The organism is Undibacterium sp. TC4M20W (genome assembly GCF_049340245.1).
Classification (GTDB): Bacteria; Pseudomonadota; Gammaproteobacteria; order Burkholderiales; family Burkholderiaceae_D; genus Undibacterium.
The window spans coordinates 115,343-173,013 of the sequence record NZ_JBMPPI010000007.1; the positions used below are offsets into that span (position 1 = coordinate 115,343).

Genomic DNA, 57,671 nt, shown 5'->3' on the forward strand with positions numbered 1-57,671 from the left:
ATTCTGAGCATGTCACCGACTTTTTCGCGTGTGCAGTTGCACTGGAATTGCGGGTGCAAAGGGTCGAATACACGTATGGTTTCTTCCCAGAACAGACGGTGCAAGAGTATGTCTATGCCTGTGCTCAGCAGTTCCGGGCGCTTCAGGGTATCACCCAGCATGACAGCATGGTTCCAGGCTTCGGTCTCATCTTCCACCTGGGCTTCAGCACCACCGGTTTTAGGCAGTTTTTGCAATAGCATGCCACGTGCGACCTGGTCGTCAGCTGCCAGCCACAGCTTGGTGTCGAGCTGTTCTGAACGCTGCATGTAGTTTTCTATGACAGTCGCAATGCTATCGCCATCCAGCGGTACGATGCCCTGGTAGGCCTGCTGGCCCGGCAATTTATTGTTCGGGTCGAGCGTAATAACAAAACGACCTTTACCATGAGAATGGATCAGGTCAGTCAGGCTGGCGTCGTCTGCGATATTGGCATGTTCACTGAGTTTGGCAGTGGCACGCATTTTCAACTCAGCATCACATTCAACGACCAGCAATTTGACCGGGCCATCGCCATGGATTTGCATGATCATGGTGCCATCAAACTTCAGATTGGCGGACAGCAGGGCAGATGCAGCCATCAACTCACCGAGTATGGTTTGTACTGCGGCTGGATAAGTCTTGCGTGCCAGGGTTTGTTGCCAGGTGTGGATCAGTTCGACCATTTCACCGCGTACACCGGCATGTTCGAACATGAATTTTTGTAAGGTATCAGTCATTGTTGTCGCTAAATCAGTCTATACGTTTCAGTTGTGTTTTAAAGGCTTGTCCGCGTTTTACGTAAGTGTCGGCATTGCGCTGCAGGCCGGCAATATCGGCTTCGCCCAATGTTCTGACTACCTTGGCAGGTGAGCCTATGATGAGGGAGTTGTCCGGGAATTCCTTGCCTTCGGTGACCAGTGCGCCAGCACCAACCAGACAGTTCTTGCCTATCTTTGCACCATTCAGTACTACAGCCTGTATGCCTATCAATGAGCCATCACCAACTGTGCAGCCATGCAGCATGGCCTGATGGCCGACAGTCACATTTTTGCCTATGACCATGGGGTAACCAGGATCAGTATGTAAAATGCTGCCTTCCTGTACATTGCTGTTTTCGCTGATGGTAATCAATTCATTGTCACCACGTATGGTGACATCAAACCAGATGCTGGCATTGGCTTCTATTTTGACTTTGCCTATGATGTTGGCGCTGTCGGCAATATAGGCGGACGCATCAATTTCTGGGACTAGGTCACCGAATTGGTAAATGGGCATGGTTATTCCGTAAAATGACGCTTTTTTAGCGAAAACAGTATTGTAAACCCCTGAGGGCTTACTTGCCTGGCTTCACATGTATATGAAAGATAAAGTTATTAATGAGTTAAGAGCATGCGCATTGGCTGCGGTACTGGAATCTGATCCTCAACGTAAATGTGAGGCTATCCATGCAATTCTCAAGGAGCCCTTGCTGGATGTTGCCACAGTTTTTGCTGAGCCTGAAGGTATACCCGGGCGTTTGAGCAAGCCAGAACTGGTGCCGCCAGGTAAGGTGGGACGGCGCGCCATGAATACGGTAGAAGGCAGGGCGGTGCTCATTCATGCACTGGCGCATATAGAATTGAACGCAGTCAATCTGGCGGCAGACATTATCTGGCGCTTTGCCGGCATGCCAGCGCAGTTTTACCTGGACTGGCTGAAAGTGGCCAAGGAAGAGGCTTATCACTTCCAGTTGCTGATAGGGCATCTGCATACCCAGGGTTTTGCTTATGGCGACTTCCCCGCGCATAACAGCATGTGGGAAATGGCAGAGAAAACCAGGGGTGATCTATTAGCGCGATTAGCCCTGGTGCCACGCACGCTGGAGGCACGTGGTCTCGATGCGACGCCTGCCGTCATGGCCAAACTGGCACAGGCTGGTGACCATGCTGCTGCCGATATTCTGGCGATTATCCTGCATGATGAAATTGGCCATGTTGCCATTGGCAATTTTTGGTACAAAAAACTGTGTGCAGAGCAGGGCCTGGATATTATTTCGACATATGCCGAAATGACCCGCAAATACAAGGCCCCGCCAGTGCGGGGACCTTTTAACCTGGAAGGAAGGAGAGCAGCAGGGTTTGATGAGGATGAGCTGCGTGCCCTGCAGGCAGCGGCAAATATTTAATCTCCGGCACGTACTGAGCCTATACCTTCCACAGATTTGCTGACATTGCGTGGGTGGCCATAATAAGTCAGGCTGCCTATGCCTTGTACGGATGCATTCAGGCTCTCGCGTGCATTGACCGATACCGAGCCTATGCCTTCTATGTGGGCATCTACCTGTTCAGCGATCAGGTTCTTGGTTTCTACCAGGCCTACACCTTCGGCACGCAGGATAAATGATTTGACTTTGCCATTTGCCACCAGCATGCCTGCACCTTCGTAATACAAGGCAAAGTGGGGGCCAGAAAGATTGTTCAAGATGGTCTTACCTGCGCCTTCCATCTTGAAACGGCTCATCTCAGGGATGCTGATGATGACCTGGGAGTTGTCACTGACCTTGATGGAATTTTTTTCTTTGTAAGAAATGATCAGTTCGTCACCAATGACCTCAGTAATGACGTTATTGACAAACCTTTCATTGCCCTTGACTTGTACCGACTGGGGTTTGCCAACTTCCACCACCAGGCTGAAGGCGCTGCGGGTCTTGATGGATTTGAAGGCGGGCAGGTTACGGGTTTGCTCATCGGCAAAAGCAGTAGAACTCAGCAACAGGGCAGCTATCAACAAGATGTGGCGCATGGTTTTCTCCAATGAAAGGTGTTTGCATTGGTGCCAGTATTGCCAATTTTGTTTTTACCTGCCCACGCTTTGCGATGAACTGCAAAATTCTGGGGATGAGCCGTCATTCAGGCCGGGCGCACCGTGTTCAGCTTTTCATAATGCAGCATATCCAGCCATACACCATTGCGAAAGACCGAAGCATGCGAGTGGCCATACTCCCTGAAGCCGCATTTGCGCATAATGGCCTGGGATGGCAGGTTGTCGATAATGACGGTCGCTTCAATCCGGTTCAGTTTGAGTTCTTCAAATGCCTGGCTGACTACGGCATTGACTGCTGCCGTCGCATAACCATGGCCGCCGTGGCGCTGGCTGAAGCGGTAACCCAGAAAAGCCTTATGGTACTGATCTTGTTCAACGCCGCGCAGGGTGATGCGTCCAACAACTTCATTTTCTATCCATGCCAGATAGTGATATTCACGATTGGCGCTGGCCAGGTATTGGGCTTGCTCCAGGCTGGAGCGTACTTCTGGCAGGCAATAAAAGTCATTGCCACGGCTGGCTATCCATTCTTCAAAATGGTCGCGGTTTTCTTGTTCAAATGCGAGTACGGCAGCGGCATCGTCGGATTTGACTAGTGTAATGATCAGAGATGAACTCATGGAGATGGTGTCAAAGCTGGTTGGTGAATGAAGGATTGTAATGGATGCTTAAAGTTGTTGCTGTTACTGTCGTAATCAAGATAAACCACTTGCATTGAAGAATGTCATGACAGCACTCATAAGATCAATCAGCTCAATCAGATCAATGGTAAACCGGATCGCGTTAATTTTACTCGGCGTATTCTTTTCTGCGCACTCCATCGCACAAATGACCGATCCCGGTTTGCCACCTAATTTGCCATCCAATAAGGCCTTGGTATTGACAGGCTTTGCGGTTAACAAGCCTGTGCAGGTGCTCGATATTGATGATGCTTCACAGGGTTTCCCCAAGGCGATTGCCCGCAGACTCATGCGTGAACGACAAGTGCAGGTACGCACCTCGCCTGATCTATTGTCGTTTGACTGGCAGCAGGATGTGCCGCCAGTGAACCTCTTGCAGCAACTGGGGCGCACTTATGCCAGCCGCTACATCGTCTCTGGTGAGATACGCAATGCCGGTACCAAGATAGATACCAATCTGTTTGGTCTGACGCAAAAAAGAACCCGTGCCATAGAACTGGAGGTACGTATCTATGACGCAAGTACTGGTCAACTGCTGGCGCAGCAGGAATTCTCAAATGCCGTTGCGGGTAATGTGAGTGTAGGACGTGAGCATGTCTTCGATGGCGCAGCCTTCAATAGCACCTTGTATGGCAAGACTATCAGCGACATGCTGGACCAGGTTGCGGGCCTGGTCAGTGCTACGGTGTTAGCGCAACACTGATTTTTTAGATGGCTTATTTTTTAGCGTGTTCTTCTTCACGCAGCCGTAATATGCGCCGTTGTATTTTGCCTGTGGTGGTCATAGGTAAGGCATCGATAAATTCTATCTCCTTCGGATATTCATAGGGGGCGAGTTTGCCGCGCACGTGCTCTTGCAATTCTTTGATCAGGGTATCGTCACCCTGGAACCCCTGGCTTAACACCACATACGCTTTGACCAGGTTGCCGCGTTCTTTGTCTGGCTTAGGCACGACAGCGACGTTTGCCACTGCTGCGTGTTTGACCAGGCAATTCTCGATTTCTGATGGGCCTATGCGGTAACCAGCCGCCTTGAACATATCATCTGCCCGGCCCTGATACCAGAGATAGCCATCGGCGTCGCGGGTAGCCAGGTCGCCCGTTCTGCACCAGTCGCCAGTGAATTTATTGCGTGTTGCCGTGTCGTTTTTCCAGTAGCCCAGAAAGAACACCGGGTCAAGATGACCATAGGCGTCATAGCGGCTCATGGCAACTTCACCTGTTTCACCATCTGCCACTTCTTTGCCATCATCGTCAATAACTGCCACCCTGTGTCCAGGATAAGGTCGCCCCATACTGCCGGGTTTGGCAGGCCACAATTGATGGCTGTTGCCGACGATATAATTCATTTCAGTCTGGCCAAACATTTCATTTGGAGTTATGTGCAAGGCTTTTTCACACCAGTTGAAAACGGCATCACCGACAGCCTCACCCGCAGTCATGATGGCACGCACGGCCAGTTTGTATTTCTTCCTGGGCTTGGGCTCTGCCTTCATCATCATTTTCAAGGCGGTGGGGAACAGGAAGGTATTCGTGACCTGGTATTTTTCCAGCAAATAGTAGGCAGTTTCTGCAGTGAACCGCCCCTGGTAGCCAACGATGGGTTTGCCAAAATACAGGGTAGGCAATAATGCATCCATCAAACCGCCAGTCCAGGCCCAGTCAGCCGGTGACCAGAATACATCTTCGTCTTGCGGGAACCAGTTTTGCGATGCCACAAAGCCTGTCAGATTACCGATAATGGCAGAATGAGGCAGCAGCGCACCTTTGGGCGCACCGGTAGTGCCGCTGGTGTAAATCAAAATGGCCGGATCGCTGGAGCGGGTATCGGCAATGCGGGCAGTGACAGGCATGTTGGGTACATGCGTTTCCCAGTCTATGCAGGGCGGCATGTCGTCGCTGGTATCGCAATCTACGGTAATGGCGGTTTTCAGGTCGGGACAGCGGCTGCGAATTTCTTCAAATGCCTTTATCCCACTGCCATCCAGAATGATGGCGATGGACTGGCTATGTTGCAGCCGGTATTCCAGCGCCTCTGGCCCGAACAAAAAAGACAAGGGCATGACGATGGCGCCAATTTGCAGACAAGCCATGATGGTGATGGCAGTTTCTGGCCTTTGTGGCAAGATGCAGGCGATCACATCACCGCGTTGTATGCCTTCCTGCAACAACAGATTGGCAAGCTGGTTGGCTTGTTCATGTAGTTGCTGATAAGTCAGGCGGCGGCTATTGCCCTCGCTGTCTTCATACAGGATGGCAGTCTTCTTTGCATGCTTGTGCTTTGCCGCCCAGCGGTGACAGCAGGCTTCTGCGATATTGAAATTGCTGGGTACATCCCATCTGAATTCGTGATAAAGCTGATCATAATGATCAACATGGGTAACTTGATCAGCTTTTGTATCGTTTTTAGTCTTGTCTTTGAGTTTGTTCAACTGCTTCATCCTGTCTCCGTTATAATAATCGAACGGTCGTGCTATTGCATGTTCGTGCTGCAAGTGCCCTGAGGCATTGGTATCATGCTACTTGATTATGTGCTTTGCAGGCTGGCGTTTGCCTGTATTTCCAGATGAAAAATATTAAATTCTTATGAATACTCTATTCAAGCCTTCACGCACATCCTTTCTTGATATCCGTGGTCTGCAATACCATGTGCGCAGTTGGGGGCGGGAAGATGCGCCCAAGATCATCATGCTGCATGGCTGGATGGATGTGTCTGCGTCTTTCCAGTTTGTCGTCGATTGCCTGAAGCAGGACTGGCAAGTAATTGCGCCCGACTGGCGTGGCTTTGGATTGACTGAATCGCCCAAGGTCGATACTTACTGGTTTCCCGATTATCTGGGTGACCTTGATGCGCTGTTAAAGCATATCTCGCCGGATGAACCTGTGAACCTGCTCGGACACAGCATGGGGGCGAATGTCGCTGGTTTGTATGCAGGCGTGCGGCCAGAGCGAGTGCGCAAATTTATTAATCTTGAGGGCTTTGGCATGCCGGTGACCCATCCCAAACAGGCACCAGGGCGTTACAGAAAATGGCTGGATGAGCTGGAAAACCAGGCTGGCCTGCGCACTTATGCGTCGCAGGCGGAAGTAGCCGCCCGTTTGCAAAAAACCAATCCCCGTCTGTCGGACGAAAGAGCGGCATTTCTTTCTGCTCATTGGGCTAAAGAGACCAGTCCCGGTTGCTGGGAGATTTTGGGTGACCCTGCCCACAAGCAAACCAGTCCGCTCCTATACCGGGTTGAAGAGGTCATGGCCTGCTGGCAAAAAATCACTGCACCGGTATTGTGGATGGAGGCAGATGACACCAATGTCTGGCACTGGATGGGGCCTAAAGAAGAAGCTCGCCTGGAAATAGACAGGCGCCTGGAGCATATACCGCAGCTACAAAAAGAGATGATTTTCGATGCCGGGCACATGCTGCACCATGACCAGCCAGAGAGATTGGCAGAATTGATAGAAGCTTTCTTGCTGAAGGACTGATTTAACCAGTCTCATTACCTCGGTACAGGAATGAAAAAGCGAGTTCTGGGTTAAACTCCCAGAACTCGCTTTTTATTTTCTATTCTTATTTCCGGCACCATGAGCACGACACCTCAATCACCCAAATACGGTTTCACCACCACCATTCTGCACAGTGACAGACAAAAAGACATAGAGCATGGCTCTGTTCATAAGCCCATCCATACCTCGGTCATGTATGGTTACAGCGATGCGCGTGATCTGGCAGCGGTGTTCCAGAATAAACAATCTGGCTACCGCTATGGCCGCCAGGGCAATCCTACCGTCTCTGCGCTGGAAGAAAAAATCAGCAAGATGGAAGGCGGGCTGGCTACTATTGCTTTTGCGACCGGCATGGCTGCCATAGGCGCGGTGTTCCAGGCATTGTTGCGCCAGGGTGATCATTTGGTGTCTTCTTCATTCTTGTTTGGCAATACCAATAGCCTGTGGCAAACCGTTGCTGGGCAGGGCGTTGATGTGTCGCTGGTAGATGCTACTGATGTAAGCCATGTTGCAGCCGCACTGACGCCAGCGACCCGCATGGTGTTTGTCGAGACTATCGCCAATCCACGCACGCAAATCGCTGATTTAAAAAAGATAGGTGAGCTGTGCCGTGAAAAAGGCATACTGTTTGTGGTCGATAACACCATGACTTCGCCTTATCTGTTCCAGCCCAAAGTTGTACATGCTGGCCTGGTGATCAATTCGCTGACTAAATCCATCGCGGGACATGGCAATGTACTGGGTGGGGCTTTGACAGATACCGGCTTGTTTGACTGGAGTACATTTCCAAATATTGCTGCCAACTTCCGCAAACAGCCTGCGCACATGCAAGGGCTTGCACAAATCAGGGCCAAGGCTTTGCGTGATTTTGGCGCCTCGCTTTCACCAGAAGCAGCACATCAGGTTGCCGTAGGTGCAGAAACCATTGCCCTGCGCATGGACAGGGAATGTGCGAACGCCCTGGCGCTGGCAAAAATGCTGGCTGCCGACCCGCGCGTAGCAGCGGTGCATTATCCTGGCCTGCCAGATCATCCTCAACATGTCCTGGCTACAGAGTTGTTTACTGCCTACGGTGCCTTGTTCAGTTTTGAGCTAAAACCTGAGATAGATTGCTTTGATTACCTGAACCGCCTGAAGCTGGCGATCAATGCAACGCATCTTGGTGATACCCGCACCCTTGTTATTCCGGTTGCACACACCATTTTCTTTGAGATGGGGGCAGAACGTCGTGCGGAGATGGGGATAGCTGACTCTTTGATACGCGTTTCTGTCGGCATAGAAGATACCCAGGATTTGCTCGCTGATTTTGCGAATGCGTTGGTAGCTGAGTAAAAAAGCAAGGCAAACTTTGAACTAAAGGCTGTTTTGTAGCACTACTGTCAGAGGTGTCGGATAGTGCTGCATTTGGTGCGTATTCGATTTTAATTTCTGTATTGGCAAGGTAATTATGTTCAAACTCTCTCTCAGTATGACGATGCGTGACTGGCGTGCTGGTGAGCTGCGCTTTTTACTGATTGCCTTGATGATCGCCGTGGCCTCTCTGGCCTCGGTCGGTTTTTTTACCGACAGAATGCGCAGCGGCCTCAACCGCGATGCCCATCAGTTGCTAGGCGCTGACTTGCTGGTCGCGGCTGATCAACCTATCAAGCCGGAGTGGCGGCAAGAAGCAGAAAAGCGAGGCTTCAAGACGGCAGAAACGGTAGTTTTTCCAAGTATGGCGCTGGCGGGCGAGGGTGATGAAGCGATATCCCGCCTGGTCTCTTTAAAAGCCGTAAGTGCAGATTACCCCTTGCGTGGTAAGTTGAAGCTGAACAAGGGCGAGACAGAAGTCGCTACTGATGTCGTCCCTCAATCCGGAACAGTGTGGGTAGACCCGGCTTTGCTATCGGCCCTTAATTTGAATGTAGGTCAAAAAATCAAGCTGGGTGAGCTGCAATTGACGGTTACCCAGACCATAGGTACAGAACCCGACCGTGGTGCTGGTTTCATGAATTTTGCGCCACGGGCCATGATATCGCTGGCGGATATACCGGCCAGCAAGCTGATACAAAACGGGTCGCGCGTGACTTATCGTTTGCTCATGGCGGGCGATGCGAAGCTCATCGCTGCCTATCAAAAAGAATTGCAGGGCAAGATAGAAAGTGAAAAACTCAAAGGCATACGTCTGGAGTCACTGGAATCAGGCCGCCCGGAAATGCGTGCCACGCTGGACAGGGCAGATCAGTTCCTGTCGTTGGTGAGTCTGTTGTCAGCCATGCTGGCAGCAGTTGCCATCGCCATGGCTGCGCGCCGCTTCATGCTGCGCCATCTGGATGCCTGCGCCATGTTGCGTTGCCTGGGACTGACACAAAATCAGGTCATGTCCATGTATCTGATTGAATTCCTCATCCTGGGTTTGTTGGGTAGTATCGCTGGTGTGTTGCTGGGTTATGCAGGGCACTATGTCTTGCTGGAATGGCTGGGCAAGCTGGTCGCCAAGGATTTGCCGGATGCGAATTTCTTGCCTGCAGTGCAGGGCATTGCCACAGGTTTATTGCTGCTGGTAGGTTTTGCCTTGCCACCGATTTTGCAATTGCGTAATGTACCGCATAATCGCGTTATACGACGTGAACAGGATGCGCCCAAGGCCATGACGCTGGTGACTTACGCATGCGGCCTGGGCATGTTCGTGGCCTTGTTGCTGTGGCAAACGGCGGATATCAAACTGGGCCTGATGACTGCGGCTGGCTTTTTGCTTGGTTTGCTGGTATTCGCGCTGGTGGCATGGCTGGGTATGTTCTCACTCAAACGCATGCGTACATTATTCGCGCATTCTGCCTGGCGTTTTGCCATTACTGCTCTACAAAGGCGACCTGGCGCGACTATCGTGCAAGTCGTCTCCCTTGCCCTGGGTTTGATGGCCTTGTTGTTATTGACTGTGGTGCGCGGTGACCTGATCACTGCATGGAAAAAAGCTACCCCGGCAGATGCACCAAATCAGTTTGTCATCAATATACAGCCAGATCAAAAAGCAGATATTGCCAGGCAAGTACAGGCTTTTGGCAAACCTGAGCTTTACCCCATGATACGTGGCCGCCTGATCGCCTTGAATGATAAACCTATCACCGGCGACACCTATGCAGAAGACCAGGCCAAGCGCATGGTTGATCGTGAATTCAATTTGTCGACCATGGCTGATATGCCTGCACTGAATAAAATCACCGCCGGTCGCTGGTATGATGATAGCAAGGCCACCGAGGCCGAGGCTTCAGTGGAAGAGGGTATAGCCAAAACTCTGAAGCTCAAGCTGGGTGACAAAATGACTTTTGATGTCGCAGGTCAACAGGTGACTTCGACTATCACCAGCCTGCGCAAGCTTGACTGGGGTTCGATGCGGGTGAACTTCTTTGTCATCATCAACCCCAAGGCCATGGTCGATATGCCACAAACCTGGATCACGGCTTTCCGTTTGCCCGAAACAGATAAAACTTTCGTCAATCGCTTCATGCGTGACTTCCCTAACCTGACCGTTGTAGACGTTGGGGCGATGATCAAGCAAATGCAGGATGTGCTGGACCAGGTGATCACGGCAGTAGAATTCCTGTTCCTGTTCACGCTGGCCTCTGGTGTGCTGGTGTTATATGCAGCGCTGGCTGGCTCTCAAGATGTACGGATGCGAGAGGCTGCGCTCTTGCGTGCATTAGGCGCAACCCGCAAACAACTCTCGCAGGCACAGTGGATAGAATTCTTGCTGATAGGCGGTTTGTCTGGCGTATTGGCAGCTTCAGGTGCATCTGCCATAGGCTGGGCACTGGCACGCTTCAGTTTTAATTTTGAATGGACTTTCTCGCCTTTGGTATGGCTGGCAGGCCTGGTTGTTGGCGCTATTTGTGCCGTGGTAGGTGGCTGGCTGGGTTTGCGCAATGTCCTGAATCAGCCACCCCTGCAAAGCCTGCGTGAGGCTTGATAGCAACGCGCACTGAATTAATTTAAAAGGATATATCTTGCAAAAACAAGACATCAAACTGTATGTGGATTCACAATTTACTAGCCCTTATGCGATGTCGGTGTTCGTTACCTTGCATGAAAAATGCCTGGACTTTGAGTTGTTGACAGTAGATCTGGAGGCAGACGCCCAGCATGCGCCCGACTATGCAGCCACGTCCCTGACGCAGCGTGTGCCTACTCTGGTGCACAATGGTTTTGCCTTATCCGAATCTTCAGCGATTACCGAGTATCTGGAAGAAGTATTTCCACAGCATGCAGTTTATCCCAAAGACACTCACGCCCGCGCCAGGGCAAGGCAGGTGCAAGCCTGGATACGTAGCGCCCTGATGCCTATACGGGTAGAGCGTAATACCCAGGTCATCTTCTATGGCAAGAAGCTGGAACCCTTGTCTGACGCTGCCAAAGCAGCAGCGGCGCAATTGTTCCTGGTGGGTGAATCATTGATACCAGAGAATGCTGAAAACCTCTTTGGTGACTGGTCTGTCGCTGATCTTGATCTCGCTTTGATGATTAATCGTCTGGCACTGCATGGCGATCAGGTGCCTGAAAAATTAGTCCGGTTCGCAGCCCAGCAGTGGCAAAGACCTGCAGTGCAATTGTGGGTGAATCAGGCAAGACCAGCACTCTGAATGGTTTTAAGAGCGGTTTTAAATTAGCGATGACATGAATACTGAAGTTGAAAATAATGAAGAAGCCCAGGTCAATTTATATGAATTGCTGGGTGGTGCAGAAAAACTGCGTGAGATGGTTGATCGGTTTTATGACTTGATGGAACTGGAGCCAGAATTTGCTGGCATACGTGCACTACATCCCACTCCCATGGATGGATCACGCGACAAACTGTTCTGGTTTTTGTCTGGCTGGATGGGCGGCCCTAATTTGTATATAGAGCAGTTTGGTCATCCGCGCCTGCGCGCACGCCATCTGCCATATGCCATCGCCAGCAGCGAACGTGATCAATGGCTGCGCTGCATGGCTTGGGCCATGCAGGATGTTGGCGTCAGTGAAGATTTGCAGCAGCATTTAATGCAATCGTTTTATCAGACGGCTGACTGGATGCGCAACCGTCCTGGCTGAGTTTCCAGGCTTTGCAATTTGAAATCCCTTTTTCACCTGAATATTTTTCTATGAGCCTGTTTGAAGTACTGATACTTTTGCTGGCTGCGCTGGCCGTCGTCCTGAATATTTTGCTGTTACTGCGTAAGTCTGGCACGCAGGATGCAAGTGGCATACTTGCCATACAGGAGCAACTGCGCCAGACTCAACAACAATCATTGCAGTCGCAAATGACGCAGGAACGCAGTGAACGCGCATTAAGAGAACAGGTGCAATTGACTGCCCAGACTGGCCGCCAGGAACTGTCTGGTAGCTTCGGCCAGTTACAGCAAAACCTGGCGGCCCAGTTGACCAGCGTGGCCACGCTGCAAAATAACCAGATCGATGCATTTTCCCAGCAACTGGTGAAGCTCAATGAAACCAATGCCCAGCAACTGGAACAATTCAGGCAGGCTTTCATTTTGCAGGGACAGGTTGCGCGTGACGAGCAGGGCCAAAGCCTGAAACGCTTTGGTGATAGCCTGAATCAAACTCTGTTGGCACTGACAGAATCAAATGCCCAGCGCATGAACGAAATACGCGCAACGCTGGAACAAAAAATTCAGCAATTGCAGGCTGACAATGCAGGTAAGCTAGAAGAAATGCGCAAGACTGTGGATGAAAAATTGCATGCGACGTTGGAGCAGCGCCTGGGCGAATCATTCAAGCTAGTCTCTGACCGTCTCGAAAAAGTCCATCAAGGTCTGGGTGAGATGCAGCAGCTTGCGATAGGTGTTGGTGATCTCAAGCGCGTGCTGACGAATGTGAAAACCCGTGGCACCTGGGGCGAAGTGCAACTGGAAATGGTGCTTGAACAAATGCTGACACCAGACCAGTATGCCAAAAATGTAGAAACCATACCAGGCTCAGGTGAGCGGGTGGAATTTGCCATCAAGTTGCCGGGCAAGGAAGAAAACAGGGCACCGGTATGGATGCCCATCGATGCAAAATTCCCCAAGGAACAATATGAGCGCCTGATCGATGCCGCAGAGCGTGCCGATGCAGAGGGCGTAGCGCAGGCAGGCAAAGAGCTGGAGAGAGCGATACGCCTGGAAGCCAAAACCATTTCTGAGAAATACCTGTCACCACCACTGACGACAGATTTCGCCATCCTGTTCCTGCCGACTGAGGGACTGTATGCAGAAGTCATGCGCAGGCCGGGTCTGGCTGATGAATTGCAGCGTACTTGCCGCGTCTCCATCTCTGGCCCATCTACCTTGTCAGCCTTGCTGAACAGCCTGCAAATGGGTTTCCGTAGCCTGGTGCTGGAACAGCGCTCATCAGAAGTCTGGCAAGTACTCGGAGCGGTCAAGACAGAGTTTGGCAAGTTTGCCGATGTACTGACCGCCACCAAAGTCGCGCTGGAAAAAGCGGCAAAAAATATTGATCAGGCAGAAGTCAGAACGCGGCAAATGACACGCAAACTCAAAAGCGTTGAAGCCTTACCTGCTGATACTGCGCAAAGCCTTCTGGGTACCAGCATTGATGCTGGTGATGCAGATACTGAATAAAGATGCTTTGACCTGATTAAACCAGGTCTGAAGATTTATCACCCATTAAATAACGCGGCCCAGTACCTCTGGTATGGGCAATGTCTTGTGGGTTATATAACGCGCAGGATTTGAGCGACAGGCAGCCGCAGCCTATACAGGAACTTAGCTGGTCACGCAAGGCTGTCAATGACCTGATGCGCTCTTCTATCAGGGCATGCCATGATCTCGATAGCTTCTCCCAATCCTGCTTTGTCGGCGTCCGCTGGCCGGGCAGGGTAGCCAGACTATTTTCTATTTCTTCCAGTGTCAGCCCTGCTGTTTGCGCCGCCTTGATAAAGGCAACGCGACGCAATACCTCACGCGGGAATTGGCGACGTTGCGCAGGACTGCGTACGCTGGTAATCAAACCACGGCTTTCATAAAAGCGCAAAGCACTGGCGGCGATGCCTGATCGTTCGGCAAGTTCACCTATGCTGATCAGATTTGTATTGTTTGCATCAGCCATCATTTCACCTCAATGCATAAAAAAGTGTTTGACTTCAAGTTAACTTGAACTTGCATACTACAACACATCAACTATCGATGGAGAGTGCAAATGACGGCTTCAACAACAGCGATGTGCAGTAATTTGATTCTTAAGGACTTGCTGGACAAGAACAGGGCGTTCGCCCTGAATGGCAAGGGAACCACCAACCACTGTCCCATGGCCTTGTGCGCACTTGCCGGCATGGGGGCGAGTGACAGACGTTTGCAGGACTTCTTTGCGCATTGGCGCGATACTTATGCCTTGCCAGCCTTGCCTCCCGCTGTAACCATCAGGTATGAAGACTTTCAGGCTTATCTTGGCAAGAGAGAAAACTTTGCTGATCTGCAATCCTGCTTTGCCATTCGTATTGCTGAGCGAGGAAAAGGCGAAGTCATCAGGGATGTATTGGCCCGTGTCCCATTCGCTCCTGCAACGACCGCCTTTCATGCACTGATACGGCTGGCCTATGGTTTGCAAGCTGAGCATGACGGGGAAATAGCTGCCAGTCTCGCTGCACTGGTTGCCGCGAACTTTGCTATCAGCATCGATATCAACGCACGACCAGCAGCCAGCTCGGTTGTCTCTGGTTTCTATCAGTTATCGCAAGGCATGAGAGGCAAAACCTATCCAGGCAGGATGATTGCAGAGAAAATGTTCGCAGTCGTCAATGATGAACAATTTTTGCAAAATTTACCGGGCATGCCTGTCACTGAAAATTTGCTGGATGAACTGGCGCTCTGGGCGATTTCGGCCTATGGGCAAACCAGAGACTTTACAATCTTGCATATAGTCACGGGTGTCAACGCGGCAAGGCAGGTCCTGCCTTATCTCTATCAAAAAACACTGTTCAGCAGGCGGCAAGATTTATGGGTAGCGCTATGCGCAGCATACGTCTCTGTTGGCGCACCAATGCTCGTGTCTGAATCTGCGTATGAAAGCCGCATGCGTGCAAAACATAGGCAACTCTGCTCCTGGTCGGATTTGTTTGAGAGGGCAATAGAAAGCAATGACGACCATGTGATCAAGTTGACTTATACCTGCGCCCTGGAAATCAGCTTGCAGCCCAATTTGCTTTACCAGATGGTGGTCATGGAAATGCTGGAAGATCAAATAGTATCGTTTGCCTGTTGATGCTTGCCACTATCAAGATGGACAACGCGGTAGGCATTTTTACCGCTGCGCTTGACTTCATACATGGCGGCATCGGCTTGACTGAGTAAATCACTGGCATCAAATTCATTTGGGCCAGTATAACTGATCCCTATGCTGGCACCAATTTGCACACACAGGGTTTCATTGATGACGATAGGCTGGCTGGCCAGGGTAATGATTTTTTGAGCAATTTCTTCTGCTTTTTCCAGATGTGTCAGGTCTTTTAACAGGATGATGAATTCATCGCCGCCGAGGCGGGCAATGAAATCTGATCTTCTGACCGTATTGCTGACCAGGCGGGAAAAATGCACGAGTACCTGGTCTCCAACGGTATGGCCGTGGCTGTCATTGACTTGCTTGAATTTGTCCAGATCTATCATGAGCAGGAAAAAACCTTGTGCATTGCCATTGGTATATTCCCTGGACAGGCGGCTGATTTCTTTTTCAAAGCCCAGGCGATTGTTGATACCGGTTAAATGATCGGTTACCGCCAGTTGATTGGCACTTTCTTCCTGCGATTTGCGTTCAGTAATGTCATTCACCAGGCCTTGCAATATGCCGTCTTCGGCCGGGCTGATGACGAGGTTGATCCACTTCTTGCTGCTTGAACTTGCCAGTTGTATGTAAAAATCGTCAGACATGATCCTGGCTTCATTGATGGCCGCATCGATCATCAGGTGCAGGCGTAATTCCTGGCCTTCCAGCAATGAAGTCAGGGCATTGGCAATAATGTCTTTGCCACCATGATCATCAAGACTGAACATGCGCAGAAAGGCAGGGTTGTAAGAGAGTAGTTCACCAGAAAAATTGAGCTGGAAGATGCCTGTTTCTGCATTTTCAAAAATGGTCTGAAATTTTTTCTCACCTATCGCATGCTGCATGCGTAGGGTCCGCTCTTCATTGAGTGTCTTTAGAAGGCTGGCGACCAGGGTGTTGACGTCGCGTACCAACTGACCGATTTCGTCTTTTTCATTGCCATCTGGCAGGCCCAGCTTGTCACCGGATTCTGGTGCCAGGGTATGCAGTCGGTCTGATATATTTTTAATCGGCCTGGTAATCATCGTCAGTACGACATACACCACCGCAGAAGCCATGGCCAGCGCCTGTAATAACAAGAGATAGACGATGAAGCGTGCCTTGGCTGTGCTCTGGTCCCTGATGAAATCAATATTAGGGTCCAGGTGAATTTCACAGACTTTTTCCTTGGGATTGAATGGAGAATAAACTTCATGCACCAGTTGATTGGATGGGCTGATGCCGGGCAGTATGGCAAGCGCGGATTGATCGCTGCCTTTGACCGGTTTCTTGTCAGCCTGTGCAAGGACTTTACCTTCTGAAATGATTTGCACCCGGCTGATGTCGCCATTCTTTAATAAGCCTCGTGCTAGTTCTCCTGCCAGATTCTGGTCCAGTACGAAGCAGGCTATGCTGGCGGTATTTTCAACCGTGCTTAACGATGCCTGCATGCGCTGGCGGGCTTGTTCCTGTTCAGATTGGGCAGAGAAATGATAGCTGAGCAGTGCGAAAAATATACCTACAAGCAGGGCAATACCAAGCACAATGAATGCGCTGCGATAAACGATGCTGGTACGTAGTAGTCTTAACATGCAGGAATCACTTATTGTGTAGGGTCATAAATCATTCTGACCCGTTTATCCAGCTTCTTCCGTTCTATATAGCCTATGGCTGCCTTGTTGCTGCTGACGATATCCATTACCTCATCCGCAGATTCTATCTGCATGGGCGGCGAGCCTTGGCCAGAAAACATCAACCTCGCCCAATAAGAATTGATTTCAGGCAGATTTTTATTGACCAGCAATGCATAAAACTTCGCCTTTTCGGTATTGGCTGCCGTCATGTCCAGTGGCATGGCATTTATGCCAGATGCCAGCTTGCGGTTTCTACCCATATACAGGTTGATGACTTCATCCTTGCTCAATTTTTCTATGCCACTTTGTGGATTAGCAATCACCACCAGGTCTGCCTGTGCTGCATGACAGCATCCCCAGAAACCAAGACACAAGAGAAGATGGTAAATAACTCTCATCATTTTCTCTTAAAAAATGAAATTGTAGGCAATGCTGATCAGCCTGGCTTTGCCATTCCATCCGGGCTGATTATTCCTGACCAAAAAATAGTCATCGGTCTTGATGTCATCTACTTGTAATTTCACATTACTTTTCTCTGTCAGGTCATAGCGCACCCCGAGAGAGAAAGTGGTCTGGCGATTGTATTGATTATTGATTGCGTCATTGAAGGCTGCTGCGAGCATATCGATATCGGAACTGACGCCCAGCGGCAGGCGGCTGGCAGTGCTCTTGTTAACGGGTCTTGATGCCGAGTAAGTAAAATAAGGTGTCCATTGATCGATGCGATAACCGACAGTCAGGTAGGCGGCCCTGTTAGTGGGGAAGAGCAGGGATGCCGAGCTCAGTTGATTGAGCATGAGCTGAGCCTGCAAGGGCCCCTCATCATAGGCAATACCTGCCGACAGATAAGTGAACTTTTTATCAGTCAGTGACAGGTCATTCGCCAGACCGGCAGCACTGGGAATAAACGCGTTCAGGTAAGGTGAACGCAGGTTGTCCAGCAATGGCTGCAAGGGCGGAAATTCATTTTTGAATGTAAGCTGGCTGTAGCCCAGACGATATATCCAGTTTGAAGTCTGGTATTCAAGATGTCCGCCGAGCAGGCGCGAACGGTTCAGGGACAAGAATTCATCCGGGCTGCCTGTTGAAGTTTTTTCCCTGGCCACACCTGCAAAGACTTTGGCACGCAATATGCCGCCACCCAATGGTGTAGAGAGCACCATGTCGCCGCCATCGAAATAGGAAATGATCAGGCTGCCAAAGAAATCAATGGGAGGTCTTACCCATTGATAGGTATAGCCGACATTGCGTGAATCAGCCAGCAGATAAACATCAAATCCAAGGCGGCCTGCACGCAGTTGCAGATTGTCGTTGGGTACGTAGCGGGCATATGCCCAGGTGACTTCAGGCTGGAATTTGTTTGCAGATCTGCGGCTGACAACTTGCAGGGCTGCGTCGATATTGTCACTGACGCTCTTGTTGAGCTGGAGGCCAAAATTGGAGTCCATGCCAAAATCAGTTTGTCTGGTGTAACCAACACCGTCATTCTGTGTCAGATCCCGGACGATATCAACATTGCGGGTGTTGCTATGAACGACACCCAGTGTGCCAAAACCACTGATGGTAAATGGCTTGCTGTCATCTGCAGCATGCACCTGTGTTGCCAGGGTGAGCATGCTGATGCATGGAATAAGATGTAAAAACCTGCTTGACATAGAACCTCACTGTCACGGCAAAGTGCTACACGATCAAGGGCAAGCTATTCAGTGCTATTGAGTGCTAATTTATGCAATGTCTGTAAACAGATTTTACAGACACTGCGTGGCACTACATGATTATTTTTTCTCAGCAGGTTTTTGTTTGGCGATTACCAAATCTTTTATACCGTTATAAACATCTTCGCTTAATATTTTTTTGCTAAGCAATTCATCCTTACCTTTGTAAGGACGCCCCTTGATAATTGCATCTGAGCGTACATCACCAATTTTAGGGAGGGTTGCCAATTCTTTTTTTGTCGCGCTGTTCAAATCCAGAAGCTCGGTTTTTGCCGATGCTGAAGCCGATGCCGCCGCAGATGCAGACGTTGCCGCAACAGCCGCGCTAGCCGATGCTTTCTTGGATGCGTCGGCGGCAGAAACGCTGCCGATAGCCATGGTTGTCAGCGTGGTCGCCAACAAGATTGCCTGCCATTGTTTTTTCATCTTTACTCCATCCCAAAAAGTGAAAAAGGAGCACGAGGCTCCTGTTTTTTACAAAGTTCATGAGCGCTGCTGAGTGCAGCATAGCATGTTATTGTGTTTGTACCATCGAATTAATGAGTACTGGTGTTACAGGTACATCAGACATGCCGCCGGCTGTTGTGGTTGGCACGACATTGATCTTGTCCATGATATCCAGGCCAGTCACAATTTTGCCAAATACTGCATAACCAGTGCCTGCTGTCAGCCCGTCAAAACCGGTATTGTCAGCCGCATTCAGATAAAACTGTGCTGTTGCAGAGTTTGCATCGCTGGTGCGCGCCATGGCGATAGTGCCACGCAAATTGCTCAAACCATTTGGTGTTTCCAGTTTGATGGCTGGCAGTGTTGTCGGTTGCTGCAAATCAGATGTGAAGCCGCCGCCCTGGACGATAGCGCTCTTGATGACGCGATGGAAAATTTTATTTACATAAAAGCCATTTTCGACATAGTTCAGGAAATTATCGACAGTAATAGGTGCTCTGCCAGGATTGAGTTCGATGACTATCGTGCCCATGCTGGTTGTCATCGTGACTTGTGGCTGTGCAGCCAGTGTCAGATTGACCAGACCGGAGAACAGTGTCGTGCCATTTGCCGCTGTAATGGAGTAAGTCGTTGAGCCAACGCCAACCAGTTTGCAGGACAACACGCGCTGGGTAGCTGTGCCACCTGGCAATTCTGTAATGGTCAGGCAGGCGGGGATGCTGGCGTTATAGCCCTTGTCCAGATTTTGGCCGGTAATCGTAAAGTTGGTTACCTTGCGGTAAACGACCTGATCCGTTGTGACTTTTGTCACGGATGGTACAACGGCAGCCGTATCTGACTTGGAACCGCCGCAGCCGCTAAGTAATACAATAGATGCACAGGCACCCAAGAGCCATGATGTCGCTTTCAAACTGTTCTCCAAAAGTAAGTAAATGGCAGTATTTTACTTTGCTTATCCCTATTTTTATCGTCAAGCTGGAAGCTGTTACGATTTCTATACAATTGTGACTGTATTTTTTAGATAAGACCTGCAAATGGCAGCACGCTGAGCTTTTCGCCAGCAGCAATATTGCCTTGGTCATCATGCAGGATGATCATGCAATTGGCTTCTGACATGGAGCGTAAAATACCGGAGCCCTGTGAACCTGTAATACTGACGCCAAGCTCTCCATCTGCGCGTACGGACAATATGCCGCGCTGGTATTCTGTGCGCCCTGGCCGTTTGCGTATGTCTGCATTCGATTTGACGCTGAATATGGGCAAAGGTGTTATTTCTGCTCCGCTCATTTGCTGCAAAGCCTGGCGCGCAAAAAAATAAAAAGAAACCATGACGGCAACCGGGTTACCCGGCAGGCCAAACAGATAGGCAGATTTGCCTGCTGAGGCGATTTTGCCAAAGGCCATGGGGCGGCCAGGTCGCATGGCTATGCTCCAGAAGGCAACTTCGCCCAGCTTGTCCATCAACTGGCGGGTATGGTCAGCATCGCCAACAGAGACACCTCCTGAAGTGATGATGGCATCGGCATTTTCACAGGCGCTACGCATCGCTGCTTCAAGTGCGTCGGGATTGTCCTGCACCACGCCCATATCTAGTACCTCACAACCCATGCGCATCAGCATGCCATACAGGGTGTAGCGATTACTGTCATACACACAGCCGCTTTCCAGTGTTTCGCCCAAAGAGCGCAATTCATCACCGGTAGAAAATATGGCGACCCGCAGCCGTCTCTGTACGCTGACTTCTGGGATGCCCAGCGAGGCAAGCAGTCCAAGGTCGGCTGGTGTCAGTATCTTGCCTTTATGCAGGGCGATTGTGCCCATGGCCAGGTCTTCACCTTTGAGGCGGCGATTGTCGCCTGCGCGCAAACTACCTGCGCTTATTCTGATTTTGTCATCACTGATTTTTGTCGTGAATTCCTGCGGGACTACCGTATCGCAGGCCGCTGGCATGAGCGCGCCTGTCATGATGCGCACACATTCTCCTCGCCCGACTGTACCGGTAAACTCTGCGCCTGCCAGTACAGTAGCTGTGACCTTCAGTTTCAGTTCCTGTCCATCAGCTAAGTCTTCACCCCGCAAAGCATAGCCATCCATGGCAGAGTTGTTGTGGGCAGGTACGTTGATCGGAGAAGTGATGTCCGTCGCCAGTACGCGCCCCAGAGCCTGGCGTATGGTGAGTTTTTCTATTCCACAAACAGGCTGGATATAGGCGCGCATGATATCTTGCGCCTGTTGAACTGTAAGGGCATTGGGGTTGTAGTCAGACATGCTTGCGGTGATGTCTTGCAGCTTGTTGGCTACTCCTGGGACAGTATTCATATCAGTTTTCAAGTTCCTGTAATTCTTTCAGCGTGTTGATATTCCTGAATGCTGCATTATCCTCAAACAAGACTTCGCTTATTTGCAGGCAGGCATGCCAGGCCTGCATTTTGCGTCCGCCATTTTCAAGATATGCTGTCAATCTGGGTAGTACGCTAGTTTTCATGAGTGCAAACACAGGATGAATTTGTTTTTGCAAAATTCCTTCGCGGTTTTCCAAAGTCGTGGCTATGGCGAGGTCTGTATTTTGCTGTAGCAAGACAGACGACAGGCGCTCAGCCAGATCGGCTGGAAAAAATGGCGAATCGCAGGGCGCGCAAAGCAAATAGGGTGTAGTGCAATATAGTAAGCCAGCCTGTATTCCCGCCAGCGGGCCAGCAAAGTCTTGCATATTATCAGCATGGACTGGGCAGCCAAACTTCTTATAGGTGTCAGGGTTCTGGTTTGCGCTGATCATGACAGTTGCCGTTTGTGCCGCCAGTCTTTGCAGTACATGCACGGCCATGGGCTTGTCGTGCAGGCATTGCAAGCCTTTATCTATTTCACCCATGCGCGTGCCGCGGCCACCTGCCAGTACCAGGCCAGTGATAAGCTCTTTCTTCAGGGGCGTGCTTGAATTTGACACTGAAATCGACTTGCTGAAATCTAAAGTACTTATGATACTGTTATCAGCCGCCTATGTAAGACATTTCTATCTTCTTTCGTTGTTGGCCAGCAGTATTCTGGCTGCGCAATTCAGAGTAGCGGTCAGTGCGTTGTTGCCAGATATGGGCGATGACATTCGCAATTGCCAGATCCGGTAGTTGCTGAGGATCGCGCAACAGGGTGCGCAAATCATGTCCGTGGCTGGCAAACAGGCAGGTGTAAAGCTTGCCTTCAGTTGAGAGCCTGGCCCTGCTGCAGTCGCGGCAAAAAGCTCCGGTTACGCTGGAAATGAATCCCAGTTCACCCTGGCCATCCTGACTTTTCGCATGACGCCAGCGTGTGGCTGTTTCACCCGTATAGTTGGCATTCAGGGCAAGCAGGGGCATACCGGCATCCTGTATGCGTTGCACGACCTGCGAGGAAGGGATGACTTCATCGAGTTTCCAGCCGTTGGAGGCTCCTACGTCCATATATTCTATGAACCTGAGGATATGTGGCGTGTCCCTGAAATAGCGGGCCATGGGCACGATTTCATGGTCATTCAAGCCTGCCTTGACGACCATGTTAACCTTGACAGGTCCCAGGCCGGCGGCTTCCGCTGCTGCTATGCCTTCCAGCACTTCATTCACTGAAAAATCGACATCATTCATGCGCTGGAAAATGGCATTGTCCAGTGCGTCCAGCGACACGGTGACCCGCGTCAGACCTGCATCTTTCAAGCTTTGCGCCTTGCGGGCCAGTAATGAACCATTGGTTGTCAGCGTCAGATCAAGCGGTTTACCATCGACAGTGCGTAGCCTGGCCAGCATTTCTATGAGGTGTTCCAGATGTTTGCGTAATAAGGGTTCACCGCCAGTCAGACGTATTTTCCTGACACCGTGTGCAACAAATATGCTGGCGACACGGGTAATTTCTTCAAAGCTCAGCAGGGATTTATGCGGCAGGTACTGGTAGTCTTTATCAAAGACTTCTTTGGGCATGCAGTAAACACAGCGAAAATTGCAGCGGTCTGTGACGGAAATACGCAGATCATGCAAGGGACGTGACAAGGCATCCTGCAATTGACCATCGGGTGTTGTTAGTACTTCTGGAACAGACAATGCAGGGCGGAAGCGTGTTAGTGCTGATAGCGGAATAAATTTTTCCGTCATGGCTGGAGCTGGTAATTTTTATGCTTAATAAAGAACAATAGCACGACTTGGAATCTCATGTGACTGCGCAGGCCAGTATTGAATTTAAACCAACAGAGACAGAATGTATCCGGCACAGGCGCAAGCTGCCAGCAGCTTGACGGTGGATAGCTTGAATTTGAAAACTGCAATGCCGGCGAGGGCAGTGAGTATAATGGCTTGAATATCCAGGCTTGCCGCATCTTTGAAAAAGACATGGCTGGCAAATAGCCAGGCCAGGCTGACTATGACGCCCACTACTGCTGCTGAAATGGCATTCAGAGGCGCATTCAAATGCAAATTATTTCGACTGGATTCAACCAGTGGGCCACCTGCCAGAATGAAAATAAAAGAGGGTAGGAAAGTGAAAAAACAGGCAACGCTGGCTGCCAGACTTGCCGCCAGTAGTAGAGGATCTCCTCCTAAAAATGCCTGGCTCCAGCCGCCAATAAAACCGACAAAAGCAACGATCATGATCAAGGGGCCTGGCGTGGTTTCACCCAGTGCCAGGCCATCCATCATTTGTGCTGTGCTTAACCAATGATATTGCTCAACTGCTGCCTGCATCATATAAGGCAACACTGCATAGGCACCGCCAAAACTGAACATGGCTGCCTTGGTAAAAAAACTAGCCATATCAGTCAAGGGATGGGGCAGGCCAAAACTAAATGCCAGCAACAGCCACACTGCGATAGCTAGCAGTATCCCCAGGCTTAAGGTGATGAAGAGTTTTAACCAGGAAAAGCGTGCGTGCACGGGTGTGGGTGTGTTGTCATCAATGATGGCCGGCAGATGCGGATGTGCAGTGTGACCATGGGCTGATTTTACGGGATTGCAGTGTCTGCGAAATAGCAGACCGGTACATGCCGCTGCTATGATCACGAGAGGAAAGGGCAGATGTAACCAGGCGATGGCAATAAAGGCCGCGATCGCAACGGCAATCAATACACTGGTCTTCAAGGTACGCTGCGCGATGCGCCAGGCGGCAGCCAGAACTATCGCGACTACGGCAGGCTTGATGCCACTCATGATTGCTTGGACTGCAGTATTGTCACCAGCAACCATATATATCCAGGACAGCAGGATCAATATCAAAAGCCCGGGCAAGACAAAGAGCAAGCCAGCCATGATGCCGCCCCTAGTCTTGTGCATCAGCCAGCCTATGTAAATGGCCAACTGCGTCGCCTCAGGCCCAGGCAAGAGCATGCAGTAATTCAAGGCATGTAAAAAACGCGCTTCAGATATCCAGCGACGTTTTTCCACAAGCTCTGCATGCATCAATGCAATTTGCCCTGCTGGTCCACCAAAGCTGATGAATCCCAGCTTGAGCCAGTACAGGAATGCAGCTTTCAGTGAAATTTCGTGATCAGGCAAGGGTAATACTTTCTATATCTTGCGGACGAATATTCTGCCAGTAATTACCATTTATCGGGTGAAGCTCATAAAAAAAACCGGCGATCAAAAAGAAAGCCGGTTTTTTCTTAAACCCGTACAAAAGACTTACTACGGGTCATTTGCTCATATCATGAGTGGCGTGTTTCCACCATCACCAATGGTTCATCAGCAACAACTGGCAGTGGTTTGCGTTCGCGAGGAACACGTGCCGGTGCAACCAGTTTTTCTGCTTCTGCTTTGGCTGCTTGCAGTTTCACTGGGTCGGTGCTGGCTAACTCCAATCCAGCATCTTTCAGCATGCTATGCAAGGATTCCAAAGGCATGGTCGCATCCAGTGGTTTTGCTGCTGGCGTATTGACTACCGGTGCAGCAACTACCTGAGCTGGCGCTACTTCAACTACTGCAGCTTGAGGGATAACTTCCGCCGGAGGAGAGATTGCCTCAGGAGCTGGTGCTGGCTCAGTTGCAATGACTTCAGGTGCAGCTACCGCTACAGGAGCATCAGCTGCGCTTGCTTCTGCTGGAGCAGTCACTATAGGGGCTTCAGGAACTTCAGTAGAGGCAACAACTGCTGGTGCGCTGATGACTTCTTGTGGTGCAACAACTGCTACCAGTGTCGTAATAGCAGGTGCTGCAGGTGCCGCAGGTGCAACAGCTGTATCAACTACGGCATCAGCCACATAAACCGGCGCGCTTGTCACTGGAGTTGGCGCAGATGCTGCTGCACTCACCGTTTCAGTAAAGCTCGCAGGCTGGATGGCTTCCGCAACATGGTTGACCGAGTTGTCAGGCGCTACTGGCGTTGCAACTGCAGGAGTGACCACAGTGTTTACTGCGGCGACATCATTGTCAGTATTGGCGTCGATTGCTTCGCTGCTGTCAATTGGCAATTCGCCTTGCTCATTGACTTGCTCGTTACCATCACGGTCGCGGCGGTTACGGTTGCGGCCACCACGACGACGACGGCGACGGCGCTCTTCGCCTTGCTCGCTATTGTCGTTTTCGGCACCGGATTCCAGTGCTTCCAGTTGTGGTGCGGCAGGCATGACATCAACAGGCACTGGATCTACATGCTTGTGGATAGGTTCTTCCTTGCTGTCCTGAGCCTGGTTTTCCTTACGCTCGTCGCGTTGACGCTGTTGACGTTCGCGGCGGGTTTCCTGGGATTCACGTTCTTCACGTGGTGGCTTAGGTGCTTTGGGTGGGCGTGGATTTTCCGCTGCTACCGGTTTGGCTGCTTCCTGCTCTGGTTTTTCAGCTTTTTCTGCCTTATCTGTTTTCGCTGGACGGTCTTCGCGTTCGTCACGGTCACGGTTGCGGCGATTGCGGTTGCGCTGGCTGGTGTTATTGCCATTGCGTGGGCCGCGGGCATTGCGGTCACGTTCGGCTGATTTTTCTTCTGCTGGTTTTGGTGCTTCTACCTGAGCTGCTGGCTCAGATTTGCCGAACAGGAAGCCAAACAGTTTGCCAAAGAAGCCAGGTTCTGCCGGGGCTGCAACTGGTGCAACAACCACTGGTGCCACTTCTTTGCGTTCAACGATAGGTGCAGTTTCAGGCGTGATGCTCTTGACTACGGCTTCCTGACGTGGCTTGACGTCTTCTTTTTGACGTTTGCTATAGCCTATGTCGGTGTCAGCTTGCTCAGCCATGGCATAGCTGGCGTGGTGGTCTTCGAGGCGCGGATCATCTGTTTTCAGACGATCCAGTTTGTAATGCGGGGTTTCCAGATGCTTGTTCGGGATCAGGATGACAGTCACGCGGTGACGCGTTTCTATCTTCAGGATTTCACCACGTTTTTCATTCAGCAGGAAAGCGGCAACATCGACAGGTACCTGGACGTGGATCGCTGCTGAATTTTCCTTCATGGCCTCTTCCTGAATAATGCGCAGGACTTGCAGGGCAGAAGATTCGGTATCACGGATATGGCCAGTGCCGTTGCAACGTGGGCAAGTCACATGGCTGCCTTCGGACAGCGAAGGGCGCAGGCGCTGACGTGACAATTCCATCAGGCCAAAGCGGGAAATCTTGCCCATTTGTACACGTGCGCGGTCATAGCGCAGGGCATCTTTGAGGCGGGTTTCAACTTCGCGCTGGTTCTTGGCGTTTTCCATGTCGATAAAATCGATCACGATCAAACCACCCAAGTCACGCAAACGCAATTGACGGGCTACTTCTTCAGCTGCTTCCAGATTGGTATTGAAAGCGGTTGTCTCGATATCGCCACCACGGGTGGAGCGGGCCGAGTTGACGTCCACAGATACCAGGGCTTCAGTGTGATCGATAACGATCGCGCCGCCGGATGGCAGTGGTACGGTACGGGAATACGCAGTTTCGATCTGGTGTTCGATCTGGAAACGTGAGAACAGCGGGACATCATCGCTATAACGTTTAACGCGATGCACCATGTCTGGCATCACGTGGCTCATGAACTGCTGAGCTTGTTCGTAGATTTCATCGGTATCGATGAGGATTTCACCAATGTCAGGCTGGAAATAATCGCGGATGGCGCGGATGACCAGGGAAGATTCTTGATAAATCAGGAAAGCGCCAGGAGAAGATTTGCCAGCACCTTCAATCGCACGCCAGAGTTGCATCAGGTAATTCAAATCCCATTGCAATTCATCGACATTGCGGCCTATGCCTGCAGTACGGGCAATCACAGACATGCCGCCTGGCAAGTCCAGTTTGTCCATGGTTTCGCGCAATTCCTGGCGATCTTCACCTTCAACGCGGCGGGAAACACCACCACCACGCGGGTTGTTAGGCATCAACACCAGATAGCGGCCTGCAAGGGAAATGAACGAGGTCAGGGCTGCGCCCTTGTTGCCACGTTCTTCTTTTTCAACCTGGACCATGATTTCCTGGCCTTCGCGCAGCGCTTCTTTAATGGAGGCATTGCGTACGTCTACACCTTCTTTGAAATAGGTGCGGGCAACTTCTTTGAAGGGGAGGAAACCGTGACGTTCTTCGCCGTAGTTGACGAAACAGGCTTCAAGGGAAGGCTCGATACGAGTGATCACGCCTTTGTAGATATTGGACTTGCGCAGTTCGCGACCGGCAGTCTCGATATCAATGTCAATCAGCTTTTGCCCATTGACAATGGCAACGCGCAACTCTTCTTGCTGCGTCGCGTTGAACAGCATACGTTTCATGTTTTTACTCCGTGACCTGGTGGTCATCTTGTGTTGCCATCCATTGAAGGGGCAACTGTACTGATACGGGATGTACGCGGGAACGGAGTGTTTGAGGGGGAGGGAAATGCCTGAAGCAAAACAGGGCGGAGTCTATATGGCCATGAAAATCCAAATAGAACTGATGATATGGCAATACGGCCATCTGTTTTGCGTTGGGCGCGGACAGTCAGGGTAAATCAAGTTCGAGTGCACATGTCCCCCGCGTTGACTGACTTGCTTATTGATTGAACAAGCAAGTACAACGCCAGGCGATGCGCAACTTTGGTGCCAGACCATCTTATTGTGTTGTGTCTGGCGGAATCGACCCTATTACCTCAACCATCAACCGGCAAGCTCACAGGTTCATATTTAAACCCGCGCCTCTTGCCAGACTAATATCCTTACAATTCAAACTCTCTGATCCAACTTCATTTGTCTATGCCCGATAACAACAATTGGCTGCTACCTTGACCTGCAAATGACGCTGCATACACATCTTTTCCATCAAATTTGCAAACAGGCGAGGCTTATGGACATGCCCCTGTGTAAAATAGGCGTTTATTCCTCTTACACTGCTAAAGCACAAAATGCTGAAGCGAAAATGATTATATATTCAAAATGAAGGACTTAGCGACAATTAATAGGGGAGCACATCAAATTCAGATGGAAAAGACTCCCCCTCAGCAGCCTTCGGCCTCCCAACCCAAAGTTCAGATGCTCACGATCTCGGAAGAAGAGGCGGGACAGCGCATCGATAATTTCTTGCTGCGCATTTGTAAAGGCGTGCCAAAAAGCCATGTTTACCGGGTTTTGCGCTCTGGCGAGGTGCGTGTCAACAAGGGGCGCATAGACCAGTTGTACCGTCTGGTGGAGGGTGATGTTGTGCGTATCCCGCCAATCCGCATGGCAGAACCCACAGAACAGACCGCACCCAAGCAAGAATTTCCCATCCTGTTTGAAGATAATCATTTATTGATAATTAACAAACCGGCTGGCGTGGCAGTGCATGGTGGCTCAGGCATCAGTTATGGCGTCATTGAACAATTGCGTGCTTCCAGGCCAGATGCCAAGTTCCTGGAACTGGTGCACAGGCTGGACAGGGAAACCTCAGGAATACTCTTGCTGGCAAAAAAACGCAGCGCATTAACAAATTTACACGAACAAATGCGTGATGGTGTTACGGACAAGCGTTATCTGACCCTGGTGCATGGCGACTGGAAGAATGCCCGCCAGCATGTCAAACTGGCTTTGCATAAATACACAACGGCGGAAGGTGAGCGCCGTGTGCGGGTGCAGGCTGATGGTATGGCATCGCATACGGTATTTACTTTGCAGAAAAAATATCGTGATTTCGCCTTGCTTGAAGCCGAACTCAAAACCGGGCGTACCCACCAAATCCGCGTTCATCTGTCGGCCAGTGGTTTTGCTATTGCTGGCGATGACAAATATGGCGATTTTTCTTTAAACCGTGCTTTGCTAAAGCCAGGCGAGGGGCGTGGCGCACTGAAACGCATGTTCCTGCATGCGCACCAGATCAGCTTTGTTCATCCAGAAACGGGCAAGACCGTGACGGTGAATGCAGGCTTGCCAAAAGAATGTGAAGATTTCCTGAAAAGCCTAGCTTAGTGGTTTAGTGGTCTGGTCAGGAAAAGTCTTAATGCTTTAGTAATGGTATGATACCGTTATTGATGAGAAACATGTCGCGCATGCTCATGCTTGCGCGTTTATTGAATATATGGCAAAAAAGCAATTCGATTTAATTGTATTTGACTGGGACGGCACTTTGATGGACAGCACTGCTGCCATCGTCAAGTGTATACAGTCCGCAGCGAAAGACCTTGGCTTGCCAGTTCCTAAAGAAGATATAGCTTCTTATGTTATCGGCCTGGCCTTGCCCGAAGCAATACAGGTGGCCATGCCTGGCATAGACCCCAAACTCTATCCCAAGGTGGTTGACCGTTTCCGTCATCACTTCCTGACCAGGGACCATGAGTTGCCTCTGTTTAAAGGTGTCAGGGAAATGTTGGCTGAACTGGCACAAGAGGGTTACTTTTTGGCGGTGGCTACAGGCGCGAGCCGGGTTGGCCTGAGCCGCGCCTTGCATACTGCCAAGCTGACCTCAGTGTTTGATGCGACCCGTTGTTCCGACGAGACATTTTCCAAGCCGCATCCTGCCATGTTGCAAGAATTGACGCGTGAACTGGGCCAGGATATGCGCCGCACTGTCATGATAGGTGACACCACCCACGACTTGCAGATGGCCAATAATGCTGGCGCTGCAGCGATTGCGGTTGAGTATGGCGCACATGATGTATTGGCCCTGCAAAACATGCAGCCTCTGTTTTCTGCAAAAGATGTGGCGCAGTTGCATGAATGGCTGCGTGAAAATGCCTGATCACATTGGTAGATAAGCAGTAAAGAAGAGATAAAGATGAAGTCAATTTCTGTATGTAAGTCAGATGAGTTGATAGAAGGTGGCAAGGGCGTGCGCTTTCCGGTCACTGCCGGCAGTGATGACGCTGTTGGCTTTGTGATTCGCTATGATGGCGCAGTCCATGGCTATCTGAACCGCTGCGCCCATGTGCCGGTGGAACTGGACTGGAACCCGGGCGAATTTCTGGAATCCAGCGGTCTTTACATCATGTGCGCCACCCATGGTGCGATTTACCAGCCAGATACCGGCTATTGCACCGGCGGCCCTTGTCGCGGTGGTCGTCTGCGAAAAATTAATGTCAGTGAAGAAGACGGGCAGATTTACTGGCATCCCGATGATTATATACAAGCTGTCATTGCCTGATTTCTGGAAAAAACATGGACGAGCAATTATCAAATTCGCCAGTAGCGGAAAGCGAAAAAAAAGAAGCGGGCTGGGAGCGTCAGTTGCTGGAGAAGCTGGCGACAGATTCATTACGTGAACAGCGCCTGCGCCGACGCTGGAGTATTTTTTTCAGGTTCGCATTTCTGTCGGTAGTCATATTCGCGTTTTACTATTTCAGCGATTATGCAACAGGTGAAATGGAAAACCTCGGACATCACACCGCGCTGATAGAAATAGACGGCACCATAGAGTCTGAAGGCTCGGGCAGCGCGCATACCGTGATACCTGCGTTGAACCGGGCCTTTGCTGATCCTGGCTCTGTGGCAGTGGTTATTCGCATCAATAGCCCCGGCGGCAGCCCAGTGCAGGCTGGCATGATCAATGATGAAATGGGCAGATTGCGCAAAGAATATCCAGAGAAAAAACTGTATGTCGTAGTGGATGAAATTTGCGCATCTGGTGGCTATTACATTGCCGTTGCAGCCGATAAAATTTTCGTCAATAAGGCCAGTGTGGTTGGTTCTATTGGTGTACTCATGGATGGTTTTGGTTTCACCGGCCTGATGGATAAACTGGGTGTAGAGCGCCGTCTCATGACCGCAGGTGAAAACAAGGGTTTCATGGACCCATTTTCACCGCAGACAGAAAAACAAAAAGCATTTTCCCAAGCCATGCTCAATGAAATCCACCAGCAATTCATTGATACCGTGCGTGCGGGCCGTGGTCAGCGCCTGAAAGAAACGCCGGAAATGTTTTCTGGCCTGTTCTGGATAGGCAGCAAAGCCGTGCAAATGGGCCTGGCAGACGATTTTGGCTCTGTGGATTCTGTCGCACGCGATGTCGTCAAGGTAGAAAATATCGTTGATTACACCCAAAAAGAAGGTTTGCCTGAGCGTGTTTTAAAGAAATTTGGTGCTTCTATAGGTGCCAGTGCGGCAACTACCTTATTAAAGGGAAATACTCCTAGCATGCGCTAAATTTGCTATTTAGTTTGGTTGATTTTGTTAATCTGGTTGGCTGCATACATAGTTATTTTTTTCTTTCACTCGTTATTGAGTTGGCATATATTAGGGGCGTAACTGGTTCAAAAGAAGGAGGTCGATATACAAAATATTTTTTGTATCCAAGGCGGAATGAATTTGAGCTCCGGTGTCTTGTGTGCCGGTTATTAATGAAGTGGATAGACCTACAATTTGTGAAGCACCCATCCGTTTTTTACGGACCTGAGGTTTCTAAGAACCCTCGCCAAGTTAGCGGCATTAGCTATAGTAGTAGTCAAACAGCATCCATGAAGTAAAAGAAACGGTAGTGCAACGCTACCGTTTTTTTATGTCTGTTTTCCTTTCTCTTACTTGATTTGAATCAAGTGTCTTAATTTTCTCTCCTGTAGTATCAAAGTGTTTTCATTAAGGCGTTTTCATTCTTCGTTTTGTCCTTTTCCTGGTTTGAACATTCACCATGGCATTTGTATTTTCATCGCTATTTGAGACCTTGCTATTCACTTTCAAAGATGGTGAAAAGACAGACTGTTTTCATTGCGGTCAAAAAATGCGCAAAAGCAATGCATTGACAGCCCATTTTGATGGTCGCACGCAGTCAGTGTGTTGCCATGGCTGTCTCGCGGTGTTGCGTACAGTGGAGCACAATAATCTGGTGGATGAGTATATGAAGAGTAAAACCAGTCAGGCGCTGGTCGGTTGATGCCATGGTAAATACAGACGACGGGATACCAGACTTTCATGGTACTGCTCCGCAGCAACAATTTGTCAGTGAGAAATTAAACCTCTCTGGCATGCGCTGTGCTGCCTGCGTGCAATTGATAGAATTTCGCATCAGGCAACTGGCAGGGGTCGCATCTTTTAAAATCAATCCTGCAAGCCATCGTGCCGATATTTCCTGGGACAGCAATTTGCTGACGCTAAAACGCATCCTCGCTGCCATCAGCGATCTTGGATACGGTGCCTTACCTGCCAGTCAGTCTCCAGATGAACTGGAGCAAAAAGAAAACAAGCGCGCCCTGTGGCGCTTGTTTATCGCCGGTTTTGCCATGATGCAGGTAATGATGTATGCATTTCCAGCCTACATGGTGCCCGTGCCTCAGATTGACGGTGACTTGACGCCAGATGTCGATAAACTGCTGAAGCTGGCCAGCATGATCATTGCAGTACCCGTCATAGCATTCTCTGCCTTGCCTTTCTTTTCTTCTGCCTGGCGCGATTTGAAAAATCGCCATATAGGTATGGACGTGCCAGTTTCCTTGGGGATACTGCTGACTTTCTTCGCCAGTATCTGGGCAACTTTTCATGGTGGTGCCGTCTATTTTGATTCGGTCATCATGTTTGTTTTTCTTCTGTTGGGTGCACGCCTGATCGAGTCAAAAGTACAGAAACGCACTACCGCGGCATTGCGAATTTTGACGCAATTGTCGCCATCAATGGCACAACGATTTCTGACCTATCCACAGCAGGCTCTTGAGGCTGTTGATGTGTCTGCCTTGCAGGCAGGTGATTATTTGATGGTCGCTGCTGGCGAACATATTCCTGCAGATGGCGTGGTGATCAGCGGTGACAGCAGTTGTGATGAAGCCTTGATGACGGGTGAGTCTTTGCCAGTCACTAAAACCACGGGCAGCCATGTGCTGGCGGGTTCAGTGAATATTCACGGTGCTCTGGTGATGCAGGCAAAAGAGGTGGGTGGAGCGACGCAATTGTCAGCACTGATAGGTATGATGGAATCTGCATCGCTGGAAAAACCGCCACTGGTTTTGCTGGCTGACAAACATGCCAGCCGCTTTTTGATCATCATCCTTTTGCTGGCTTTTGTCAGCGGCATAGTTTGGTGGCAGATAGATGCTGGACGTGCCTTGTGGATAGCCATCAGTATCATCGTCGTGACTTGCCCATGCGCCTTGAGCCTCGCAACGCCCGGTGTCATGTCGGCTGCCATCGGTATTCTGGCAAAAAATGGTGTATTGATGGCGAAATCAAAAGCCATACAAGCCATGGCGAATGCCACACATATCGTCTTTGATAAAACTGGTACATTGACCATGGGCAAATTGCAGGTCATGGAAATGCTAAATACAAATGAAGAGGGCGGGAGCGTCGCAATTGCGATGGCATTGTCCTGCAAGTCTGCGCATCCGGTAGCCCGGGCGATAGCTGACTACCTTGCGCAAAATGCCGTGCCTCAGGATATTGTTGACCTGGTCAAAGTCAGGGAAGTCCCCGGTGGTGGCATAGAAGCTGAATTTGAAAATGAAGTGTATCGCCTCGGTAGTGTGGAGTTTGCCAGTGGCGTACATGATCATGATAGCTGTGTTCCAGAGTGCTTTACCGGACGCACGCTGAGCGTGCTGGCGAGCAGGCGAGGTAATCTCATCTGGTTTGCGCTCGATGACATGTTGCGTGACGACGCGGCGGAAGCGATCAGGAACCTGAAAGGCAAGGGCAAGAAAATCCTGCTCCTGTCTGGTGATAGGAAAGATGTCGTCAATAAAATTGCTGAGCAATGTGATATTCAGGAAGCGTACTCAGGGCTCAGTCCTTCGGGTAAATATGAGATAGTGCAAAAACTCCAGGCCGATGGTGCCACCGTAATCATGGTTGGTGATGGCATGAATGATGGGCCTGTGCTGGCGCTGGCAGACGTGTCGGTGGCGATGGGGCAGGGCGCACCCATTTCCCAATCACGCAGTGACGTATTGTTGATGTCGAACCGCTTGCTGGACCTGGATTTTGGCATGACGGTGGCTGCCAAGGCTTATAGGCTGATACGTGAAAATCTCGCCTGGGCTGTGTTTTATAATCTGCTGGCGATACCTGCTGCCATGTGCGGCTGGCTTGAACCCTGGCATGCGGCACTGGGTATGTCGTTGAGCTCGCTGATCGTTGTGTTAAATGCTCTGCGTTTGTATTTATTACCGCAACCCGTCTATCTGATGCAGGACTGATGTAGGACTGATTAAAAAAGGCTGACGCAGGAAATTATGGATATTCTCTATTTGCTGATACCCTTGAGTCTGGTGCTGGTATTCGCCATAGGCGCGGTATTCTGGTGGGCGGTCAATCACCGCCAATTCGATGGCCTGGAAGATGAAGGACAAAGAATCGTCGATGATGTTGATGGCTGAACCAGCGGCTGTGCTTAAACGCCATTCATGCCTGGATTCGCCAGAGGCAATATATGGTGTGCAGATTCAAGAAAATCTGATTCGTTTATATCGTTTTGAACTATTCGCCTTGCGTTAGCATATCCTGCAAAGTTCCTTGCAATTGACTTGCTATAGGCAGGGTCATAATGTTGTTCCAGCAGTTCTTTAACCAGCTCGGTGAGTTTGCCGCATTCTGCCATTTGTCTCCAGCGGGAAATTTTTTCCTTGCCGTGCAAAGGAGTCAGAAAGTCCAGTTGTTGCCCCAGGCTTTCTGAATTGCGTATGAAGTGCGCATATTCTTCTACCAATAGCCCTACACGTTTTTCCATGGGCAGGCAAAGTTGCACGCAGGACGAGGCGCGCATGGCATGCATGAGGCTGTCCGGCACCCTCAGTTTGCCGATTTTCTTGCTTTCTGCTTCAACGAAAATCATTTTTTGCTGATCAAATCGCTGTAGCTGCTCAAAAATCAGGCTCTCGAATTGTTTCTGTGAAGCTTGCGTACGTCCGGGAATATCACCCAATACTGAGCCGCGATGATTCGCCAGTTGTTCCAGATCCAGAACTTGCGCACCCAGTCCGGCGAGGGTGTGCAGACAGCGGCTTTTACCGCTACCGGTTGGGCCGCATAGAACCTGCCATTTGAGCTCCGCTGGCTTTGTACTGATGCTTTGATTAACAAACTGCCGGTAGGCTTTGTAGCCACCATTCAGTTGCGTTACTGGCCAGCCTATTTTTGCAAAGATATGTGCCATGGCACCACTGCGGTTGCCGCCGCGCCAGCAATAAATCAATGGTTTCCAGTCGCGGGGTTTGTCCTGGAACAGGTTTTCTATATGCAGGCCTATGTTTTTTGCCACCAAGGCCGCTCCGAGGCGCTTGGCTTCAAATGAGCCTACTTGCTTGTACATGGTGCCAACAACGATGCGCTCTTCATTGTTGAGTACCGGGCAATTGATGGCGCCAGCAATATGATCTTCGGCAAACTCAGCCGGGCTACGGACGTCGATAATAGTGTCAAACTCTGACCTTTGCTGGAATACCTCTGGAAAATCCAGTAGTTCAGGATATTTCATGGCGTTATTTGCCGAGCAGTGGCAGCAAATGCGGCCAGACATTATTGAGTATGGCCGGATGCGCTTCTGCAATCGGGTGAATACGGTCAGACTGGAACAGGTTTTCTTTTTCTGCTATGCCTTCCAGCAGAAACGGGACTAGTGCAATCTTGTTGGCTTTCGCGAGTTTTCCATACATGGAAAAGAAGCGCTCAGAATAATCAGGCCCGTAATTGGGTGGTATCCTCATTCCTGCCAACAAAACTTTACTATGCTGCGCCTTCACCATGTCTATCATGGCCTTGAAATTATCTTCAGAGGCCTTAAGTGATAGACCACGCAGGGCGTCATTGCCACCAAGTTCTATAATGACGACATCTGGATGATGCTTTTCCAGCAGAGTGCCTAACCTGGCTTTGCCGCCACTGGTGGTGTCACCACTGATGCTGGCGTTGATGACTGTGGCAGGTATTTTTTTTTGCTGCAATCCTTGTTCCAGCAGTGTTACCCAGCCTTTGCCGCGTGCCAGGCCATATTCGGCTGATAAACTGTCGCCGAGCACGAGTATGGTTTTTGATGCAGAATAAGCAGGTAATGTAGTGAATGTGAATACAGCAAAGACGGCAAACATCACAAACATCAGGGCTTGTTTTGATAGCCTGCTGACGTGACCTGACAATTGAGAAAATAGCATACGCAAAGACCTTATGGAATCAAACAAAGCGGCAATAGAAGTAAAGCACCTGAGCAAGCGTGTAGCAGACGCCACGGGCGAACTCAGTATCCTGAATGGTATAGATTTTACCGCGCAAGGCGGGCAGACGCTTGCAATTGTTGGTGCTTCTGGTTCCGGTAAATCGACCTTGCTGGGCATCCTGGCTGGCCTGGATACGCCAACGGAAGGCAAAGTCTTGCTTGATGGCGTGGATATTTTTGATTTGACCGAGGATGGCAGGGCACAATTTCGCAAGGAAAACCTTGGTTTTGTATTCCAGTCCTTTCAGTTATTGATGCACCTGAATGCTCTTGAAAATGTCATGCTGCCACTGGAATTGCGTGGTGATAAGCAGGCACCTGCTAAGGCAGAAAAAATGCTGGAGCATGTCGGGCTGGGTTCCCGGCTCAGGCATTATCCCAAGTTTTTATCCGGCGGCGAACAACAACGGGTGGCACTGGCGCGCGCTTTTGTGACCGAGCCACCTTTGCTGTTTGCTGATGAACCGACTGGCAGTCTGGACGCTGCCACTGGTGAAGCGATTATCAACCTGATGTTTACGTTGAACCGTGAGCGTGGTTCTACCCTCGTGCTGGTCACGCATGATCTGTCGATTGCAGCACGATGTGGCAGGGTGCTGACCATCAGTGCTGGTCATTTGCGCTCGGACACTTTAAATGCCTGAAGGCTTAGGATTTATCTAAGCATTTATGTAAGAATTTATTTCAGGGTTCCATCCCAGTTATAAGTCTTGATACCGCCATCGCTGTAAGCCGCGAGCCAGCCGCCTCGCTTATCCTGATCTTCACAATCCCAGTCCGGCAATACATATCGGGTTTTTTCACCGCTACTATGTATGGCTGGCCTGTGGGTGTGGCCATGTATCATGGTGCTGGTGCCCGTTTGCTGGAACAGTGCTGCGATGGCATCTGCATTCACATCCATGATGGCGACAGATTTCTGTTTTTGTTCCATCTTGCTTTCGGTGCGCAAGCCTTCAATGATTTTTTTGCGCTGATCAAGCGGCATGGCCAGGAAAGTCTTTTGCCACTCCACTTGCCTGACTTGCGCACGGAATTTCATGTAAGCGTGGTCATCTGTGCACTGCGCATCGCCATGCGCGATCACCACTTTTTTCCCGGCTAAATCGATAACAGTGGGGTCTTCCAATAACACTGCTCCAGTCGCTGCAGAAAAATCGCGGCCTATCAAAAAGTCACGGTTACCTGCTATCCAGTACAGTTGCACACCCTGATCATGGACTTTGCGCAGGGCATGAACTATGGATGCATTATAGGGATCGTCGATATTGTCGTCGCCCACCCAATATTCAAACAAGTCACCCAGCAAATACAGGGCCTTGGCCTGCACCGCCTGTTTATCGAGAAAGCTCAGGAACGCCACCGTGGTGAGGGGCAGGGCAGGATTTAAGTGTGTGTCAGAAACAAAAAGCGCAACCAGTTCAGGTTGCGCTTTTGACTGATTCGCGTTGTGGTCTGCGATCATGAAGTAGGGTAGTGGGAGCGTATGCGATTAAACGATCTGTGTTTTTTCGATCACGACGTTTTCTACCGGTACGTCCTGGAACATGCCAGTGCGTGTAGTTTTAACGCCTTTGATTTTATCAACAATATCCGTGCCTTCGACGACTTTGCCAAATACGCAGTAACCCCAGCCGTCCTGACCTGGATAGTCAAGGAAGCTGTTATTTGCCGTGTTGATGAAGAACTGGGCAGAAGCAGAATGCGGGTCGCCAGTACGTGCCATGGCCAATGCATAACGCTCGTTTTTCAAGCCATTCTTGGCTTCATTTTCGATAGGCGCATTGGTGGATTTTTGGTTCATGCCTGGCTCAAAACCGCCGCCTTGTATCATGAAGCCATCAATCACGCGATGGAAAATCGTACCGTTGTAGTGACCAGATTCAACATAGGCCAGGAAATTGGCAACAGTTTTTGGAGCTTTTTCTTCGTTCAGTTCAATCTTGATGTCACCGAAGTTGGTGGTCAGAATAACGGCCATGATAGTCCTTCATTTTAAAAAGTTTAGTGATTTGTTTATTTTAACAAGGTAGCGGATTGGATGATAACTGGTTTGTTTGGTACATTTTGCATCATTTTAGCCTCACCAGTTTCTACCACTTTAATTTTTTCTACGACTTCCATGCCCTTGATGACTTTGCCAAAGGGGGTATAGCCAGCAGTCATTGCCAATGCGCGGGCGCGCCTTTCACTGACGGGATTGCCACGGTACTGGAATTCGACCGGATCACCTTCAGGCAAGACCTGGTGATTCAGGAAGTCATTGTCTTTGACATTGATAAAAAACTGCGCGCTGGCAGAATTAGGGTCTTGCGTACGGGCCATGGCAACGACACCTAGGTCGTTTTTCAAGCCATGTTCCAGTGCTTCCCGTGCTTCCAGCGGTACAGGTTTATTTGTCGGTTTTTCCTTCATGTCCTTGTCGTAACCGCCACCCTGTATCATGAAATTATCAATGACACGATGAAAGATCGTTCCTTTGTAATGCCCGCTTTTGACATACTTGAGAAAATTATCCACTGTTTTTGGGGCTGCTTCCGGGTAGAGCTCAATGACGATTTCACCCATATTGGTCTTCAGGGAAACTTTAGGTTGCCCTTCAGCAAAACTGAAAGCACTTGCCATCATCAGGCAGGTGCCCAGTAATACGCTATGTAGTCCGGATTTTGAAATTTTCATATTCAGCATACGTTATTGGTTGATGAATTAAGGGTACACAAAGGTTTAGACAGTGGTTTCGTAAATTATGCGCCATCTGGCTGCTTCTTTCAGCCAGTACTGGCGCTTACGAATGGCCGCTTTGCTTTTCCCATTGCTGGTTTCCTGGGTAAAGGTGCTGACTATCAGCTCGTCTTTGCCTGGGTAGCGGAAATGGGTCACATCTTTTAACTTAATAGCAGGATTATGCCAGTTATCCCAGCTTTGCTGCTGTTTGGGAAACCAGGTATTCAAATTGTCGCCCTGGGTAGTTTTAAAGTTGCGTGAATAGTTTGTCAGAATGCGGTTGGCATTCTGGCTTTGCATGTCCAGGCGCCAGTCATCCAGCAATTTTTCGGCAAAGTTTCTGTCCAGTATCCATTTATTGCGACTGACGAATTCCACTTGCTCACTGATGATGACGGGCGTTTTTCCTATATCGACCATGGACGATATTTTTAAAAAGTCCGGATTCGTCAAAACTACGCAGCCATCTGATGCCAGCGGGGGACGGCTGAAGCTCTCTGGTGGCATGCCATGCAACCAGATGCCTGAGCCATTGCGGCCATTGAACTTGTCCCATTCATTTGGATAATTCAAAGGCAGGGCGCCAGGACCATAAAAGCTTGGCAATTTGGTGCCAGCCAGGCGGCTGGTAATGTAATACACGCCTATAGGTGTTTTTTGATCACCTTCTTTGAGCTTGTTGATGCCAAATTTTCCCTGGCTGATGTAGAAGTCATTGATCAGACGGGGCTGCCCTGCCGCATTCTCATACACATATAAGCGCGATTTTTTCGCATCGACGACGATGGCCTGTTTCTGGTCATCCCGTAATTGCAGTATGGCCTTAGGTATCAGGTCAGGGGCCGGGCGCTCACGGTAGGAGCGTATGCGCGCCGCTGCCTCATCCCTCAAGTCTTTCAGTTTATCTGGCTGTGTCAGTGCACCGACACCAAAACTGCGTACCGGGCGGGTGTGCATCAGCAGCAGGTCGCCCTGTATCAGGTGCGCCAACTGGAAGTGCGGGTAGGCTTCTACCAGCGCATCAATCTTGGTTTGCGCCTGCTGCAGATTATTTGCCGCCAGGTTTTTGTAAACCTCGATTAACAGGGCATCTGGATCAGGGGCATTTGGATTAATCTCGGCCGGAGCAACTTTATTGGGGCGTGACTTGGCCATGACTTGCAGCGGCGTAACCAGGTACGCCAGGCATGTCAGTGCAAGAACAGCAAAAATGCGTGATTTTCCGGCTGTGTTTGTGGCCGGAGCATCAGAATTGACAGCGAAAAACATTAGCTACCCGCACGCTCCTGTTTGATCTGCCATTTGCCATCTTGCTTCACCATGTGCAAGGTTTTGCGGCTATTGGCAGTCAGCTGGTCAGACGTATATATCTGGCGGAACTTGACCGTCGCAGTGTTGCCATCGACATCAATTTTGGCAGATTCAATTTTGACATTGATGCGGCCTTTGCCTTCTATCCTGTTGCGACGTTCGTCAGCCCAGGCTTTGTAGGATTCACCTTTTGGTGTCTGAAAGTCTTTTGCGTAATGCCCCAGATAGGCATTGGTGTCCTTGCTGCTCCAGGCCTTGGCCCAGTTTTCTACCGCTTTGAGCACATCGTCTTCTGACTTGTCGCCAGAAGCAGTGACCGCAGGTACCGGTTTGGATTTTGGTTCTGGCTTGGCTGTTTCTGCTTCGGGTTTTGCAGCCGCGACTGTGGCAGCGCTGGCCTTGGTCGGGGGCGCTGTGCCCGCAGCAGCCTGGGATGCCATGGCAGTTTTAGGATTAGTGCCACCAGTAGTATTGCCCACCAGATTTTTGACCAGGGTCAGTTTTAACTTGGCAGTATTATTGCTGGCATCAAGCTGCAAGGCCTTGTCATAGGCCTGGCTCGCCAGTTTTGCATATACATCACCGAGGTTTTCGTGAGCCGTGCCATAAGTTGGATTGGTCCTGATGGCCATTTCCAGGGCCGCACGGGCCTTGTCATACTGGCCTGACGAGGCATACAGGACGGCCAGGTTGTTGTAAGGCTCGGGCAATTCCGGGTAATCGTCAGTCAGCTTCGAGAAAACGGTGATGGCTTCAGCGGATTTGTTCTGTTCTGTCAGTATCAATCCCTTCAGAAAACGCATCTGCGCATCCTTGGGGCGTTGCGCCAGGGCGGCCTCGACTTTTTGCAAGGCTTCGCTTACCTGACCAGATCTGAGCAATTTGCCAACGTCGGCAGCATCATCTGCCCTGACGTGAGCGGACATCAACAGCAATGACAGGCTAGATAACGTAAGAACTGAGGTAACAACATTCTTTAAAATGTGGCGCATGGTGTTCGGTCTTGGATTTATAGGAGTTTGGCAGAACATGTAAGCTGCAATGGTATACTGACTATTAAGCAAAGCGTCATCTTATCAAATAAGTTGCTGACTATGGGTGTTTGACAATTACTTTGACAAGTAAGCTGCACTTTGGCTCCTGTTTATTTTTCAGTTGCAACAAATTCCATGATGTTCTGCTGCGGGGCGGTTGAATATTGCCAGTGAATTTGCTCGCTGCAGCAGATTATCAGGGATGATTTTGTCGGCCCCGACCCAGACAAAAAGTGCTGAACACTGGACAGCGAGACCATTTTTGATATCTAATCTGCTCCGTCAGGACAATATGTCCAATATGCAGGCTTATGAATTTTGCAAAAAAATCATCTAAATGGTTCTTTTGTACGCTTGGCAAAGCGACACTTTATTCAATTAAACATTGCGTCCGCGCCAGAATGAAATTGGATTTTTTTATCAACTCGTGTGATGTTAAGGAGGCACGATGACTAAAACGACATTTTTAAATTTTGAACAATCAATTGCAGAGCTGGAAACAAAAATAGAAGAACTGCGTTTTGTTCAGGATGATTCAGCAGTCGATATTTCTGAAGAAATAGACAGGCTGTCGAAGAAAAGCCAGATGTTGACGAAGGATATTTACGCCAAGTTGACCCCATGGCAAGTGTCGCAAATTTCCCGTCATCCCCAGCGTCCATATACCATGGACTACGTGAATCAGATGTTTACCGATTTCCATGAGTTGCATGGTGACCGCAGTTTCTCTGATGATCAGTCCATTGTTGGTGGTCTGGCACGATTTAATGGTCAGGCCTGCATGGTCATGGGCCACCAAAAAGGTCGCGATACCAAAGAACGTGCCCTGCGTAATTTTGGTATGCCCAAGCCAGAAGGCTACCGCAAGGCCATGCGTCTGATGAAACTGGCTGAAAAATTCGATATTCCCGTATTTACCTTTGTCGATACCACGGGTGCCTGGCCCGGTATAGACGCTGAAGAGCGCGGTCAGTCGGAAGCCATCGGTCACAATCTGTATGTCATGGCAGAATTGAAAGTGCCCCTGATCACTACCATTATTGGTGAAGGTGGTTCTGGCGGTGCATTGGCGCTGGCGGTTGGCGATGCTGTGCTGATGTTGCAATACGCGACTTATTCCGTGATTTCCCCAGAAGGTTGTGCTTCCATCCTGTGGAAGACATCTGACCGTGCATCTGATGCGGCCGAGGCACTAGGCTTGACAGCCCACAGACTGAAAGCCATGGGTTTGATCGACAAGATCATCAATGAGCCCCTGGGTGGTGCCCACAGGGATCCAAAACAGATGTGTGCTCTGGTTAAACGTGCTTTGGCAGATACCTTGCGTCAATTCCAGGGTGTTAAAACCAAAGACTTGCTGGCTGCCCGCCATGAGAAATTAATGAGCTATGGCAAGTTTAAGGAAACGAAACTTGCTGAATGAGGCCAGATCAACATTGCTCCAGTCTTGAGCAAACATTCTCAAAAAAACTCGATGCCATTATTGCTGATTCCTTTGCTGACCTCTGCGCAGGAAAATTGCAAAATGGCCTCGCAGTAGGCTATAGCGGCGGTCTGGATTCAACGGTCTTGCTTGACCTGGCAATCAATTACTGCCGCCGCGCCAAAATCTCACTGCATGCTTTTCACGTACATCACGGCCTGAGTCCAAATGCGGATGCCTGGCTTGATCATTGCCGGGCTGTATGCGTTACAGGCGAAGTCAGTTTTCATGCCGAACGTATCCAGGTGTCCCGCGACAGCGGTGATGGTGTCGAGGCGTCTGCCCGTAAGGGGCGCTATGAAGCTTTGGGGCGAATGGCGAAAGATACTGGCATTCCCTTGATTCTGGCAGCCCATCATCAGGATGACCAGGCAGAAACCCTGTTATTGCAATTGCTGCGTGGTAGCGGAGTGGCCGGGATGTCAGGCATGGATGTTTGTCATCGTGCACCTAATCTGTTTGGTCACGACCAAGTCATGCTGGGGCGGCCATTGTTGTCTGAAAAGCGGGCAACGCTGGAAGTCTATGCAAGTCAGCGGGGCCTGAGCTATATAGAAGATGAGTCAAATGCTGACCAGCGCTATCTGCGTAATGCCATACGTCATAGCGTCATGCCGGTACTTGATACCCTGTCACCGGGTTACTCGGAGCGTATAGCCCGTTCGGCTACGCATTTCCAGGCTGCACAAGATTTGATGCTTGAAGTCGCTCAGCAGGATTTTGCCAGTTGCTCAGTTGATACAGGGCTGGGTATTGCCGCCATGCGTGAGTTAAGTCCTGCCCGCAGGGATAATTTGTTTCGTTACTGGTTTTCAAGGGCGGGCTTACGCATGCCTACGACTTCACGCCTGAAGGAAATGCAAAGCCAGCTATTTGAGGGGCGTGAAGACGCGCGTATTACGGTGCACCACGATACTGTCGCCATACATCGCTATAAAAACATCGTCTATCTGTCTGCGCAAAATGCCGGAATGGCTGAGCAAGAGCAGTTGCGGGAGTTCGTCTGGGAAAGTCAGGATCATATTCACTTCCCAGAGTTTGCTGGCAGCCTGTATTTTGATACGGCTGAGCATGGGCTGGATGCCTCCTGGTTAAAGCAGCAGCCGCTGACCATGCATTTGCGCAGGGGAGGGGAACGCCTCAAGCTGGCAGTAAACCGGCCTACCCGTGATATGAAGAGTCATTATCAGTCCTTGCAGATACCTTTCTGGCAACGGGAGCGCTTACCTTATGTCTCTATTGGCAAAGATTTATTATTTGCCGCCGGAGTCGGGATGCAGAGCCGGTTTTGCCAGAGTGAGCTGGCTGCCGGCATCTCCCTGCGCTGGGTTTTTGATTAAATTAAGTGTTGTAGCTTTATAGGAATAGTGAACATGCGTAGGCAATTGGTCCTTGATACCGAAACCACGGGTTTGAATGCGCGCAATGGCGACCGCATCATTGAAATTGGTTGCGTAGAATTAATTAACCGCAAGCTGACGGGTAATAATTTTCATCGTTACATCAACCCAGAGCGTGACTCTGAAGAGGGTGCGTTGGCAGTCCACGGACTGACAACCGAGTTTTTAAGTGACAAGCCCAAGTTTGCCCAGGTCGCGGAAGAGTTTTGCGAATATATCAAAGATGCAGAAATCATTATTCATAACGCACCTTTTGACGTGGGCTTTTTGAATGCCGAACTAGCACGTCTGAACTTGCCGGTATTGACCGAATATTGCCCTAGCGTCATTGATACCCTGGTACAGGCAAAAGAATTGCATCCAGGGAAGCGTAATTCGCTGGATGCCCTTTGTACCCGTTATGAAATTTCCAACTCCCACCGCAAACTGCATGGCGCTTTGCTGGATGCTGAATTGCTGGCAGATGTTTTCCTGGCAATGTCGCGTGGGCAGAACAGTTTTGAAATTGATATCGAAGAAGACGACACCCCAAAAGTGCAAGAAGTCGTGGCCTTTGATGCGCCCGTTGGAGAGATCGCAGTCTTAATGGCGACGGAAGAGGAAATGGGCGAGCATGAGACATTACTGACGGGGTTGGATAAGCAAATCAAAGATAAGTGCATCTGGCATACGACTGTGTAGGAAATATACTGAGGCAATTTTGTTTCATATTGTTTTAAATGTAATAAATGTGAAAAGTAGTAGCTTAAAAAGCCACATAAAGGCATCAAAAAGGATCACCTGTTGCAAACAGGTGATTTTTTTTTGATTTTTTTTGAGTCCAACCCTAAAGATTTCACAATTTGTTGCCGTTAGAGGGGTATGAAAATAATTCGAAAATATTTTTAAATTTTCCCTAAAGTTTTCTAAAGTGCTGCCGTTAATAATTATAAGACGATGCAGTAAAAGATCGAATTTTGCGCAAGTCTTTGTTTTCATTGATGTTTTTTGAATTGGCTGATTTTGCTGATCCGAAAAAATAAAAATCTGTTTTCTACGAAATTCCATTTTGTAGATGTCTAAATGTGCCTGTAGGATATTTTCCTACGGCATGTCTTCGTTTTATTCTTGGTTTAAATACGGAATCGCGCTTATACAGCCGCTTTTGACCAACCTGCACAATGTATCTCACTGGCAACGCAAACATGCCGCTGATAACAAAACTGGAGGGTGGGAAAATGACGCAGAACGATATGATGGCCGAGATTCGGGATGCCAATTTGAGTTATTTGATGTTGGCACAACAAATGATTCGCGCTGATAAAGCGACCGCTATTTTCCGTTTGGGTATAGGCAAAGAAATTGCGGACCTGATAGAAGGTTTGAATAATGCCCAGATCTTGAAGCTGGCTGGTTCCAATATGATGTTGGCGCGTTTCCGTTTCGAAGACAGCTCGATTTTGTGTATGTTGACAAATTACAACAAGGAGCGTGCGCTTGCGCATTCCCATGCTGCGATTTTGATGGCTGGTCAGCCAGTTGAAGAAATCCATTAATTTGTCGGACATTGAATCAAAGCGGACGGAGAAATATCATGGCAAGCAAAAGCGTAGTAAACGAGGCTCACGAAATTCAACTGGCAATTGAATTGGTCAATCTGGGTGCCAGATTGCAGTTGCTGGAATCCGAGACTTCCTTGTCGCGTGAGCGTCTGCTGAAGATATACAAGGAGTTGAAGGGTGTATCTCCTCCAAAAGGCATGCTGCCTTTTTCTGCCGACTGGTTTATTACCTGGCAGCCAAATATCCATTCTTCCCTGTTCATGAATATCCATAAATATCTGCGTGAGCATGCCGGTGTGGATGGTATTGATGCAGTCATCAAGGCGTATCGCCTGTATCTGGAGCAAGTACCTGTTCCTGCAGGTGAGGAGCCTGTTCTGTCTCTGACGCGCGCCTGGACGCTGGTGCGCTTCTTTGAAGGCAAAATGCTCAGTTTTGCAAAATGTTGCAAATGCAGCGGGCATTTTGTTGCGCATAGCCTGGATTTGCATGATGATTATGCTTGTGGTTTATGCCACGTCCCGTCACGGGCAGGTAAAACAAAAAAAGCAAAAGATGCGGAGGCCGCGCTGGAAATGGTGGCATAAAGTGGCATAAAATTCAGGAGGAGCCTTGGAGGTAGCATCATCTAAAACCCGCAAAGGCAAACTCCTACCGGATGACGGAGTGTTTTCTTCGCCTGTCATCCTTGCAGTGCTTATCCAGTTATTTGCTCTGCTTCTGTCTTATCTGCTATATGCCACCGACCGGTGGCAATTCGGTAGCAAACCTTCTCCCTTCTTACTGCTTTTCATTCACGCAAGCCTTGCTTCTGCGTGCAGTTACTTGCTGCGTATGAACTGGTGGTGGTGGTTGATACAATTCATCTTTCCCTTTGCAGTTGTCGCTTCGCTGGTCTTTCAGCTGCACCCGGGTGTCAGTCTGGGTATTTTTGTGGTGATGGTATTGTTGTTTTGGTCAACTTACCGCACTCAAGTTCCATATTTTCCTTCCAAATCCAGTTTGTTGCCGTGTATTCTTGAGCAACTACCTGTGCATGATGATTTGTCTTTTATTGATATTGGCAGCGGTTTTGGTGGTGTCTCGGTCAGTCTTGCCAAGTTACGACCCCAGCAGTCTTTTTTTGGGGTAGAAGTCGCGCCTTTCCCCTGGCTGGTCAGCTGGTTAAGGGCTAAATGGGCGGGACCTAAGGTTCATTTCTATTTAAAAGATTATTTGCAACTGGATTTCGCTGAATTCGATGTGGTCTTTGCTTACCTGTCGCCTGCGGCCATGCCAGACTTGTGGGAAAAGGTCAGTGCTGAGATGCGGCTGGGTACGCAATTCATGAGTTATGAATTCAAAGTGCCAGGTGTTGAGGCGGATTTAACTATAAAAAGCAATGCGAATGACCCCGTTCTGTATGTCTGGCGCATATAATGCATATAGTGAAATGTATTCCTGAAGCAATATTTAACCTTCCATTTGTGGTGAATGCTTCCGGACTGAGGTAGTGTAGTCGATATTATAAAAAATTCCCTCTAAGGAGTAAAAGCTCGTGTTAGTTATCGTCGGCTATCTCGTCGTGTTGGGCTCAGTGTTTGGTGGCTTTGTCATGTCCGGTGGACATTTGGCCGTGTTGTTCCAACCCCTGGAATTATTGATGATAGGTGGCGCCGCACTTGGCGCTTCTCTGGTTGGTAATAATGCGAAAACCCTGAAGGCTACCGTCAAGGCCTTGCCCAGCGTCTTGAAAGGTTCCAAATATACAAAAGCCTTGTATATGGAATTGATGACCATGCTGTTTGACGTCCTGACCAAGGTACGCAAAGAAGGTCTGATGTCTATCGAGGGTGATATTGAAAAGCCCGAAGACAGCCCCTTGTTCAGCAAATATCCTTCTATTGTTCATGACCACCATATGATGGAATTCATAGGGGATTACCTGCGCCTGATGGTTTCAGGGAATATGGACGCCTTCCAGATTGAAAACCTGATGGACAATGAATTGGAAACGCATCATCACGAAGGTGCGGTTCCTGCCCACTTCATTGCCAAGCTCGGTGATGGCTTGCCAGCCTTCGGTATCGTGGCTGCGGTGATGGGGGTGGTGCATACGATGGAGTCTGTGGGTATCCCGCCATCAGAACTCGGTATCCTGATTGCACATGCCCTGGTGGGTACTTTCCTGGGTATTTTGCTGGCTTATGGTTTTGTTGGTCCGCTGGCTGGTTTGATGGAGCAGCAACTGGATGAATCATCCAAGACCTTCCAGTGCATCAAGGTGACTTTGCTGGCCAGCCTGAATGGTTATGCGCCGGCATTGGCTGTAGAGTTTGGCCGCAAGGTGTTGTATTCCACTGAAAGACCGACGTTCAGCGAGCTGGAAGAACATATTAAGCAATCGAAATCTAAATAATAAAAACTGGATTGATGATGGCAAGCGAAGAACTACGACCAATTATTGTAAAGCGCATCAAGAAGGTAGCCGGCGGCCATCATGGTGGCGCCTGGAAAATTGCCTACGCCGACTTTGTGACGGCGATGATGGCGTTTTTCCTGTTAATGTGGTTGCTGGGCTCTACTGCCAAAGGTAATTTGAATGGTATCGCTGAGTATTTTCAAACTCCTTTAAAAGTGGCAATGGCGGGTGGCGATGGTAGTGGTGACAGTTCCAGCGTGATCAAAGGTGGCGGCAAGGATTTGAGTGCGCGTGAAGGGCAAAGCCGTAAAGGTGAGATTGACACGCAAAAGAAAACTTATAACCTGCAGGCTGCCGAGGCTGCTCTGGCAAAGGTTGAGGCTGAGCGCTTAAAGGGCCTGAAGTCCAAGATTGAAGCGGCCATAGAATCCAACCCTACACTGAAGCAATACAAGAAGCAGCTTTTACTTGATATCACCACAGACGGTTTGCGCATACAGATGGTGGATGAACAAAATCGCCCCATGTTTGCCTCAGCCAAGGCGGATCTGCAACCCTATACGAGGGAAATCCTGCATGAAATAGGCAAGGCACTTAATGATGTACCTAATCGCATCAGCCTTTCTGGTCATACTGATTCTGCGCCTTATGGTAGTGGTGAACGCGGTTATAGCAATTGGGAATTGTCTGCCGACCGTGCCAACGCCTCCAGGCGGGAGTTGATTTATGGTGGCATGGATGAGACCAAGGTGTTGAGGGTCGTCGGATTGTCGTCCTCTGTTTTGTTCGACAAGGCAGACCCTCTGAATCCGATTAACCGCAGAATTAGCATCATCGTCATGAATAAAAAAGCAGAAGAATCTGCTTCGCAGGACGGCGGCTCTATTGAGGTTGCAAATCAGTCTGACTCAAGCGCTGAAATTTCAGTCAAACCTTGATATACGCAAGCTACAAATAAGACTGCAGCATCATTAAGTCAATATGCATAGATAGGATGCTTAAGATGTCCAAAAAGAAACTGTTGGGTTCTCAGGTTAAGCAACTTTTATCAGGTGTGTCTGATCATGGAAATGCACATTTGCTGGAGGTTGAGACTGACCTTGCGCAAACAACGATACTCTTGGGTGAAGCGATAGAAAAGCTGGGTGTCAGCTTCATGGCGCTGCATGCAGCAATATCAAGCGAACAGGAAGAAATCAATCTGATCATCAGTTCTGGCAGTGTTGCAGATGACAGTGTGTTACGGCTCAAGGCAATTCAGGGAGATATCGCAACACATATCAGTTCGGCTGTGACCAGTTTGCAATTCCAGGATTTGACCAGCCAGTTGATCTCGCGCACATTACAGCGTTGCGAAGGTTTGCGTGAAGTATTGGGCACCCTGGGCGTGGTGGGTAATGATATAGAGCATGACGGTGAAACGGACGAGTTGACAGCCTTGTTGCGCGAGACCACCGTGCGCCTGGAAAAACAAAGCGCCGACCTGAAGAATTTGTTACGTAAAGCAGTGCATCAAAAGCATATGGATAGCGGTGACATAGAGTTATTTTAAATCAAGTGGCAGCAAGCTTAAGCTGCCTACAATTCGTATAACGGAGTAAATATGGCCAAGACAATTTTAGCTGTGGATGATTCTGGCTCTCTGAGGCAGATGGTCGCTTTCAGTTTAAAAGCAGCCGGATATCAGGTAATAGAGGCAGTAGATGGCCAGGATGGTCTGGAAAAAGCGCGTAACCAGGTGGTTGATCTGGTGCTGACTGATCAAAACATGCCACGCATGGATGGCCTGACCCTGATCAAATCCCTGCGCGGTTTGCCATCTTATGCGCGTGTACCTATCCTGATGCTGACAACAGAATCAAGTGATGACATGAAGGCGAAGGGGCGTGCGGCCGGTGCGAATGGCTGGCTGGTGAAGCCCTTTGATCCACAAAAGTTGACTGAAGTAGTTAAAAAAGTGATTGGCTGAATTATTGGCCCGGTGTCTGGGCAAACAAATGAAAATCACGGAGTTTAATAATGACGATTGACATGAGTCAGTTTTTCCAAGTGTTTTTCGACGAGGCGGAAGAGCTTCTTGCCGAGAAGGAAAAATTGTTACTTGGCGTCGATATCTCTTCGCCTGATCCTGAGGATTTGAATGCCATATTCAGGGCAGCTCATTCCATCAAGGGCGGTGCTTCGACCTTTGGCCTGACAGATATGACGGAAGTGACGCATATACTGGAGTCACTGCTCGATAAAATACGCAAGGGAGAAATGGCGTTGACAGGGGAGCATGTCGATGCTTTTCTGATTGCCAAAGATATTTTAAAGATGCAGCTTGATGGGCACAGGCTGGGCACGCCTGTCGATCAGGATGCGGTCGCAGATGTCAGGATGTTATTGCAGTCCTTATCGCAGGATGCGGTGCCGGTGGCCGCGCCCACCGCGAGTTTTATCAGCCATCATTCAGAAATCGACCATGCAGATGTCGTGTTCAATACGGCATACAAAATTGAAATGCCTGACGTGTCAGAGGCAGATGCTGCAGCCATCATGTCTGAACTCGGCCTTTTAGGGGCGATTTCACGGCTCGATAATAATGGCAAGAATGTGGTTCTTGCATTGCGCACCAATGAGAGCAAGGATGACATCATATCTATCTGCTCTTTCATTCTCAATCCCGATACACTGAAAATCACCGAAGAACAGATAGCGAATCTGCCTGCCAGTAAAGCTGCCCCAACTGACGATGACTTGGGCTATGGCTTTTTTGAACCGTTGGAATCAATGTTCCCGCCAGAAGAAGGCAAGTCTGATGCCGTTGTCGAAAAAACGCCAGAGATAGTGCAACCCGAGAAGCAGGCACCACAAGCTGAGAAAAAAGTGGAAAAACCTGCTGCTTCTCAAGAGTCTTCCACCATCAGGGTAGGCATAGAAAAAGTTGATCAACTGATCAACCTGATTGGCGAACTGGTGATTACCCAGGCGATGCTGGAGCAACGGACTCAGGACCTTGACCCGATTGCGAATGAGCGTTTGCTGAGTAGTGTCGCCCATCTGACAAGAAATACCCGCGACCTGCAAGAGGCAGTGATGTCCATACGCATGATGCCTATGGATTATGTTTTTTCGCGTTTCCCGCGCATGGTCAGGGACTTGGCCAGTAAACTCGGCAAGAAGGTTGAATTCGTTACTTATGGTGCTTCCACCGAGCTTGATAAGGGTTTGATCGAACGCATTGTCGATCCCTTAACGCACCTGGTCAGAAATAGTATTGATCATGGTATAGAGATGCCTGCTGCAAGGGCCCTGACTGGTAAAAGCGAGACCGGTAAATTGTCTCTGTCCGCAGTACATCAGGGCGGCAATATCGTCATCGAAGTCAGTGATGACGGTGGTGGCCTGCACAGGGAAAAAATTCTTGCCAAGGCCAGGCAAAATGGTCTGGCGGTTTCTGATTCCATGAGCGATAGTGAAGTCTGGTTGCTGATTTTTGCACCGGGCTTTTCCACTGCTGAGACGGTGACAGATGTTTCTGGCCGTGGTGTGGGTATGGATGTAGTCAAGCGTAATATTGCGGCCATGGGTGGTGTGGTCGATATACGCTCCGCCATGGGTTATGGTACGACGATTACGATCTCCTTGCCATTGACGCTGGCGATACTTGACGGCATGTCGATTAAATTCGGCAATGAAATTTATATTTTGCCGCTGGGCTTTGTCATGGAGTCGCTGCAACCAGCCAAGGCAGATATCAAAGAAATCAGTGGCAAGGGCAGGGTAGTAAAAGTGCGTGATGAATATCTGCCGTTGGTACCTTTATACGAGTACTTTGATATTGAACCAAAGTACACCGACCCTTCTGATGGCATCGTTGTCATCGTTGAAGTAGATGGCAAAAAAGCCGCCTTGTTTGTTGATGATCTGGTAGGACAGCAGCAGGTTGTAGTAAAAAATATAGAATCAAATTACAAGAAGGTCCCGGGGATCTCTGGCGCAACTATCCTGGGTGATGGTGGCGTTGCACTTATTTTGGATGTCGCAGCTGTTTTGCGTACTGCGCGATGAAGATTGAATCAGAAATTTAAGACGAGGAAAAAGAAATGACGCAAATTTCACATGGTGGTGATGCTTCCAATGACGGAGCCAAATCTGATATTGCCGGGCATGAATTCCTTGCTTTTACTTTGGGTAATGAAGAATATGGTATCGACATTCTCAAGGTGCAGGAAATACGTGGTTATGAGGCCGTGACAAGAATTGCTAATGCCCCTGATTTTTTGAAGGGCGTTATCAACTTGCGCGGCATTATTGTGCCTGTGGTCGATATGCGTATCAAATTCAATTTGGGGACGCCTACTTATGACCAGTTCACGGTAGTCATCATTCTCAATATAGAAGGGCGTATAGTCGGCATGGTGGTCGATAGCGTTTCCGATGTAACGACTTTATTGCCCGAACAAGTCAGACCGGCTCCTGAAATGGGAACGACTTTCAGCACTGATTTCCTGATTGGTCTGGGTACGCTGGATGACCGTATGTTGATACTTGTTGATATAGACAAATTGATGTCGAGTCCAGAAATGGGGCTTGTTGATGCTGCAGCATGATGATCTAGTTTCTCTCTGAGTGGCTACTGATAAAAAATGTAGACATAGAACTGACTAAAAAATAAATAGGAGACGCTATGAATCTGAGAAATTTTAAAATTGGTACTCGTTTGGGTGTTGGCTTTGGACTTATTTTGGTGGGTCTGATCGCCGTGATCTTGTTCGTCAATGCTTTGAGCGGCAACAACCGCAAGGCCATGATAGAAGGCTTGAACATGGCGGCACAAAAGCAAGTTTTGGCCAATAACATGAAGAGCGCCTTGTTTGAAGGCGGCATTGCGATGCGCAATATCGGCATACAGTCCGATGTTGGTGAAATGCAAAAAGAAGAAACCAAGGTCAAGACCCAAAGGAAAAAGTATGAAGAGGCAAAAGAAAAAATTGCTTCCCTTGGCTTGAATGAGGAAGAAAAGAAAATTCTTGGTGACATCGCCAAAGTAGATAAGGAAATCGAAAAGCCATTAAAGGATGCGGTAGGTCAGGCGCTGGCTTTTAATGCAGAAGGTGCTGCAAAAATCATTGCTACGGTGATAGACCCATTGAGTTCAAAATCCATCGTGGAAATGAACAAATTGGTTGATTTGCAGGATGTCGCCTCAAAACAGGTATTTGAAAATTTCGCAGTGGCAGGTGCAAAACTGACATTCTGGCTGTACCTCATACTCACGTCAGCCGTGATAGTTGGTGCCCTGTTTGCCTGGACCATCACCCGCAGCATCACCCAGCCTTTGCAAGAAGCTCTGAGTCTCGCTGAAACAGTGGCAGAAGGTGATTTGCGCAGCCAGGTAAGCGTATCCGGCCATGATGAAGTGACGTCGCTGTTTCAGGCTCTGAAAAACATGAATGACAATCTGGCCTCAACAGTCGGACAGGTCAGGACGGGTACAGAAACAATTACCGTGGCTTCGCAAGAAATAGCCTCAGGTAATGCCGACCTCTCAAGCCGTACAGAATCACAGGCCAGCTCACTGGAAGAAACCGCCAGTTCCATGGAAGAACTGACCAGCACGGTCAGGCAAAATGCCGACAATGCCCGTCAGGCCAATCAGCTTGTGGTTTCTGCTTCCAGCGTTGCGGTCAAAGGTGGTGAAGTCGTAGGGCAAGTGGTCAATACCATGGGCTCGATCAAAGAGAGTTCCCGCAAGATCGTCGATATCATTGGTGTCATTGATGGCATCGCCTTCCAGACCAATATCCTGGCCTTGAATGCAGCGGTAGAAGCTGCCAGGGCAGGTGAGCAGGGGCGTGGTTTTGCCGTGGTTGCAGCAGAAGTGCGTAACCTTGCACAACGCAGTGCCAGTGCAGCGAAAGAAATCAAATCCCTCATCAGCGACTCAGTCGATAAAGTTGATCAAGGTAGTAAGCTCGTTGATGAGGCAGGCAAGACTATGGATGAGATTGTCACCAGCGTCCAGCATGTGGCAGACATCATGAGCGAGATCACAGCGGCCAGCCAGGAACAAAGTTCAGGGATAGAACAGGTAAACCTGGCGATTACGCAAATGGATGAAATGACGCAGCAGAATGCAGCTCTGGTTGAGCAGGCAGCAGCAGCGGCAGAGAGTATGGAGGAGCAGGCCGTAGCATTGGCGCAAGCGGTCAGCGTATTCAAACTCAATGGAAATGCTGCCCAAATAAGTCAGCAAGCCAAACCGGTAGTCAGCAAGGTGGCAAGCAATGTTAATAAGCCTGTCGCAAATGCGCGGCCTCAAGTGAAGGCTTTGCCAAGGGCGGCGAGCCCTGCGTCAGGCAATGCGGGTGCGCGCGCCAGCAAGCCAGTTGCTGCGCCAGGCAAACCTGCTGAAGACGACTGGGAAGAATTTTGAAGCTACGGATGTAGAAGGTGTTTATGTCTGGATACTTGCGAGTGTCCAGCTTAAAACACTAGTCATATCAAAATGTCACAGTACCGTAGTAAAGACGTTTGTAATTTAACTTAATTAACAGTAAATATCTTTCAGTCTGGCAAAATGTCTTTGTAATCTTGATTATCTGGATTTTTATTTGAAATCAGCTTTCGTCTCTGAAACAAGACGGGGAAAGTTTGGGAAAGCATTGAATGACGAAATCCATCGATAAAGCCAGATCAGACACTTCAAAGGAGTTTGCATTTAACTCCAGGGATTTTGACCGTGTCAGAGATCTGATTTACAAACGAGCTGGCATTTCCTTGGCAGATAGCAAACAGGAAATGGTATATAGCCGGCTTGCACGTCGTTTGCGGGCGACTGGTATCAGCTCGTTTTCTGAATATCTTGATGGCCTTGAAAGCAATCAGATTGAGTCTGAATGGGAGGCATTTACCAATGCCCTGACGACTAATCTGACTTCCTTCTTCAGGGAAGAGCATCACTTCCCCATACTCGCTGAACACATTGCCAGGAAACATGAGCCGGTCAATATCTGGTGTTCTGCCAGCTCTACCGGCGAAGAACCTTATTCTATAGCCATTACGCTTTGCGAAGCATTCGGAACTCTGCGCCCGCCCGCGCACATTATTGCCACGGATATAGACACCAATGTGCTGGAGACAGCATCCCGTGGTGTATATAACCTTGATCGTATAGAAAAATTATCTGCGGAGAGAACACGAAAATTCTTCTTGAAAGGCAAGGGTGCACAGGAAGGCCTGGTCAGAGTGAGGCCAGAATTACGGGACCTGGTTACATTCAAGCAGTTGAATTTATTGGAAGATGGCTGGCCTCTCAGTGGCGAATTCGATGCAATTTTTTGCCGGAATGTCATGATTTATTTTGACAAACCTACACAAGGTAAAATCTTGAAGAAATTTGTTCCCTTGATGAAGTCAGACGGTCTGTTGTTTGCCGGTCATTCAGAAAATTTCCTGTATGTCTCAGATGATTTCAAGCTGAGAGGGAAAACAGTCTATGAGCTGGGTAAATCCCAGACGGCAGGCAACAAAGCGACATTGCGCAATTTGCAAAAGGGTAATCCATGAGCCAGCTAAGTGAAGAGCATTTTGCAACGAATGTCTATTACGACAGAACTTTCGATTGTGATGCCGCCAAAATACTGCCAGGTGAATTTTATTTTACCAACAAGGACATGCTGATTGTTACGGTGCTGGGTTCCTGTGTTTCTGCGTGCATTCGTGACCGCGTTTCCGGTGTCGGTGGCATGAATCATTTCATGTTGCCAGATAGCGGCGGGGACGCAGATAATCCAGTGTCGGCCTCCATGCGCTATGGCACCTATGCGATGGAAGTGTTGATCAATGAACTGTTAAAGGCAGGAGCCAAACGCGAAAACATGGAAGCCAAGGTGTTTGGCGGCGGCAATGTCTTGCGCGGCTTTACTGCCATCAATGTGGGCGAGCGTAACGCCAGATTTGTACTCGATTATTTGCGGGCTGAAAGAATGCGTGTCATTGCTGAAGATCTCAATGATATTTACCCGCGCAAAGTCTATTTTTTCCCCAGAACCGGTAAGGTGCTGGTCAAGAAACTCAAAGTGGAACATAACGATACCCTGAGAAGGCGCGAGCAGGATTATGCCAGCAGGCTCAAGACGACTTCAGTTGGTGGTGAAGTCGATTTGTTCTAGTTATTTTGTATGTGTGATGTCGGTGGCTGAGACTGAACGCGGAGTGTTTGCGAATGAAGATTAAAGTATTAATTGTCGATGATTCTGCGCTGATCCGTAGCGTCATGAGTGAGATCATCAGCAGCCAGCCCGATATGGAGGTGGTTGGTGTTGCCCCTGATCCTCTGGTCGCACGTGAGCTGATCAAGCAGACCAATCCGGATGTGCTGACGCTGGATGTGGAAATGCCAAAGATGGATGGCCTGGATTTTCTTGAGCGCCTGATGCGCTTGCGTCCTATGCCTGTCATCATGGTGTCGTCACTGACTGAGCGGGGCTCTGAAATTACCATGCGTGCACTGGAGTTGGGGGCGGTTGATTTCGTCACCAAACCCAAGCTGTCGATACAAAGTGGCATGCTTGAATACACTGAACTGATTACGGACAAGATCCGGATCGCCTCCAAAGCCAGAATCAGGCCAAGAACTGCGCCCGTAGTGACTCCCGGTCAGGCGCATGTTGGTGTATTGCCACAAGTTCGCAATCCTCTGACCAGTAGTGAAAAACTGATTATTATTGGCGCATCCACTGGTGGTACCGAGGCAATCAAGAATTTCCTGGTACAAATGCCTTCTGATTGCCCTGGCATTTTAATTACACAGCATATGCCAGAAGGATTTACGCGGTCTTTTGCCAAGCGTCTTGATGGCTTGTGCAAGATTTCGGTGTCTGAGGCTGCAGGTGGAGAACGTGTTTTGCCTGGCCATGCCTACATCGCTCCTGGGCATTCGCATCTCTTGCTGGGGCGTAGCGGTGCCAACTACGTGACACAGCTGGATCAGGGGGAGCCGGTTAACCGGCACCGGCCTTCAGTGGATGTCCTGTTCAGGTCTGCTGCCACTTATGCCGGCAAAAATGCTGTTGGCGTGATATTGACTGGTATGGGCAAGGATGGTGCGGCTGGCATGCTGGAAATGAAAAATGCTGGTGCATACAATTTTGCCCAAGATGAAGCAAGTTGTGTAGTATTTGGTATGCCGCGTGAAGCAATTGCAATTGGCGCGACACATGAGGTTGGTCCTTTGAAT

At 49.5% G+C, this 57,671-nt stretch carries 56 protein-coding genes (2 of these 56 running past the window's edge); 33 read left to right on the forward strand and 23 right to left on the reverse strand.

Annotation, left to right across the window (positions count from 1 at the left end):
• Both hslO and ACO0LL_RS11645 read right to left on the reverse strand, forming a co-directional pair.
• Positions 1-758, reverse strand: the 5' portion of a protein-coding gene (hslO, locus tag ACO0LL_RS11640) for an Hsp33 family molecular chaperone HslO (protein ID WP_422951030.1). Its footprint begins 169 nt before the window's first position; the window shows 758 of its 927 coding nt (coding positions 1-758); it begins with the start codon at positions 756-758; its stop codon lies beyond the left edge, outside the window.
• A 13-nt stretch (positions 759-771) separates the two neighbouring features.
• Entirely contained in the window at positions 772-1,296 is a 525-nt protein-coding gene (locus tag ACO0LL_RS11645) for a gamma carbonic anhydrase family protein (protein WP_422951031.1), read from the reverse strand.
• An 82-nt stretch (positions 1,297-1,378) separates the two neighbouring features.
• On the opposite strand from ACO0LL_RS11645, the gene ACO0LL_RS11650 reads away from it, so the two are divergent.
• Complete coding sequence (locus tag ACO0LL_RS11650; protein WP_422951032.1) at positions 1,379-2,185, forward strand: ferritin-like domain-containing protein; 807 nt, start codon at positions 1,379-1,381, stop codon at positions 2,183-2,185.
• On the opposite strand, the gene ACO0LL_RS11655 is transcribed toward ACO0LL_RS11650, so the two are convergent.
• Complete coding sequence (locus ACO0LL_RS11655) at positions 2,182-2,802, reverse strand: GIN domain-containing protein (protein WP_422951033.1); 621 nt, start codon at positions 2,800-2,802, stop codon at positions 2,182-2,184. The two genes, ACO0LL_RS11650 and ACO0LL_RS11655, sit on opposite strands and share 4 nt — an antisense overlap.
• A gap of 107 nt (positions 2,803-2,909) precedes the next feature.
• On the reverse strand, positions 2,910-3,443 hold the full coding sequence (locus ACO0LL_RS11660) for a GNAT family N-acetyltransferase (protein ID WP_422951034.1): 534 nt from the start codon (positions 3,441-3,443) through the stop codon (positions 2,910-2,912).
• Between the two features lie 208 nt (positions 3,444-3,651).
• Between ACO0LL_RS11660 and ACO0LL_RS11665 the strand changes: the two genes are divergently transcribed.
• Complete coding sequence (locus tag ACO0LL_RS11665; protein ID WP_422951035.1) at positions 3,652-4,206, forward strand: flagella assembly protein FlgT middle domain-containing protein; 555 nt, start codon at positions 3,652-3,654, stop codon at positions 4,204-4,206.
• Positions 4,207-4,219: 13 nt separating this feature from the next.
• Here ACO0LL_RS11665 and ACO0LL_RS11670 read toward each other — a convergent pair whose 3' ends face one another.
• On the reverse strand, positions 4,220-5,944 hold the full coding sequence (locus ACO0LL_RS11670; protein WP_422951036.1) for an acyl-CoA synthetase: 1,725 nt from the start codon (positions 5,942-5,944) through the stop codon (positions 4,220-4,222).
• Positions 5,945-6,089: 145 nt separating this feature from the next.
• Between ACO0LL_RS11670 and ACO0LL_RS11675 the strand changes: the two genes are divergently transcribed.
• The 6 genes from ACO0LL_RS11675 (at position 6,090) to ACO0LL_RS11700 (ending at position 13,597) form a co-directional block, all read left to right on the forward strand.
• Entirely contained in the window at positions 6,090-6,983 is an 894-nt protein-coding gene (locus ACO0LL_RS11675) for an alpha/beta fold hydrolase (protein WP_422951037.1), read from the forward strand.
• A 99-nt stretch (positions 6,984-7,082) separates the two neighbouring features.
• Positions 7,083-8,336 carry a cystathionine gamma-synthase family protein gene (locus tag ACO0LL_RS11680; protein ID WP_422951038.1) on the forward strand — a complete coding sequence of 418 codons (1,254 nt, stop codon included), beginning with the start codon at positions 7,083-7,085 and terminating at the stop codon, positions 8,334-8,336.
• A 115-nt stretch (positions 8,337-8,451) separates the two neighbouring features.
• Positions 8,452-10,950 carry an ABC transporter permease gene (locus ACO0LL_RS11685; RefSeq protein ID WP_422951039.1) on the forward strand — a complete coding sequence of 833 codons (2,499 nt, stop codon included), beginning with the start codon at positions 8,452-8,454 and terminating at the stop codon, positions 10,948-10,950.
• 37 nt (positions 10,951-10,987) lie between these two features.
• Entirely contained in the window at positions 10,988-11,620 is a 633-nt protein-coding gene (yfcF, locus tag ACO0LL_RS11690; RefSeq protein WP_422951040.1) for a glutathione transferase, read from the forward strand.
• A 34-nt stretch (positions 11,621-11,654) separates the two neighbouring features.
• The gene (locus ACO0LL_RS11695) at positions 11,655-12,068 is read left to right on the forward strand and encodes a group II truncated hemoglobin (protein ID WP_422951041.1); all 414 of its coding nucleotides are present in this window, start codon (positions 11,655-11,657) and stop codon (positions 12,066-12,068) included.
• A gap of 50 nt (positions 12,069-12,118) precedes the next feature.
• Positions 12,119-13,597, forward strand: a complete 1,479-nt coding sequence (locus ACO0LL_RS11700; RefSeq protein ID WP_422951042.1) for a DNA recombination protein RmuC — start codon at positions 12,119-12,121, stop codon at positions 13,595-13,597.
• 16 nt (positions 13,598-13,613) lie between these two features.
• Here ACO0LL_RS11700 and soxR read toward each other — a convergent pair whose 3' ends face one another.
• Positions 13,614-14,084: a redox-sensitive transcriptional activator SoxR gene (gene soxR, locus ACO0LL_RS11705; protein WP_422951043.1), complete on the reverse strand. Its 471-nt coding sequence runs from the start codon at positions 14,082-14,084 to the stop codon at positions 13,614-13,616.
• Positions 14,085-14,174: 90 nt separating this feature from the next.
• On the opposite strand from soxR, the gene ACO0LL_RS11710 reads away from it, so the two are divergent.
• Positions 14,175-15,236, forward strand: coding sequence for a questin oxidase family protein (locus ACO0LL_RS11710; protein WP_422951044.1), 1,062 nt, complete (start codon positions 14,175-14,177; stop codon positions 15,234-15,236).
• On the opposite strand, the gene ACO0LL_RS11715 is transcribed toward ACO0LL_RS11710, so the two are convergent.
• The 10 genes from ACO0LL_RS11715 to ACO0LL_RS11760 form a co-directional block, all read right to left on the reverse strand.
• Positions 15,212-16,864, reverse strand: a complete 1,653-nt coding sequence (locus tag ACO0LL_RS11715; RefSeq protein WP_422951045.1) for a diguanylate cyclase domain-containing protein — start codon at positions 16,862-16,864, stop codon at positions 15,212-15,214. The genes ACO0LL_RS11710 and ACO0LL_RS11715 overlap by 25 nt on opposite strands.
• A gap of 11 nt (positions 16,865-16,875) precedes the next feature.
• The gene (locus ACO0LL_RS11720; protein ID WP_422951046.1) at positions 16,876-17,304 is read right to left on the reverse strand and encodes a hypothetical protein; all 429 of its coding nucleotides are present in this window, start codon (positions 17,302-17,304) and stop codon (positions 16,876-16,878) included.
• A 9-nt stretch (positions 17,305-17,313) separates the two neighbouring features.
• Entirely contained in the window at positions 17,314-18,522 is a 1,209-nt protein-coding gene (locus tag ACO0LL_RS11725; RefSeq protein WP_422951047.1) for a hypothetical protein, read from the reverse strand.
• A 159-nt stretch (positions 18,523-18,681) separates the two neighbouring features.
• Complete coding sequence (locus ACO0LL_RS11730) at positions 18,682-19,047, reverse strand: ComEA family DNA-binding protein (protein ID WP_422951048.1); 366 nt, start codon at positions 19,045-19,047, stop codon at positions 18,682-18,684.
• 88 nt (positions 19,048-19,135) lie between these two features.
• Positions 19,136-19,978, reverse strand: coding sequence for a peptidylprolyl isomerase (locus ACO0LL_RS11735; RefSeq protein WP_422951049.1), 843 nt, complete (start codon positions 19,976-19,978; stop codon positions 19,136-19,138).
• 107 nt (positions 19,979-20,085) lie between these two features.
• The gene (glp, locus tag ACO0LL_RS11740; protein ID WP_422951050.1) at positions 20,086-21,387 is read right to left on the reverse strand and encodes a gephyrin-like molybdotransferase Glp; all 1,302 of its coding nucleotides are present in this window, start codon (positions 21,385-21,387) and stop codon (positions 20,086-20,088) included.
• A gap of 1 nt (position 21,388) precedes the next feature.
• Complete coding sequence (gene mobA, locus ACO0LL_RS11745; protein ID WP_422951105.1) at positions 21,389-21,937, reverse strand: molybdenum cofactor guanylyltransferase MobA; 549 nt, start codon at positions 21,935-21,937, stop codon at positions 21,389-21,391.
• Between the two features lie 118 nt (positions 21,938-22,055).
• Entirely contained in the window at positions 22,056-23,183 is a 1,128-nt protein-coding gene (gene moaA, locus ACO0LL_RS11750) for a GTP 3',8-cyclase MoaA (protein ID WP_422951051.1), read from the reverse strand.
• An 84-nt stretch (positions 23,184-23,267) separates the two neighbouring features.
• Entirely contained in the window at positions 23,268-24,575 is a 1,308-nt protein-coding gene (gene chrA, locus ACO0LL_RS11755) for a chromate efflux transporter (RefSeq protein WP_422951052.1), read from the reverse strand.
• A gap of 149 nt (positions 24,576-24,724) precedes the next feature.
• Positions 24,725-27,748, reverse strand: a complete 3,024-nt coding sequence (locus ACO0LL_RS11760) for an Rne/Rng family ribonuclease (RefSeq protein ID WP_422951053.1) — start codon at positions 27,746-27,748, stop codon at positions 24,725-24,727.
• A gap of 639 nt (positions 27,749-28,387) precedes the next feature.
• Between ACO0LL_RS11760 and ACO0LL_RS11765 the strand changes: the two genes are divergently transcribed.
• From ACO0LL_RS11765 to ccoS, 7 genes are all read left to right on the forward strand, one after another.
• Positions 28,388-29,395 (forward strand): RluA family pseudouridine synthase, encoded by a 1,008-nt coding sequence (locus ACO0LL_RS11765; RefSeq protein ID WP_422951054.1) that lies wholly within the window; start codon positions 28,388-28,390, stop codon positions 29,393-29,395.
• 109 nt (positions 29,396-29,504) lie between these two features.
• Complete coding sequence (locus ACO0LL_RS11770; protein ID WP_422951055.1) at positions 29,505-30,164, forward strand: HAD-IIIA family hydrolase; 660 nt, start codon at positions 29,505-29,507, stop codon at positions 30,162-30,164.
• Between the two features lie 36 nt (positions 30,165-30,200).
• Positions 30,201-30,566: a Rieske (2Fe-2S) protein gene (locus ACO0LL_RS11775; protein ID WP_422951056.1), complete on the forward strand. Its 366-nt coding sequence runs from the start codon at positions 30,201-30,203 to the stop codon at positions 30,564-30,566.
• Positions 30,567-30,580: 14 nt separating this feature from the next.
• Positions 30,581-31,564 (forward strand): S49 family peptidase, encoded by a 984-nt coding sequence (locus ACO0LL_RS11780; RefSeq protein WP_422951057.1) that lies wholly within the window; start codon positions 30,581-30,583, stop codon positions 31,562-31,564.
• A gap of 481 nt (positions 31,565-32,045) precedes the next feature.
• Positions 32,046-32,288, forward strand: coding sequence for a heavy metal translocating P-type ATPase metal-binding domain-containing protein (locus ACO0LL_RS11785; RefSeq protein ID WP_422951058.1), 243 nt, complete (start codon positions 32,046-32,048; stop codon positions 32,286-32,288).
• A 4-nt stretch (positions 32,289-32,292) separates the two neighbouring features.
• Positions 32,293-34,539 (forward strand): heavy metal translocating P-type ATPase, encoded by a 2,247-nt coding sequence (locus tag ACO0LL_RS11790; RefSeq protein ID WP_422951059.1) that lies wholly within the window; start codon positions 32,293-32,295, stop codon positions 34,537-34,539.
• Positions 34,540-34,575: 36 nt separating this feature from the next.
• Positions 34,576-34,719, forward strand: a complete 144-nt coding sequence (gene ccoS / locus ACO0LL_RS11795; protein ID WP_162041624.1) for a cbb3-type cytochrome oxidase assembly protein CcoS — start codon at positions 34,576-34,578, stop codon at positions 34,717-34,719.
• 14 nt (positions 34,720-34,733) lie between these two features.
• Here the strand turns inward: ccoS and mnmH are convergent, their stop codons facing one another.
• Both mnmH and ACO0LL_RS11805 read right to left on the reverse strand, forming a co-directional pair.
• Positions 34,734-35,816, reverse strand: a complete 1,083-nt coding sequence (gene mnmH / locus ACO0LL_RS11800) for a tRNA 2-selenouridine(34) synthase MnmH (RefSeq protein ID WP_422951060.1) — start codon at positions 35,814-35,816, stop codon at positions 34,734-34,736.
• 4 nt (positions 35,817-35,820) lie between these two features.
• Positions 35,821-36,426, reverse strand: coding sequence for an arylesterase (locus tag ACO0LL_RS11805; RefSeq protein WP_422951106.1), 606 nt, complete (start codon positions 36,424-36,426; stop codon positions 35,821-35,823).
• Positions 36,427-36,502: 76 nt separating this feature from the next.
• Between ACO0LL_RS11805 and ACO0LL_RS11810 the strand changes: the two genes are divergently transcribed.
• On the forward strand, positions 36,503-37,195 hold the full coding sequence (locus ACO0LL_RS11810; protein WP_422951061.1) for an ABC transporter ATP-binding protein: 693 nt from the start codon (positions 36,503-36,505) through the stop codon (positions 37,193-37,195).
• Between the two features lie 35 nt (positions 37,196-37,230).
• Here ACO0LL_RS11810 and ACO0LL_RS11815 read toward each other — a convergent pair whose 3' ends face one another.
• The 5 genes from ACO0LL_RS11815 to ACO0LL_RS11835 form a co-directional block, all read right to left on the reverse strand.
• Entirely contained in the window at positions 37,231-38,016 is a 786-nt protein-coding gene (locus ACO0LL_RS11815) for a UDP-2,3-diacylglucosamine diphosphatase (protein ID WP_422951062.1), read from the reverse strand.
• A 27-nt stretch (positions 38,017-38,043) separates the two neighbouring features.
• Positions 38,044-38,532 (reverse strand): peptidylprolyl isomerase, encoded by a 489-nt coding sequence (locus ACO0LL_RS11820; RefSeq protein WP_422951063.1) that lies wholly within the window; start codon positions 38,530-38,532, stop codon positions 38,044-38,046.
• A gap of 35 nt (positions 38,533-38,567) precedes the next feature.
• Positions 38,568-39,230, reverse strand: coding sequence for a peptidylprolyl isomerase (locus tag ACO0LL_RS11825; RefSeq protein WP_422951064.1), 663 nt, complete (start codon positions 39,228-39,230; stop codon positions 38,568-38,570).
• 45 nt (positions 39,231-39,275) lie between these two features.
• A complete protein-coding gene (locus tag ACO0LL_RS11830; protein ID WP_422951065.1) occupies positions 39,276-40,430 on the reverse strand; it encodes a L,D-transpeptidase family protein in 1,155 nt (384 codons plus the stop codon).
• A gap of 113 nt (positions 40,431-40,543) precedes the next feature.
• Positions 40,544-41,578, reverse strand: coding sequence for a L,D-transpeptidase Cds6 family protein (locus tag ACO0LL_RS11835; protein WP_422951066.1), 1,035 nt, complete (start codon positions 41,576-41,578; stop codon positions 40,544-40,546).
• Positions 41,579-42,068: 490 nt separating this feature from the next.
• Between ACO0LL_RS11835 and ACO0LL_RS11840 the strand changes: the two genes are divergently transcribed.
• The 16 genes from ACO0LL_RS11840 to ACO0LL_RS11915 all read left to right on the forward strand — a co-directional run.
• Positions 42,069-43,043 carry an acetyl-CoA carboxylase carboxyltransferase subunit alpha gene (locus ACO0LL_RS11840; protein WP_422951067.1) on the forward strand — a complete coding sequence of 325 codons (975 nt, stop codon included), beginning with the start codon at positions 42,069-42,071 and terminating at the stop codon, positions 43,041-43,043.
• Positions 43,040-44,443, forward strand: a complete 1,404-nt coding sequence (gene tilS, locus ACO0LL_RS11845) for a tRNA lysidine(34) synthetase TilS (RefSeq protein WP_422951068.1) — start codon at positions 43,040-43,042, stop codon at positions 44,441-44,443. The genes ACO0LL_RS11840 and tilS overlap by 4 nt, the downstream gene beginning before the upstream one ends.
• A 33-nt stretch (positions 44,444-44,476) precedes the next feature.
• A complete protein-coding gene (dnaQ, locus tag ACO0LL_RS11850; protein WP_422951069.1) occupies positions 44,477-45,184 on the forward strand; it encodes a DNA polymerase III subunit epsilon in 708 nt (235 codons plus the stop codon).
• Between the two features lie 536 nt (positions 45,185-45,720).
• Positions 45,721-46,038 (forward strand): flagellar transcriptional regulator FlhD, encoded by a 318-nt coding sequence (gene flhD, locus ACO0LL_RS11855; RefSeq protein ID WP_110254236.1) that lies wholly within the window; start codon positions 45,721-45,723, stop codon positions 46,036-46,038.
• Between the two features lie 38 nt (positions 46,039-46,076).
• Positions 46,077-46,631, forward strand: a complete 555-nt coding sequence (gene flhC, locus ACO0LL_RS11860) for a flagellar transcriptional regulator FlhC (RefSeq protein WP_422951070.1) — start codon at positions 46,077-46,079, stop codon at positions 46,629-46,631.
• A 238-nt stretch (positions 46,632-46,869) separates the two neighbouring features.
• Positions 46,870-47,463 carry a class I SAM-dependent methyltransferase gene (locus ACO0LL_RS11865; protein WP_422951071.1) on the forward strand — a complete coding sequence of 198 codons (594 nt, stop codon included), beginning with the start codon at positions 46,870-46,872 and terminating at the stop codon, positions 47,461-47,463.
• 118 nt (positions 47,464-47,581) lie between these two features.
• Positions 47,582-48,442: a flagellar motor stator protein MotA gene (gene motA, locus ACO0LL_RS11870; protein WP_422951072.1), complete on the forward strand. Its 861-nt coding sequence runs from the start codon at positions 47,582-47,584 to the stop codon at positions 48,440-48,442.
• Between the two features lie 17 nt (positions 48,443-48,459).
• On the forward strand, positions 48,460-49,383 hold the full coding sequence (gene motB, locus ACO0LL_RS11875) for a flagellar motor protein MotB (protein ID WP_162059160.1): 924 nt from the start codon (positions 48,460-48,462) through the stop codon (positions 49,381-49,383).
• A gap of 65 nt (positions 49,384-49,448) precedes the next feature.
• Positions 49,449-49,997, forward strand: coding sequence for a chemotaxis protein (locus ACO0LL_RS11880; RefSeq protein ID WP_422951073.1), 549 nt, complete (start codon positions 49,449-49,451; stop codon positions 49,995-49,997).
• Between the two features lie 51 nt (positions 49,998-50,048).
• On the forward strand, positions 50,049-50,414 hold the full coding sequence (locus ACO0LL_RS11885; RefSeq protein ID WP_110253733.1) for a response regulator: 366 nt from the start codon (positions 50,049-50,051) through the stop codon (positions 50,412-50,414).
• A 50-nt stretch (positions 50,415-50,464) separates the two neighbouring features.
• A complete protein-coding gene (gene cheA / locus ACO0LL_RS11890) occupies positions 50,465-52,498 on the forward strand; it encodes a chemotaxis protein CheA (RefSeq protein WP_422951074.1) in 2,034 nt (677 codons plus the stop codon).
• A gap of 35 nt (positions 52,499-52,533) precedes the next feature.
• Entirely contained in the window at positions 52,534-53,040 is a 507-nt protein-coding gene (locus tag ACO0LL_RS11895; protein ID WP_422951075.1) for a chemotaxis protein CheW, read from the forward strand.
• A 77-nt stretch (positions 53,041-53,117) separates the two neighbouring features.
• Complete coding sequence (locus ACO0LL_RS11900) at positions 53,118-54,866, forward strand: methyl-accepting chemotaxis protein (RefSeq protein ID WP_422951076.1); 1,749 nt, start codon at positions 53,118-53,120, stop codon at positions 54,864-54,866.
• A 233-nt stretch (positions 54,867-55,099) separates the two neighbouring features.
• Positions 55,100-55,999, forward strand: a complete 900-nt coding sequence (locus tag ACO0LL_RS11905; protein WP_422951077.1) for a CheR family methyltransferase — start codon at positions 55,100-55,102, stop codon at positions 55,997-55,999.
• The gene (gene cheD / locus ACO0LL_RS11910) at positions 55,996-56,604 is read left to right on the forward strand and encodes a chemoreceptor glutamine deamidase CheD (RefSeq protein WP_422951078.1); all 609 of its coding nucleotides are present in this window, start codon (positions 55,996-55,998) and stop codon (positions 56,602-56,604) included. Before ACO0LL_RS11905 ends, cheD begins: the two co-directional genes overlap by 4 nt.
• A gap of 53 nt (positions 56,605-56,657) precedes the next feature.
• On the forward strand, positions 56,658-57,671 hold the 5' portion of the coding sequence (locus tag ACO0LL_RS11915; RefSeq protein ID WP_422951079.1) for a protein-glutamate methylesterase/protein-glutamine glutaminase. It continues 63 nt past the right edge of the window; 1,014 of the gene's 1,077 nt are visible here — the first part of the coding sequence; it begins with the start codon at positions 56,658-56,660; the stop codon falls past the right edge of the window.

Bases quoted from the DNA above. Each gene is read 5' to 3' on its own strand.
- ACO0LL_RS11645 (WP_422951031.1), bottom strand. From the start codon at position 1,296: ATGCCCATTTACCAATTCGGTGACCTAGTCCCAGAAATTGATGCGTCC.
- ACO0LL_RS11650 (WP_422951032.1), top strand. From the start codon at position 1,379: ATGAAAGATAAAGTTATTAATGAGTTAAGAGCATGCGCATTGGCTGCG.
- ACO0LL_RS11655 (WP_422951033.1), bottom strand. From the start codon at position 2,802: ATGCGCCACATCTTGTTGATAGCTGCCCTGTTGCTGAGTTCTACTGCT.
- ACO0LL_RS11660 (WP_422951034.1), bottom strand. From the start codon at position 3,443: ATGAGTTCATCTCTGATCATTACACTAGTCAAATCCGACGATGCCGCT.
- ACO0LL_RS11665 (WP_422951035.1), top strand. From the start codon at position 3,652: ATGACCGATCCCGGTTTGCCACCTAATTTGCCATCCAATAAGGCCTTG.
- ACO0LL_RS11670 (WP_422951036.1), bottom strand. From the start codon at position 5,944: ATGAAGCAGTTGAACAAACTCAAAGACAAGACTAAAAACGATACAAAA.
- ACO0LL_RS11675 (WP_422951037.1), top strand. From the start codon at position 6,090: ATGAATACTCTATTCAAGCCTTCACGCACATCCTTTCTTGATATCCGT.
- ACO0LL_RS11680 (WP_422951038.1), top strand. From the start codon at position 7,083: ATGAGCACGACACCTCAATCACCCAAATACGGTTTCACCACCACCATT.
- ACO0LL_RS11685 (WP_422951039.1), top strand. From the start codon at position 8,452: ATGTTCAAACTCTCTCTCAGTATGACGATGCGTGACTGGCGTGCTGGT.
- ACO0LL_RS11695 (WP_422951041.1), top strand. From the start codon at position 11,655: ATGAATACTGAAGTTGAAAATAATGAAGAAGCCCAGGTCAATTTATAT.
- ACO0LL_RS11700 (WP_422951042.1), top strand. From the start codon at position 12,119: ATGAGCCTGTTTGAAGTACTGATACTTTTGCTGGCTGCGCTGGCCGTC.
- soxR (WP_422951043.1), bottom strand. From the start codon at position 14,084: ATGGCTGATGCAAACAATACAAATCTGATCAGCATAGGTGAACTTGCC.
- ACO0LL_RS11710 (WP_422951044.1), top strand. From the start codon at position 14,175: ATGACGGCTTCAACAACAGCGATGTGCAGTAATTTGATTCTTAAGGAC.
- ACO0LL_RS11715 (WP_422951045.1), bottom strand. From the start codon at position 16,864: ATGTTAAGACTACTACGTACCAGCATCGTTTATCGCAGCGCATTCATT.
- ACO0LL_RS11720 (WP_422951046.1), bottom strand. From the start codon at position 17,304: ATGAGAGTTATTTACCATCTTCTCTTGTGTCTTGGTTTCTGGGGATGC.
- ACO0LL_RS11725 (WP_422951047.1), bottom strand. From the start codon at position 18,522: ATGCTCACCCTGGCAACACAGGTGCATGCTGCAGATGACAGCAAGCCA.
- ACO0LL_RS11730 (WP_422951048.1), bottom strand. From the start codon at position 19,047: ATGAAAAAACAATGGCAGGCAATCTTGTTGGCGACCACGCTGACAACC.
- glp (WP_422951050.1), bottom strand. From the start codon at position 21,387: ATGAATACTGTCCCAGGAGTAGCCAACAAGCTGCAAGACATCACCGCA.
- mobA (WP_422951105.1), bottom strand. From the start codon at position 21,937: ATGGGTGAAATAGATAAAGGCTTGCAATGCCTGCACGACAAGCCCATG.
- moaA (WP_422951051.1), bottom strand. From the start codon at position 23,183: ATGACGGAAAAATTTATTCCGCTATCAGCACTAACACGCTTCCGCCCT.
- ACO0LL_RS11760 (WP_422951053.1), bottom strand. From the start codon at position 27,748: ATGAAACGTATGCTGTTCAACGCGACGCAGCAAGAAGAGTTGCGCGTT.
- ACO0LL_RS11765 (WP_422951054.1), top strand. From the start codon at position 28,388: ATGAAGGACTTAGCGACAATTAATAGGGGAGCACATCAAATTCAGATG.
- ACO0LL_RS11770 (WP_422951055.1), top strand. From the start codon at position 29,505: ATGGCAAAAAAGCAATTCGATTTAATTGTATTTGACTGGGACGGCACT.
- ACO0LL_RS11775 (WP_422951056.1), top strand. From the start codon at position 30,201: ATGAAGTCAATTTCTGTATGTAAGTCAGATGAGTTGATAGAAGGTGGC.
- ACO0LL_RS11780 (WP_422951057.1), top strand. From the start codon at position 30,581: ATGGACGAGCAATTATCAAATTCGCCAGTAGCGGAAAGCGAAAAAAAA.
- ACO0LL_RS11785 (WP_422951058.1), top strand. From the start codon at position 32,046: ATGGCATTTGTATTTTCATCGCTATTTGAGACCTTGCTATTCACTTTC.
- ACO0LL_RS11790 (WP_422951059.1), top strand. From the start codon at position 32,293: ATGGTAAATACAGACGACGGGATACCAGACTTTCATGGTACTGCTCCG.
- ccoS (WP_162041624.1), top strand. From the start codon at position 34,576: ATGGATATTCTCTATTTGCTGATACCCTTGAGTCTGGTGCTGGTATTC.
- mnmH (WP_422951060.1), bottom strand. From the start codon at position 35,816: ATGAAATATCCTGAACTACTGGATTTTCCAGAGGTATTCCAGCAAAGG.
- ACO0LL_RS11805 (WP_422951106.1), bottom strand. From the start codon at position 36,426: ATGTTTGCCGTCTTTGCTGTATTCACATTCACTACATTACCTGCTTAT.
- ACO0LL_RS11810 (WP_422951061.1), top strand. From the start codon at position 36,503: ATGGAATCAAACAAAGCGGCAATAGAAGTAAAGCACCTGAGCAAGCGT.
- ACO0LL_RS11815 (WP_422951062.1), bottom strand. From the start codon at position 38,016: ATGATCGCAGACCACAACGCGAATCAGTCAAAAGCGCAACCTGAACTG.
- ACO0LL_RS11820 (WP_422951063.1), bottom strand. From the start codon at position 38,532: ATGGCCGTTATTCTGACCACCAACTTCGGTGACATCAAGATTGAACTG.
- ACO0LL_RS11825 (WP_422951064.1), bottom strand. From the start codon at position 39,230: ATGAAAATTTCAAAATCCGGACTACATAGCGTATTACTGGGCACCTGC.
- ACO0LL_RS11830 (WP_422951065.1), bottom strand. From the start codon at position 40,430: ATGGCCAAGTCACGCCCCAATAAAGTTGCTCCGGCCGAGATTAATCCA.
- ACO0LL_RS11835 (WP_422951066.1), bottom strand. From the start codon at position 41,578: ATGCGCCACATTTTAAAGAATGTTGTTACCTCAGTTCTTACGTTATCT.
- ACO0LL_RS11840 (WP_422951067.1), top strand. From the start codon at position 42,069: ATGACTAAAACGACATTTTTAAATTTTGAACAATCAATTGCAGAGCTG.
- tilS (WP_422951068.1), top strand. From the start codon at position 43,040: ATGAGGCCAGATCAACATTGCTCCAGTCTTGAGCAAACATTCTCAAAA.
- dnaQ (WP_422951069.1), top strand. From the start codon at position 44,477: ATGCGTAGGCAATTGGTCCTTGATACCGAAACCACGGGTTTGAATGCG.
- flhD (WP_110254236.1), top strand. From the start codon at position 45,721: ATGACGCAGAACGATATGATGGCCGAGATTCGGGATGCCAATTTGAGT.
- flhC (WP_422951070.1), top strand. From the start codon at position 46,077: ATGGCAAGCAAAAGCGTAGTAAACGAGGCTCACGAAATTCAACTGGCA.
- motB (WP_162059160.1), top strand. From the start codon at position 48,460: ATGGCAAGCGAAGAACTACGACCAATTATTGTAAAGCGCATCAAGAAG.
- ACO0LL_RS11880 (WP_422951073.1), top strand. From the start codon at position 49,449: ATGTCCAAAAAGAAACTGTTGGGTTCTCAGGTTAAGCAACTTTTATCA.
- ACO0LL_RS11885 (WP_110253733.1), top strand. From the start codon at position 50,049: ATGGCCAAGACAATTTTAGCTGTGGATGATTCTGGCTCTCTGAGGCAG.
- cheA (WP_422951074.1), top strand. From the start codon at position 50,465: ATGACGATTGACATGAGTCAGTTTTTCCAAGTGTTTTTCGACGAGGCG.
- ACO0LL_RS11895 (WP_422951075.1), top strand. From the start codon at position 52,534: ATGACGCAAATTTCACATGGTGGTGATGCTTCCAATGACGGAGCCAAA.
- ACO0LL_RS11900 (WP_422951076.1), top strand. From the start codon at position 53,118: ATGAATCTGAGAAATTTTAAAATTGGTACTCGTTTGGGTGTTGGCTTT.
- ACO0LL_RS11905 (WP_422951077.1), top strand. From the start codon at position 55,100: ATGACGAAATCCATCGATAAAGCCAGATCAGACACTTCAAAGGAGTTT.
- cheD (WP_422951078.1), top strand. From the start codon at position 55,996: ATGAGCCAGCTAAGTGAAGAGCATTTTGCAACGAATGTCTATTACGAC.